The sequence below is a fragment of the Pseudoalteromonas sp. 2CM28B genome, from assembly GCF_023161935.1.
Window position 1 is genome coordinate 1 of record NZ_JALNTH010000047.1, and the last position, 47,006, is coordinate 47,006.

The following is a 47,006-nucleotide window of genomic DNA, read 5'->3' on the forward strand; positions in this document are numbered from 1 at the left end:
AAGGAAAATAATAAGCGCCTAATGCCGACTCTATACATTTGCTATGTGGCTCTCTACCGCTGTGGGCACCACGACATTACCAGGCTCCAAATAAGAGAAACCCGTTACAGTAATGTAGCGGGTTTTTTTACGTCTGCAGGAAAGTAAAAATGCAGGTGCAAGATAAAAGGTAACAGGTTAAAGGAAGAGAATTGATCAGGGTCTAGTGCCTACTCCATGCATCGGTTATACATTCTCTATCGTTGTCGGCACCATGATATTCTACTGCCTTATCACTACGAAGTAGCGCAGCGACTCTTAATACAAGAAAGTTCGACTTAACCAGCAGCTTTAGTGACTGTAAAAATATAATTTTGCTTTGTTAGTGGCTTTGATTTAGGATCAAAACAGTTTAAAACCAAGAATGATTTGCCTGTGTATAGATTATTAATTAGCGCCTTATCCATTTTCTTTTGTGTTTCTGTATCTGCAGTTGAAGTAACTGATCTATATCAAGATATTTTGGTCGTAGAAGATAAATCTCGTGATGCGCGTTTAGACGCTAGTCGCAAAGCGCTTCTTAACGTACTAGTAAAAGTGAGTGGTGATAAAAGTGCAGATGAAAATCAGATAGCACAGCAACGCACCAAAGATATATCTGATTATATGCTGAAATTTGAATACGATGAGCGTATTCCCGGAACGCTTAAGTTACTAGTTAAATTTGAAGCGCGAAAGATCAATGCACTAATAAAAGATCTTAATTTGCCGTTGTGGGGAGCTCAACGTCCACTGGTTGCTATCTGGTTAGGCATTGAAGATAACAGGCAGCGAGAGCTGGTTACTCAAGAGAGTTATCCGCAATTAGAGCAACTGATTTACGACAAAGCAAGTCGCCGCGGTTTGCCGGTTGTTGTGCCTCTACTCGATTTACAAGACAGACGGCTTGTTGGTGTCCCTGAAGTTTGGGGAAATTTTTCTGGGCCTGTAGAAGAGGCATCTAAACGCTACAGTGCTGAGCGAAGTATTACTGCTAGAATGTATCAAGCGTTTAACTCTGATAATTGGGTACTAGATTGGCGCTTTACCAATGATGAAATGTTTGAATCTAACCGTATCACAGGCTATAGACAGCAAATAGTTGCGCAAATGATTGATGATTTAGCACAAGGTTTAGCTGGTGAATATGCGATTGATCCTAATGCTTATTATGAGCAGCGTACTGCCAATTTAACTTTAAAAGGGACTGAGAGCTTTGTTGATATTGAGTTGGCTAAGCGCCGCTTAATGAATCTAAGCGTAGTAACTCAAGCTGTTATTTTACGCAAAACACCCGATTCGGTTGAGTTTGAGCTTCATCATACGGGGACTGTGAGTGACCTTAAAAAAGCCCTTGGCCTGGATAACGCCTTTAAAGACTATGTTGATCCTCGTGCTTTTTATCACATAGTTGATGAGCAAAGCCTAGAGTATCAATGGGTTGTAGATTAATGCTAACTCAAGAGCCAATACAAATGGCATTGCCGGTTACTTTACCGGACGATGAAACATTTGCATCCTACTTTGGCGGTGAGGACTCACTCGAGGTAAATCATCTCAAAGATAGCTTTTCTAAGCTTGTTCACTCTTTTCAGTATACCTATTTGTGTGGCTTAGGAGATTCTGGTAAATCTCACTTACTATATGCCACTTGTATTCAGGCACAAGAGCGTGGCTTATCTAATATGCTGCTTTCCATGCGCGAGGTCATTCATTTTGGACCAATGGTTTTAGATGGGCTTGAAGCATTGGATGTATTGTGTATTGATGATGTGCACTTGGTAGCAGGCAATGATGCATGGGAAAAAGCGTTATTTAACTTTTTTAATCGCTTTAATGAGCCCAATAAAATGCTGGTAGTGACTGCCGATTTACTGCCAAACATGCTTAATATTAGCTTGCCCGACTTAGAATCACGTTTAAAGTGGGGCACTACGTTTCAAATTCGTTCTATGAGTGACGATGATAAAGCACAAGCGCTGGTTAAGCGGGCAAATATGCGTGGGCTTGAATTGAGCGATGAATGTGCGCGATTTTTATTAACCCGTTTGAGTCGTGATATGCGTGCTTTATTGGATGTATTAGACAAATTAGATCACGCATCCATGGCTGCACAACGAAAATTGACTATTCCTTTTATAAAATCAACGCTAAAGCTGTAGTAGGTCTAGAATCTAGACCCTGCTTTCAGTTATCATTAGCTAACTAAATTGTAATCACCTTCTGTGAAAGATCAGGTATCGAATGAACTTAGAAAACATATTAGCGCAAGCACTTGAGGCGGTAGCCAGTGCCAGTGAAATCGCGCAGCTAGAAGAGATCAGGGTTAACTATCTTGGTAAAAAAGGCGAAATTACCAGCTTACTTAAAACGTTAGGTAAAATTGCCCCTGAAGAACGTAAAGAAGCAGGCCAAGTAATTAACCAAGCTAAGCAAGACGTGCAAGTTGCGATTAATGACAAGCGTGAATTGTTAGCAAGTAAAGCATTAGAAGAAAAACTAGCAGCAGAAACAATCGATGTAACTTTACCAGGGCGTGTTATGCCATCGGGTGGTTTGCACCCAGTGACTCGCACCATTGAGCGTATTGAAAGCTTCTTTGGTGAACTTGGGTTTGCTGTTAAATCAGGCCCTGAAGTTGAAGATGATTTTCATAACTTTGATGCGTTAAATATACCAGAGCATCACCCTGCTCGCGCCGATCACGATACCTTTTACTTTAATCCTAAGTTGGTTTTACGTACTCAAACCAGTGGTGTACAAATTCGTACTATGGAAACTGAGCAACCGCCACTGCGTATTATTTCGCCAGGGCGTGTATACCGTAACGATTACGACCAAACACACACGCCTATGTTCCATCAGGTGGAAGGGTTGATGGTTGATACTGATGTAAGCTTCACTGAGCTTAAAGGTATTTTACATGACTTTTTACGTAACTTTTTTGAAGAAGACATGGAAATTCGTTTTCGTCCTTCATTCTTCCCGTTTACAGAGCCTTCAGCAGAAGTGGACGTGATGGGTAAAGACGGTAAATGGTTAGAAGTATTAGGCTGCGGCATGGTTCATCCTAACGTACTTAAGTCTGTAGGCATCGATCCTGAAAAATACACAGGTTTCGCTTTTGGTATGGGTGTTGAGCGCTTAACCATGTTGCGTTACGGCGTAAACGATTTACGTGCGTTTTTCGAAAATGACTTAAAATTCCTAAACCAGTTCCGTTAAGAGTGAAGAGATAAAATGAAATTTAGTGAAAAGTGGTTAAGAGAGTGGGTAAATCCTGCAATTGATACGCAAGCTCTTTCGGAACAGCTTTCAATGGCTGGTTTAGAAGTAGATGGCGTTGAGCCGGCAGCAGCCAAATTTAATGGCGTTGTGGTAGGTGAAGTGGTTGAGTGTGGCCAGCACCCAGATGCAGATAAACTACGTGTAACAAAAATTAATGTTGGTGGTGATGAGCTACTGGATATCGTATGTGGTGCACCAAATTGCCGCCAAGGTATTAAAGTTGCAGTTGCCACTGTTGGCGCAGTGTTACCAGGCGATTTCAAAATTAAAAAAGCCAAACTTCGTGGTCAGCCTTCACACGGCATGTTATGTGCGTTTGATGAGCTAGGTATTAGTGAAGAAGGCGATGGCATTTTGGAATTGCCACTTGATGCGCCTATTGGTGCCGATTTACGCGAATATTTAGCGCTTGATGACAACATTATTGATGTAGATTTAACACCTAACCGTGGCGACTGTTTAGGTATCAAAGGGCTTGCCCGCGAAGTCGGCGTACTTAACAGTATTGATGTAAATACATTAAGCATTCCAGCGGTAACCCCGACAATAGAAGACAAAGTATCTATTGAGTTGGTTAACGATGATGCCTGTCCTCGCTATTTAGGGCGTGTTATCAAAGGCATTAACCTAGACGCTGAGACGCCATTATGGATGGTTGAAAAGCTACGTCGTAGTGGTGTACGTTCAATCGATCCGGTTGTTGATGTGACTAACTTTGTATTATTAGAGCTTGGCCACCCAATGCATGCATTTGATTTAAATGCAATTGAAGGTGGAATTAAAGTACGTAGTGCATCTCCAGGTGAAGAGCTGGTTTTATTAGACGGTAATACGGCTAAATTAAATGAATCGACATTAGTGATTGCCGATCATCATAAAGCGCTAGCCATTGCTGGTATTTTTGGCGGTGAGCAATCGGGTGTTACTGAAAAAACAGCGGATATTTTACTAGAAAGCGCATTCTTCAACCCAGTGGCTATTGCAGGACAAGCACGCAGCTATGGTTTGCACACTGATGCATCTCATCGCTATGAGCGTGGGGTCGACTTTGCACTACAACACGATGCCATGGAGCGCGCTACAGCGTTACTTCTGGAGATTGTAGGTGGTAACGCAGGTCCAATCGTTGAAGCGGTTGCTGCTGATAAGTTACCAAAAGTAACTGAAGTGCGTTTACGTCGTTCACGTTTAGACCGTGTTATTGGTCATCACATTGACGATGCTAAAGTAACCGATATTCTTACGCGTTTAGGTCTTGATGTTAAATTTGATTATGATAGCTGGAGCGCTGATGTACCAAGCTACCGTTTTGATATTCGTATTGAAGAAGATTTAATTGAAGAAGTAGCACGTGTTTACGGTTATAACAGTATTCCTAATGTGGCACCAACTGCAAAACTTAAAATGACCACGCATGATGAGTCAACTGTTGCCCTGAGCCGTTTTCGTAATGCGCTAGTAACTCGTGGCTATCAAGAAGCCATTACTTACAGTTTTGTTGATCCTAAAGCGCAAGCTATTTTACATCCAGAGTGTAACGCATTGGTATTGCCGCACCCAATTTCAATTGAAATGTCAGCGATGCGTGTAAGTTTAATGCCTGGCTTATTAGCTTCTGTTGCCTATAACCAAAACCGCCAGCAACCACGTATTCGCTTATTTGAACACGGCCTTAAGTTTATCAGCGATGAAAGCGCAGAAAATGGCGTTTACCAAGTGCCGGTTATTGGTGGTGTTATTACCGGGCTTGTGCATGGCGAACATTGGGTTGAAGAAAAACGTAACGTTGATTTTTACGACCTAAAAGGGGATGTTGAAGCATTACTTGCAATTACCAACGATGTTAGCCGCTTTGAAATTAAAGCCGAGCAATCAGATGGCCTTCATCCTGGTCAATCAGCCGTTATTTATGTTGATGGTAAAAAAGTAGGTTTCTTTGGTGCATTACACCCTCAGGCGCAAAAATCGTTAGATATCAATAACGCTACTTTTGTGTTTGAAATTGAAATGTCAGCGTTAGAAAAAAGAAATTTACCGCAGGCTGTAGGGGTGTCTAAATTCCCATCAAATCGCCGCGACATCGCGATTTTAGTACAAGACAGCGTTAAAATAGGTGATATTTTAAACGTCATCGGAAAAGTTGGCGGAAATCAATTGGTTGACCTAAACTTATTCGATGTGTATAAGGGCAAAGGTATTGAGCCAAATTATAAGAGTTTGGCGATTGCTCTAACACTGCAAGCGGTTGATAGAACACTCGAAGAGAAAGATATCAATCAGGTAGTTGATAACGTGGTGGCCGCACTGGCCGAACAGTTTAATGCATCGTTGAGGGACTAGATATGGCGCTTACTAAAGCCGACATAGCTGAACACCTATTTGAAAAGCTCGGGATCAATAAAAAAGATGCCAAAGATTTAGTTGAAGCGTTTTTTGAAGAAATCCGCTCAGCGCTTGAAAAAGGCGAGCAGATTAAGCTCTCTGGATTTGGTAACTTTGATCTTCGAGATAAGAAAGAAAGGCCGGGACGTAACCCGAAAACGGGAGAAGATATCCCAATTTCAGCACGTCGCGTGGTTACCTTTAGACCGGGGCAAAAGTTAAAAACCCGTGTCGAAGTAGGCACAAGCAAAAAATAAAACAAAAAGGCAGCGTAAGCTGCCTTTTTTGTATCTGTTTTATTATTTCCGGGGGGAAATAAACGTTCCTTGATCTATTTGTTGCAAAGTCTGCTCGGCTAACCTATCTAAACTCTCTAAATTCTTTCCTTGTGCTATTAACTGCTGCTCATTTAACAGTATATCAATATGTTCAATACCAGAGAGCTGAGCTATTTTGGCAAAAATATAAGCATGTTTATATTATTGGTGTTTATAAAATAGGCTGATCAAAGACATATATATTTCAGGATTCGGTTCATGCTTGGCTTTATTCCGCGCTAGCGTGTTGTATAAAAAATTAATCGCTTTTTCTTCATCAACCTTAATGTAATAAGACGCTAAGTAAAATTGCATCTCATCACTTTGTTCAACTTCTGCAGTATGTTCTAAAGCGAGCAAACGTGTTAATGCACTTTCGTCATTGTTTCTTGACCAATGATAATAAAGCAAGCCCGGATGGCTGGTGTGTTTTGTCTGTTGATAAATCCGCGCCATTTCCCTCATACTCGTTAAGTGGGCACGTTGGCGAGCCGTGGTTTTGCTTTTTAATTTAATGTGCTGAATGTTGCCTACATGGATGTAGGTAAGGGGCGTGAGCAGAACGCGGAAGCTTTGCTCGGTTTTTACTTATTCTTACATGGATGTAAGCCAGAAGAATAAAGCAGGAGCAGTTATCGAGCCCACTAGGTTACAAACCTCGCGCCGCGATTAAATTGTCCCTAGTTTGAACAAATTTTAATCCGCAAAGGTCAACAGACCCTCATATAGTATTATTCTAGCCTAAACTTTAGTCTCTAACAGTAGAGAATAAAATGAGATTAAATTAGAATAGGCCTGCCCGAAGGAATGTGTTGCTCTCAAAATTCGATGCATTCTTAGGCTATCCGTTCAAAATTGTTTAATTAGGTAAAAAAAATGACCTCATCTCACGAGTTAGAATACACAAGTAGCTGGCAAGAACGTCAAGATTACGCAGAAAGCATGCAGCCTATTATTGGTAAATTGTACCGTAATCGTGGTATTGAAATCGCTGTTTACGGCCGTCCATTAGTAAATTCAAGCACTATTGATATTATCAAGTCTCACAAATCAGTAGCTCAATTTGAAGGGACTAAACTGCGCCTACGTGAAAGCTTCCCATTCTTAGAAGCTATCAGCAAAATGGAATTAAATTCTGCCCGTATCGATATTGGTAAATTAGCATACAGCTATTTATACACAGATGCAGCGAATGGTCGTTCGGTAGAAGAGTTTGTTAAAGATGAACTTGCTGAAATTGTTGACTCTAAACCAAAAGCACCACGTGACGTTGTACTTTACGGTTTTGGTCGTATCGGTCGCTTATTAGCGCGTTTATTAATTGAAAAATCAGGCCCGTATGCCGATTTAAACCTTCGCGCTATTGTTGTGCGTGGCGGTAAAGATGGCGATTTAGAAAAGCGTGCAAGCTTATTACGTCGTGACTCTATCCATGGTCCATTTAATGGTTCTATCACCATCGATAAAGAGCGTAATGCAATTAAAGCAAACGGTAGCTACATTCAAGTTATCTACGCTAACTCGCCAAGTGAAGTTGATTACAGCGCCTACGGTATCGAAAACGCATTAGTCGTTGATAACACAGGTATCTGGAAAGATGAAGCCGGCCTTGGTCAGCATTTAGAATCTAAAGGGGCTGTAAAAGTATTATTAACAGCGCCTGCTAAAGGTAATATTAAAAATATTGTTTACGGTGTAAACAACCAAGATATTTTACCGGAAGACAAAATTGTCTGTGCAGCAAGTTGTACAACCAATGCAATTACGCCAACACTTAAAGCATTAAACGATCAGTTTGGTATTAAGAATGGTCACGTTGAAACGGTTCACTCGTACACTAATGACCAAAACTTAATTGATAATTACCACAAAGCAGAACGTCGTGGTCGTGCTGCGGCACTAAACATGGTTATCACTGAAACAGGTGCAGCGAAAGCGGTTTCTAAAGCATTACCAGAGCTTGAAGGTAAACTAACAGGTAACGCAATCCGTGTACCTACACCAAACGTATCGTTAGCTATCTTAAACTTGAACCTTGAAAAGAGTACAACGGTTGAAGAGCTTAATGCGTTTTTACGTGAAACAGCACTTCACTCAGACCTACGTGATCAAATTGATTACACAGCATCAACTGAAATCGTCTCTACCGATTTAGTGGGTAGCCGTTACGCAGGTGTTGTTGATTCTCAAGCAACGATTGTTGATGATAACCGCGTAGTGCTTTACGTATGGTACGACAATGAGTTTGGTTATAGCTGCCAAGTAGTTCGCTGTATGCGCGACATGGCAGAAGTCTCATTCCCAAGTTTACCTCGATAAACACATGAGCAATTAAGAAAAGCCAGCACTTGCTGGCTTTTTTAGGTCTGAAGATTTTTAAAGTGAAGCGGTTATGGTACGCTTTATTAAATTGGGTACGCGTTTATACACTTATAAAGTGCAGTAACACGTATTTACCTCTTGGCTAAATGCCTTAGTCTAAGACACACAGTTAACTAATAGGTTTGTTGTAATGAAAATCAGTAGCAATTTCGACAGTGGTAATATTAAAGTTATTGAAGCCACCGATCCGTTAAATATTCAGCTAGAAATTAATAAAGATCATCAGTCTGAGTTTTATCAGTGGTTTCACTTTCGTCTTGAGACAACGCCTTATCAACTTCATCAGTTAAATATTAATAATCTTGATAAGTCTGCATACCCTGATGGTTGGGTAGACTACCAAGCTGTTGCCTCATACGACCGTCAAACATGGTTCCGTGTACCGTCTTCGTATGAAAATGGCACATTAACATTTGAGCTTGAGCCTGAGTGCAGCAGCGTTTACTTCGCCTACTTTGCACCTTACAGCTACGATCGTCATTTAGACTTATTAGCATGGGCGCAAAGTCAAGAAATTTGCCAACTAGAAACACTAGGTCAAACGCTTGATGGGCGTGACATGAGCGTGCTTAAAATTGGTCAGCCAAGCGCCGATAAAAAAGTAATTTGGATCACTGCTCGTCAACACCCAGGTGAAACAATGGCAGAGTGGTTTGTAGAAGGCTTAGTACACAAGCTACTTGATGATGAAGACCCTCATGCAGCAGCGTTACTATCAAAAGCGGTATTTTATATCGTGCCAAACATGAATCCAGATGGCAGTGCACGTGGTCACTTACGTACTAATGCTAAAGGGGTTAATTTAAACCGTGAATGGCAAACACCCAGCATGGAAAACAGCCCAGAAGTTTACTTAGTGCTTAATAAAATGCGCGAAGCCGGCTTAGATATGCACCTAGACATTCATGGTGATGAAGCCATTCCATATAATTTTGTTGCCGGTAGCGAAGGCATACCAAGCTATGATGCACGCCTAAAAGGCCTTGAGGATAGCTTTAAAGCCGCGCTTTTAACTATTACTCCAGAGTTTCAAGATACGCATGGCTACGATAAAGACGAACCAGGTCAAGCTAATTTAACAGTAGGTTCATCAGCCACAGCAGAAGAATTTAAAGCACTAACTTACACAGTTGAAATGCCATTTAAAGATAATAATGACTTACCCGATCCAGATTATGGTTGGTCAGATCGTCGTTCTTATCAATTTGGTCAAGATACCTTAGCAGCCATTGTTAATGTTGTAGACGACTTAAGATAAAACGTTTGCTTTAAGGGTATCAATAAATATTGATACCCTTTTTATTTTAGGCTAAACCAACTGTATCAAAAAATAAAAAATCATTTCCCACCACAACACTAAAACGTTTCAATATACCTTCTCGACAGATTTAATACCATATAGTCTAAATCAATTCCCACTCAGTTAAACCTTGTCTTAGCAGGCTCAATATAAATCAACAATGAGTTGTTTTGAAAATTAACTGTTAACAACATGGGGTACTTAAGTTAATATCGATTGAGCAATAAGAAAAACGGAAAAGATTAACCCCTTATTTCGTAAAGCTTATGACAGGTATTCTGAGTGGCAGAGTATGGTAATTAATAATAATAAATATAACTGTGAGGATGTTCATGGAAGCTTTTGTAAGCGCCGTTAATGATGTTGTTTGGAGTGATGCACTCATCTATTTATGCCTAGGCGCAGGCTTATTTTACTCCGTACTAACTCGATTTGCTCAAGTTAGACATTTTAAAGAAATGTGTAAGCTATTATTTAGCCCTAACACCTCAGAAAAAGGCATCTCATCTTTTCAAGCTCTTGCTGTTTCATTATCTGGCCGAGTAGGGGTTGGTAATATTGCCGGTGTGGCAGCCGCAATTGGTTTTGGTGGCCCTGGCGCTATTTTTTGGATGTGGGTTGTTGCTTTTTTAGGTGCAAGTACTGCATACGCGGAGTCAACATTAGGTCAAATTTATAAATTAGAAGAAGACGGCCAATACCGCGGTGGCCCAGCGTATTATTTTGACCGTTGTTTAGGGCAAAAGTGGCTAGCTGTATTATTTGCTGTGTCGGCAATTATAGCGTGTGGGGTTTTCCTGCCGGGCGTGCAAGCAAATGCTGTGGGCAATGCATTTACTCAAGTATTTGGCGATGGCACTTTGGTGTCTACAAGTTTTGGTGATGTAGGCAGTTTTAAACTGGTTGCGTTGGCCATTATTCTTATTGTTTTAGCCTTTATTATCTTCGGTGGTATAAAGCGCATTGCTAATTTTACGCAAATTGTAGTGCCATTTATGGCGCTTGGTTACATCGTACTGGCCTTAATTATCGTATTTTTAAATATAGACAAAGTACCAGGCATTTTCTCGCTCATTATTGGTGATGCATTTACAGCTCAAGCAGGCTTTGGCGCTGCAATTGGTTGGGGTGTTAAGCGTGGTATCTATTCTAATGAAGCCGGTCAAGGTACAGGTCCTCATGCGGCGGCTGCGGCAGAAGTTGATCACCCTGCACAGCAAGGGTTAGTGCAAGCTTTTTCTGTTTATGTTGATACACTTTTTGTATGTACAGCAACGGCATTAATGATCTTAATGACGCAGCAATACAATGTAGTCGGCACTTTGCCAGAAGGGCAATTCATTATACAAAATGTGGATGCGGCAACTGAAGTGGGATCAGCAGCATTCACCCAAATGGCGTTGTTTAGTGTATTTGGAAGCTTTGGAGAAGCGTTTGTAGGTATCGCTTTATTCTTCTTTGCTTTTACCACCATACTGGCCTATTACTTCATTGCTGAGACGAATATCGCGTACTTAAATCGCTACTTTAAAGGAAGTATTCCGCTTGTAGTGGTAAAACTTATGATTATGTTTATGGTAGCCTACGGCATGGTTAACAGTTCCGGTTATATATGGACTATTGGCGACATAGGCGTTGGCTTAATGGCGTGGATCAACATATTGGGTATATTAGCCATTTTCTTTGTCGCTAAACCGGCCTTAACATGTTTGAGTGATTATGAAGACCAGAAGAAAAAAGGTGGCAAAATCACATTTGACCCAGTTAAGTTAGGGATTAAAAATGCTACCTTCTGGGAAAAGCGCCTTGAAAAGCAATCAAAAGACGCTGAATAAACAGTTCCCAATAACCTAATATCATCTATTGGGTTAAATTCAAAAAAGACAAAGAGCAATAAAACAAGTACAATGAAAAGCGCCGAAAGGCGCTTTTTTTATGCGTAGTATGGAGAGAGATGTATGGCGATTATTCGTTGCCCCAAATGTGCAAAATCAATTTCAGATAAACATTCGCAGTGTCCACATTGCCAAAGTAACGTTGCTGAATTAAATGCCGAGCAAGTTCAACAACTTCAACGTGAGCAGCGAATTAAAAAGCAGCAAATGTTTATGAACCACTCCTTTTTAGCGCTGATCTTATTTTTAGGTGGCTTCTTTTGTTTGTACTTCCTACAACCTCAAGAAAAAACACTTCAGTGGTATGCGTATACCTCGGCCATTGGCATTGGCTGTATTTGGTACCTTATTAACCGTATTATTTTAGTGACTCTGAAAAAGAAAAAATGACATGAATATTGACAACCTAGTACAGAATATTACTCCAGAATTATTTGAGCGCTTACAGTATGGCGCGGCAACGGGAAAGTGGCCAGATGGCACGCCTTTATCAGATGAGCAAAAGCAACAAACAGTGCAACTAGTGATGTTGTACCAAGCAAAAGTAGCACAATCAAACGAGCAGTTTACCATTGGTGCAAATGGAGAAATGATCCAAAAAACCAAAGCGCAACTACAAAAAGAATTCAAATCAGATAACGAAATAGCTAGGTTCAGTGAAAATGATCTTTAAACACCTTTTTACACCAAAATGGAAGCACCCGAAGCAACAAGTTCGTTTAGATGCGATTGAAAAACTTGATGTGGTACGTGACGTAACAATTTTAAGCACCTTAGCCCTTGAAGACTCATCGGCTGAAATCCGTCGTAAAGCACTGCAAAAAGTAAACGACTTACCACTGTGGTGGAAAGCTTACAAACAAGATCAGGCATTGAAAGATGTTGCTGAACAACAAATCTCATCGGCTGTATTAAACAGTGAAAGTAGCTTATCGGCGCAGATTAAAAATGAGTATATTGAACGCTTTGCACCGGTTAAAACCCTTGAAAAACTAGCATTTGCTGAAAAAGAACTGCAAGTGAGAGTTAAGCTATTAAAACGCCTAGCTAACCCAAAGCTGATTGAAAAAGCCTTTAAAGAAGCAAACGAAGAGCTGCAAAAACAGTTAGTTGATTTAGTCATTACTCAGCAGCTAACTAAAGCACTGTTAAAGCATGCTCAAGGTGAAGCCAAAGTTGTGCTAGAAAGTCATCTTGAAAACGAGCGTTTAGCGCTTGAAATGCCATCGCAAGTTGAAAACGCAACCCGTGTAATTTTAGCAAAGCTTAATGCATTGCGTGATAAAAATGACTACGCCATTGTTAACTCACAGGCTGCAGAACTCATAGCGCAGTGGCAAGCTCTTGAATTAAAATGGCTAAGTGAAGAACATGTAAAAACCCTTGATGCCAAATATATATCAATTACCGATAAGCTTGATGCTCACATTGCAACTTTAAAAGCGCAACACGAAATAGAGCAGCAGCGTTTAGCGCAGCAACAACGTCAAGTGTTAGCATTAGCAACGTTAGAAGCGCTGAGTGAAGAAATTGAAAATGCATTGCAACTTGGATTAGAAACCCCAGAGCAAATTCAGCAAGATTGGCTTAATGCAAAAGTAGCACAAGCAAAAGACACATTAGATAAAACGCAACTAATGGCTGATCAGCAATCAAAACAAGTGATTAATAAGCTTGAGCAACTATTTTTACAAGTTGCCAAGTTACCTGAGCTAACCGCGGCGATTAAAGAATATAAAATTGCTTACAATGCGCTATGCGAAATAAAACCCGCCGAGCAGCTCAGTGATTACGATCAACAACTTAGTGCTTTTAATCATACATTTAAAGAGGCACGCGGCCATTTAGCTGTACTTAGCAATGATTTACAAGCGTCGTTTAAAACCCAACTTAATGCCCATAAAAAGCAATTTTTAGCTGCAATGAGCGAACTCACTAAGCCGCTTGAAAAAACGCAAAGCCAAGCTAAACGTAAGGCACGTGATGTTAAACGTTTAATTGAAGAAGGGCGCTTTAATGTTGCATTTGGTGTGTTTAAAGGCTTTGAAGAGTTATTTAACGAATTGACCGAGAAATATCAACAACCGCTGGTTAATTTAAAAGCAGACCTAGAAGCGCAATTAGCCGATGCTAAAGATTGGCAAAAATATGCGGCCGCACCAAAACGTGCAGCACTTTTAGAAGAAGTAACAGCGTTAGTTGATGAGCCGTGTAACGATCCGCAACAGCGCGCTGATCACGTTAAAGTACTTCGCAAGCGTTGGAACGAACTTGGACGCCTTGATACAGAGCAAGAGAAACAACAGGGCAACGAGTTCGATGAAAAAATTGAGCTTTTATTTGCTCCTTGTCGCAGCTACTTCGCTGAGCAAGAAGTGCAACGTGAGGCAGCAAAAGCAGAGCGCGAGCAATTGATTGCTGATATGCATGCATTGCATTTACAAGCGACAGGGGATGCTGATTTAGATTGGAAACAACTAGAAAGCAACTATAATCGTTTGCAAAAGGCATGGCGAAGTGTGGGTAAAGTTGACCCGAAAACATACCGCGTGTTGAACGAGCGTTATAAGGCAGAGCAGCAACAGGTTGTAGCGTCACTTAACGCGTTTCATAAAGGCAATGCCGCACTTAAAAATGAGCTCGTTGAACAAGCACAGCAATTATCACAAAGCGATAATTTAGCAGACGCTTGCCAACAGCTAAAACAGTTACAGCAACAGTGGCAAACCATAGGATTTGCAGGTTTAAAAGCTGAAAACGCATTGTGGCAAAAATTCCGTGAGTTTAATGATGCAACATTCACTAAACGAAGCGAAGAGTTTGAACAGCAAAAGCGCGAACAAAGTGAGTCAGATAAGTTGGCAACAACGGAACTGAATGAGCTTGAAGCAGCATTAAATAGTGTAGAGGGTAAAGCCCAATTACTTGACTTGCAAACTAAAGTTAAAGGGTATACACAGTTTAAATCGTTAACCCCTAAAGTGTCTGCTTTGTTATCAGCCATAGATGAAAAGCTGACAGGCTTAGCGGCTAAAAATGAGCAAGCTAATTTAGATGCTTTATTTGTTGCACTTGAGAACAACGAGCCACTCCCGATCCAATTTAATGATACAGTTAAAACAGCATTGAGCTGTGAGCAGCTGCTAACGCGTATGGAAATACTTGCGAGCGTAAGTTCGCACAACTCAGCGCAAAGAATGGTAGAGCAAGTAGCCATGCTTGATGATAAGCACCGTGGCGAACACGCTGATTTAAATTATTATTTAAAGCAGTTATTAGCACTCAGCGAGGGTTCAGTTACAGCTGACACACTAGCAAGATTAAAAGTTATTTTTGCTGTAAAGTAAGCGCAATCACTTTTATCAACTAAAATAAAAAAAACCGCTATTCAAGCGGTTTTTTATTATGGCTACTTACTGCCAAGACGATTAATGAATAGGGTTTTGCATGAAAATTTTTGTTTTTATTTCACTATTATTTTTAACTGCCTGTAACAGTACGCAGGGTATTTCGGTTTATTCATTTACAAATTCAGAGGTTGAGTCGTTACTAAATAAAGAGTTACCTAAATTAAGTGAAAAAGTTAGCCTGATGGGCTTACCTGTGCAGTTTGATGTGAATGATTTAAGCGTTAATATTGGCCCAGATAATAGTGATTATGTTTTATTAGGTGCTGATTCTAGCGCCGAAATTAATGCTTTTGCGTTAAAGTACCCAGTGCGCTTAAAGCTGCAAATACAGGGCACCCCTTTTTATGACAGCGAGAAAAAAGCGGTATTTTTACGTAATGTTAAGTTACTCGACTCAAGCATTGATGCGGGTGGCTTTAAAGGTAATTTAGAAGTGCTGGATAACGAGGCCATGGATGTAATGAATGCCTTTTTAGCCGTTAACCCCGTTTATAAGTTAAATATGAACGATCCTAAAATGGCATTATTAAGTAATTTACCTTTAGATTTAAAAGTAGTAGAAGGCGCTATTAAGCTAGTCCCTCGGTTATAATTTAGATCCAATAGGCGTAATAAAACGTATTAATTGACCTTATTATTAATAGATTAGGTTAATTATGGCTAATGAGCGATCCGTTCCCACATCTCGACTTTCACGTTTTGCAAAGTTAGGCTCATTAGCCACTGGTGTCGCCACGAATATGTTAGTGGGCGGTGCTAAAAGTGCGCTTACTGGTAAAGGCTGGGATAATAAAAGCTTATTGCTACAGCCTAAAAATATTGAAAACCTAGCCACTCAACTCTCACACCTGCGCGGTGCGGCCATGAAGCTTGGGCAGCTGCTTTCAATGGATGCTGGCGACTTACTAACCCCCGAGCTTGCTCAATTGCTGTCTTTACTGCGCTCAGATGCCAACCCGATGCCACACAAACAACTGGTCAGTGTACTAAAAGAGCAGTGGGGAGAGGATTGGTTATCGCGTTTTTCTTATATTGAGCTTAGGCCGTTTGCGGCGGCGTCCATTGGCCAAGTTCATTTAGCTTATAAAGAAAATGGCGCGCAGCTGGCAGTTAAAATTCAATATCCTGGAATTGCAAAAAGTGTGGTGAGTGACGTAGATAACGTGATCACTTTACTTACCCTATCGCGGTTATTACCTAAAGAGCTGAATATTAAACCCTTAGTGGCAGAAGCTAAGGCACAGCTATTAGCAGAGGCCGACTACACTCGAGAAGCTGAGTATTTAGCACGATACAAAAACCTGTTAGCAGATAACCCGCATTTCAAAGTCCCTAGCGTGTATCCTCAGCACAGTACTGCGCAAGTGCTAACCATGGAATATGTAGATGCCAAGCCTATAGAGGGCATTACATATTTACCACAATCAGAGCGAAGCCGAGTTGCTGAACAACTAATTGATTTATTTTTTAAAGAAATGTTTGTCTTTAATTTAATCCAAACCGACCCTAACTTTGCAAATTTTCATTACCAACCTGAATCACAAAAAATAGTATTATTTGACTTTGGTGCCACACGCGAAATTACCCCAGCACTAAGTAATGCCTATCTAGCTTTATTTAAAGCTGGTAGTAATAATGATCGTGAAGGGGTGCTCAATGCTGCCACCGATATTGGCTATTTTAAAGATTCGCTCAAAGACAATTACAAAGAAAAAGTGATTGATTTGTTTTTAATGGCCTGCGAGCCACTGCGTTATCACGGTGAGTTTGATTTTAAAAACAGCGAGCTTGCTAGCAATATTAAAGATGCTGGCTTGCAGTTAAGCGTACAGTCACAGCAATGGCATACGCCTCCTGTTGATGCGTTGTTTATTCACCGTAAGCTAGCGGGCTTGTATTTAATTGCAGCACGGCTAGAAGCAAAAATAGATATTAAGGCATTATTTAGCCATTACTAGGTGCTAAAGCAGGAGAGAATTGGCATAATACTCGCGATATTTCGCGAGGTCTGCAATGATAAAAAACTTTTTAAACGATCCTACTTTATTACTTAATGCGGTAGGTGAGGGCATATACGGATTTGATTTATCTGGTAATGCGGTATTTGTAAACCCAGCCGCAGAGCGAATGACGGGTTGGACGGCCGAAGAATTGCTGAGTAAAAAAATACATCAATATCATCATCATAGCCATGCCGATGGCACGCCTTATCCTGCCGATGAATGCCAAATTTACTGCACCATGTTTGATGGCAAACGCCGCGAGGTTAAAAACGAAGTATTTTGGCGTAAAGATGGCAGCGCCTTTGCTGTTGAATATACCTCCACGCCTGTTTATAAAAATAGCCAGCTTATTGGTGCCGTGGCCGTTTTTCGCGATATATCAGCGCAGCAGCGAACCCAAACCGCGCTCCAAGATGCTTTAGCGCAAGTAAAGCATTTAAGCGAGCAGCTCAAAGATGAAAACGACTACCTTACTGCCGAGCTAAATCAGGATTGGCAAGACTCAGGGCTAGTAGGGCGCAGTGATGTATTTCAACGTATGTTGCAGCAAATACAGTTAGTGAGCGAAACCGACAGTACGGTGTTGATACTTGGCGAAAACGGTACTGGTAAAGAGCTGGTGGCGCGTAACTTACATAGATTAAGCAAGCGCAATGAGCAGGCGTTTATAAAAGTTAATTGTGCGGCGTTTACCCCTAGCTTATTAGAATCGGAGTTGTTTGGACACGAACGAGGCTCGTTTACCGGCGCAAATGAGCGACGTAAAGGGCGTTTTGAACTTGCTGATAAGGGCACTTTATTTTTAGATGAAGTGGCAGAGCTGCCGTTAGAGTCACAAAGTAAATTATTACGAGTATTACAAGAGCGCGAATTTGAGCGAGTAGGGGGCAGCCAAACCCTAAAAGTCGATATTCGTATCATTGCTGCAACCAATCGTAACTTGTGGGAAATGGTACAAGCAGGGCAGTTTAGAATGGACTTATATTATCGTTTAAACGTGTTTCCCATCAAAGTGCCAGCACTAAAAGAGCGAAAAGAAGATATACCTTTTTTATGTCAAAACTTAATTGTGCAAATAAACAAGCGGCTAGGTAAACAATTACAAGGGTTAAGTAACAAAGCTATTAGGCAACTACAAGCCTATGACTGGCCCGGTAATATCAGAGAGCTGCAAAATGTGTTGGAGCGAGAAGCTATTTTATCTACACAGCCCACGCTGCAGTTAAGTCAGCCGCTAAAAGCTGGTGATGCGAGTGCTGTTAACCCAACGCTTACACTAGATGAGGCGCAAAGGCAGCATATTATCTCCGTACTGATGTTATGTAACTGGAAAATTGCAGGCGAACAAGGCGCGGCAAATAAGCTGGGCCTACCTGAGAGTACGCTTCGCTCAAAAATGCGAAAATTGGCAGTGCAACGCACACCTTAACTCGCGATATATCGTGTTTGTCGTTAAATATCGCGAATTTTTGCTTGGGTAATCTGTGTAAAATCAATAAATATCAATAAGTTAAATTAGCTTTCACTGTGGTCTGAAAGTTGCAAAAGCATACTTAATACCCGTCACTATTAAGTAAGTAGCATGAAGTTTGATATTAAAGAAGAAGACATGATCATTAAGCCCTACAAAGAAGAAGGGCCGATTTATATACGCGAGCAAAAAGGGTTTTTTCAGCGTATACGCCGTAATTTAGGCTGGCTGCTAATGCTCAGCTTTATCGCCATTCCTTGGATTCAATATAATGGTCAGCAAGCGGTTTTGTTGGATGTGGCCACCCAAAAATTTACTATTTTTGGCCTAACCTTATTACCTCAAGACTTTATGATTCTCGCCATGCTATTTATGGTGGGGGCGTTTGCGTTATTTTTTGTGACCAATTGGCTTGGCCGTGTGTGGTGCGGCTATACTTGCCCGCAAACAATTTGGATGTTGATGTTCTCTTGGGTGGAACAACGTATTGAGGGGACGCGTAACCAACGTATTAAGCTTGATAAAAGCCCATGGGATATTACCAAGTGGCGTAAAAAAATTACTAAGCACAGTGCATGGCTGGTTATTTCACTCTTAACTGCCACTTCTTTTTTAGCGTATTTTATTCCAGCTAAAACCTTATACCTAGAAATGGTTAATTTTGAATGGTCTGGGATCACTAGTTTTTGGGTGTTTTTATTTGCATTTTGTACCTATGGCAACGCAGGTTTTTTACGAGAAAAAATGTGTACAGTGGCGTGTCCGTATTCGCGCTTTCAATCTGTGATGTTTGATAAAGACACGCTGGTGGTAACCTATGATAGCGAACGAGGTGAAAGCCGCGGTCCACGTAAACGTAAAGCCGATCCTAAAGCGCTTAATTTAGGTGACTGTGTAGACTGTAACTTATGTGTTGAAGTGTGCCCTGCTGGGATTGATATTCGCAATGGACTGCAATATGAATGTATTAACTGTGGCTTATGTATTGATGCCTGTGACGATACCATGGATAAGTTTGGCTACGAAAAAGGCTTAATTAAATACGCCAGTGAAAAGCAAATGGCGGGGCAAAAAACTAATCCATTTAGGCTCAAGTTAGTGGGCTATGGCGCTTTAACTGCGCTGTTAATTATTTCTATGTTTGCTTGGATGCTACAACGTACGCCTATCGAAGCCTCTGTCCTTAGAGACAGAAACGCACTGTATCGGGTAAATTATGAAGGGTTAGTCGAAAACCCTTATACACTCACCATCATTAACAAAACGCAGCAACCTTTGCATTATTCTATTTCAATTAGTGGGTTAGAAGGTGCGAGCTTGCAAAGTCCTAACGCCGTGTTGGTAGAGCCAGGGTTGATGAAAAGTGTTCCTGTAACGGTTACTGCCGATGGATATGATATACCCACGAAGGTGAGTAAGCTGCAGTTTAAAATAACCGCACAAGAGGACAATAGCATTTCCATTACTAAAGAGAGTCAGTTTTATAAAAACTAGCCCATTTGGTTTTTCGTTGACTATACCTCGGTCGTGTCATTGATTTACTCGGCTGAGGTAAGCTGACTTTTTATAAACGCTTTAGCGCTTGGCAAGTCATCAAATAAGCAATCTTGTAAATGAGCGTCACGACCTGAGCTGTGCATAATACGTTGTAGTTGCCTTATGGCTATGGGAGAGGTGAGTATAAAGGCACTCATTATGCAATTATTTATCCCCATTGTTTGGCTAACATCGATCATATTTTTTTCAGCGTCAGGGGTGGCGGCCACAACGTCGGGCGAGTGGCTAATATAGCCCCAAGGTTGATGTTTAAACGTTGCAATGGTGTCTAACAGAGCGGCTTTAAAGTGATTTAATAACTCAGGGTTTAAGTTGCCTTTAAATTGCGCAATAACAATATTACCCTCAACATAAAAACTGTAACTGCCGTAATTATTTTTAAATTTCAATAGCCGCTCCTTTGTCTACACCTTATTATGTGCTGATGGATACCATAACTATTACTTATTAATAATGTAGTCCAACGCACCCGAAATTGCCGCAACTTGCGCTAATATGCATTCTTCAGGGGTGGCCGTTGCACTATCTGGGTAAACTTCCGTGGTTGTAACGTAGGTCGCATCAGATAACCCCATGCATAAACCTAACTCTTTTGCTGCATAGTTTATTACCCCAAATTGTTCTTGAGGTACACCAATTAATTGTTTATTTTCATCGCTTGGAGCGATGTGTGTGACCTTTTCAACACATTCAATAATAGCTTTTTGAAAAGCAGGCTCTGGTTTGTTGCTGTCAGCGACTAAATAAAAACCGTCTGGAATATTCCAATTAGTATTTACTTTACCTTCGCGCGCTGCAAGTGCAGGGCGAAATTCACTGTTATCTGAATCAGTGGTTTCATGTAAATCGATATGCGCGATTAAATCAGTATTTAAAGATTGCACATAATTCATTACCAATGCAGATTCTTGCGCTGGGCTGCCTTCATAAAAAGAACGGTTTGGATCAATTGCTTCTGGGTTCCAGCGGTTTATTGTTTCATAACCCCATGGGCTAATGCAGGGAGTAATCACCAGATTAAATTTCTCTGCGTATTGAGTTGCCAATGTTTTTGCAAACCTTAACGCACCGTGTACTCCGCTGGTTTCGTAACCATGTACGCCGCCAGTGATTAGCACTGTGTGTTTATTTTTATCAAAGTTTTGGGTTTTTAATGCAAACAAAGGGTAACTGTTTTGAGCATAATTAAGTTCACCATATTGCTCTACAATAAGCGTATCTTTTAGCTCATTAATTAGCGTTAATACTTCATCGTTATAGCTGCGTTTAATTTTCTGGGCTTCAAGCCATTGGAGTTTATGATTGTTATTCCACTTTTCACCAGGGTTGCCAATAGGGTAGGTACTGTTATTCATATTAAACCTTTACGTTGGATTATCTCTGCGGGCTATAGAGCACATAGACCATAATGACGAAAATAAAGCGTTAGCTTAACGCTGACTAAAATAGCGCGCAAGTATATGCGATAGTCACTGCATTAGTTAATGGCTGAGCTTGAATGCGGATAGTGCCTTTGTTGCATAAAGTCTTCTAAAAACCATGCGGCAAACTCATGTCTGCCCTCTACATCGGCTTTACTATAGATGTCTGATGCTTGTTGGCGTACTGTTTTTTCTTTAGTGTTTCTTAGTGCGCTTATTTCTTTAAAGCTTAAGCCTTTAAGTAATAACATCGCGACTTCTTGCTCACTGCGAGTCAATGTCCATTGTGAAAATTGGGTTTGAATAACACCACTGTATTCATGACGCGCGTCTTTCATTTCCTGCGATATGTTGTTTAACTGAGTCACAGAACTGTGTAATTCGCGCTTAAGGTTAATAATTTTTTTAGTTCGCGTGTTAATATCTTTAATTAAATACAGAGCACCCAAGGCAGAAATAATCACAATTAAGCTCTCAGTAAAAATATGCCACTGCGGCACCCCTAATTTTAAATCCATGATCACGTCAAAAAAATTTAACACCATGATCACCAATAGCGTTGCTGCGATTATTTTATCTCTCATTAAGTTCTCTAATATCAGTAGGTTAAATTTGCAATGGACATATGTACTGTACTGCCAAAATCAGGGTTTATAAGCATATTAAGGCGTTTGCCTGATGATTTAACAGTCTAAAAAAGTCATGGTTGATTCTATAAAATTAATCAAATGTGAACAAACTAAATGCTGTTAAATTTTACAAAAAAAATGCGTCATTTTTTGCGTATTCAATATACGTTATTTTTCTTCTTTACGGTGACTTTATTAACATTTAATCCTGTGTTTGCTTCGCAAAATTTAGCACCTGTAGGGCTTTCTTCACTCAGTGGTTTTGATGTTGAATTTGCGCCGATTCAAAAAACAGAGTTTATTAACAGGCAAAGTTTAATTGGTGAAGTTAATTTCAAACCTGGGGTCAATTATACGGTGCTGTTTGCGTTTGATGTACAGCAGGTTCGTTACTTATACCCTAACGGCAGCATGGTTGAAAAGGGCGCCACTATTGCAAGCGTTGAGGGCAGTGATGTACACCATTTTTTAGATGCCTATCAATCAGCAAAAGACATGCTCGCTATTGCTAAAAGCCATTACGACATAAACCAACAACACTTAAAAAACAAAATAATAAGAAGTTCTGAATGGGTTGAAATCACAAAAAGCTATTTTGAAGCCAAGCTAAATTTTGAACATATGCAACATCAAATGGCATTTTTAAACATTGATGATAATGAAAACGTGACCTTAGTGAGTCCAAAAACGGGCATTTTAAAACTCACTAATGAGTCGGGAAACCGTGTGATGGGTGACACCGCGTTTGATATTATCGATGCAAGTAGTATTCGCGTTAAGATTAAAGTCCCTCTTAGTTTTTCCAACACGTTAGCGCATTTCAAGCTGTCAGAAAGTTGCAGCTTAAATATTGAGAGCTATGACAGTATTGCAGATAAATACCATCAAATAGTGTGGGCGTCGCCAAGCTCAAATGAGTGCCAGCTTAGACTGGGGCAAACTATCAAAGTCACACCGGTAAATAAATTAACGGGCTTTAAAATAGCAAAGTCAGCGGTGTTTGAATTTGAAGATGTTAATTACATTGCTTTAAAGTCTGGCGATAAGCTTGAGTTACTGCCGATTGAGCTCAAGGGTACACAAGGCAAAGACTATGTATTTACTGCTAACAAAAACCTAGATGATCAGCAGGTACTAATAAGCTCGGTAAGTGCGCTACAGGGTATGTTGCTTCACTTAGGGAGAGAGTAAATGTTAAACCAGCTTATTAAGTTTTCACTTACTCAGCGTTTGTTTGTTAGTATTTTTGTTATTGTTGCTATGGCCATTGGTGCTAAATCTTGGTTAAGTATTCCGGTGGATGCTTTTCCAGAAATATCGCCCACCCAAGTTAAAATAGTTTACAAATTACCCGGCATGAACGCCCTTGAAATAGAATCGCAAGTAACACGGGTGATTGAAACCGAATTACTGGGTATTCCGTCACAGCAAATGCTGCGCTCTACCACTAAGTATTCTATTACCGATATTACCATTGACTTTGAAGAGGGCACCGACATTTATTGGGCGCGTCAGCAAGTGAATGAGCGTTTATTAAATATTTTGCCCAACTTGCCCAGTAATATTAGTGGCGGCATGGCGCCAATGAGCACGCCTTTGAGCGAGGTGTTCATGTTTACTATAGAAAGTACTCACTTATCGCTGATTGAAAAAAGAGAGCTTTTAGATTGGCAAATTCGTCCATTACTGCGCACTGTAACCGGTGTTGCAGATGTAAATAGCCTTGGCGGCTTTTCAAAAACCTATGAAATACTTCCCAATACTTTATTGATGCAACAGCATCAAGTCAGCTTTGATGAAATGAAGTTAGCAATCACGCAAACGAATCAAAACGGTGGCATAGGGCGCTTAGAAAAAGGCAACGACACCTTAATTTTGCGCACTGAGGGCAAATACACCGATATAACCTCTATTGAAAATACCGTGATTAAGTCCACTCAAAATAAGGTTATTCGGTTAAGTGATATTGCCACGGTACATGTTGGCAGTTTAACCCGTTATGGCGCAGTCACTAAAAACAGTGAGGAGGCGGTACAAGGGCTTATAATTGCGCTTAAAAATAGTAATACAGCGCAAGTTGTTGCAGATGTAAAAGATAAACTTCGCACCATTGAAGCGTCATTACCGCAAGGCACAAAAATTAATGTGTTTTACGACCGCTCTAACTTAATAAATACCGCAATTAGCACCATTACCAGCGCATTAGGTCAAGCGATTATTTTAGTGATAGTGCTACTTGCCTTGTTTTTAGGTGATATTCGCTCTTCATTGGTGGTGTCTTTGTCTTTACCTATGTCGGCATTGCTGACATTTATAATGATGAAACAGTTTGATTTATCGGCTAATTTAATGAGTTTAGGTGGCTTAGTGATTGCCATTGGTATGCTGGTGGACTCATCGGTAGTTATTGTTGAAAACATAGTGAATCGGCTGGCTAACAATCAGCACCTCCCTCGGCTGCATGTTATTTATCGCGCCTGTAAAGAAGTCGCGGCGCCAGTGTTCTCAGGCACAATTATTATTATTATCGTGTTTTCACCGCTATTAATGTTAACAGGGTTAGAAGGCAAGTTATTTACCCCAGTGGCGCTCACTATCGTGTTTGCCATGCTAAGTGCGCTGTTGTTGTCGTTAACGGTTATTCCAATTTTAGCCTCATTGTTATTAAAAAATGAACCTGTAACCCAGCCTAAAATGGTCACGCTACTACAAGGTTTTTATACTAAAACACTTGCCCAAGCAATTAAAAAGCCGGTGGCAATAAGTGTTATATCGGTTGCTGTTTTAGTGCTCAGTGGGGTGTTATTTCAGGGGCTTGGTAAAAGTTTTATGCCCGTTTTAGATGAAGGCGACATTATTGTACAACTGGAAAAATCGCCGAGTATTTCCTTGCAAGCCTCGCTGGATATCGATAAACAAATTGAAGATACACTGTTAAAAAACACCCCAGAAATCGTACAAATTGTTGCCCGTACCGGCTCCGATGAACTCGGGCTTGATCCTATGGGGTTAAACGAAACCGATGTATTTATGGAATTAGCGCCAAAAGATAAGTGGCGTTTTGACTCCAAAGTGCTGCTAATCGAGGATATTCGACAAACACTTGCGCAATTTCCAGGAGTAAATATTGGCTTTACTCAGCCAATACAAATGCGGGTATCAGAAATGCTCACCGGTGGCACCGGTGATATTTCGATTAAAGTATTCGGTAATGACATTGCGACACTTGCCTCATTAGCTGAAAAAATCACTGCACTTGCCACTAATATTGACGGCGCAAGTGATGTGCAAATGGCGCTTATTGAAGGGGGGAAATATGTAAATATTAAACTTATTCCTGAGGTTGCTAGTCAGTTTGGTTTAACCACCGAAGGATTAAGCGATTATTTAAAGTCGCAATTAGAAGGCCTACAGGTATCGGCACTGCAAGAAGGAAACCGCGTGATCCCTATTGTGTTTAATGCACAAAAAGACGAAAGAGCAACACACTTTGAGTTATCGTCAATGAGCGCATTAAAGCAAAAGCTAATTTTAATGCCCGATAACAGCCTACTACCACTTGAAGAGGTGGCTAATATTAGCTTTAAAACGGGGCCATTATTAATAGAGCGAGAAAAAGCAAAGCGCTTTGCTTCTGTAAACGTTAATGTGGATAACCGCGATGTGGTTAGTTATGTAAATGAACTGGAAGCTAAAATTAATAGCAGCATAAAGTTACCCAGTGGTTTTACCTTGTCGTTTGGTGGCGAATTTGAAAGCCAGCAACGTGCAACACAAAACTTGCTGGTGCTTATTCCGGTGGCATTAATACTGATTTTCATTATTTTATTTACCACGTTTAAATCCTTATCTAAATCAACGCTGATAATTGCTAATATTCCGTTTGCGTTAATGGGGGGAGTGATTGCCCTATTTATTAGTAATGAATATCTGTCGGTGCCTGCATCGGTTGGTTTTGTTGCTTTACTTGGCGTAGCGGTACTCAATGGTATTGTGATGATCAGCTACTTTGAGCAAATAAAAATGTTTTCTGCCAATGTAACGCAGCGCATTTTAGATGGGGCAAGCAGACGCCTTCGCCCAGTGTTAATGACAGCCACAACCGCAATGTTTGGTTTACTGCCACTGGTATTTGCCACCGGCCCCGGCGCTGAGATTCAAAAGCCATTGGCAATTGTGGTTATTGGCGGGTTAATTACCTCAACAATTACAACACTTTATTTATTACCTATCTTTTATGGTTGGTTGGAGAAAAAACATGGCTGAACAGTTACTTTTTACCCTAAATGTACCCACAAACATAAAAGATGAAGTGGTTGATATATTAATTGGCATAGAGTGCATTACCGGCTTTAACTTAAAAAACATTGAAGGCTACAGCAAAGAGCACAGTGAATTTGATATTGCCGAGCAAGTAGAAGGGCATCGCAGCTTTTATCAGTTTGAGGTGCATATATTATTACCTGAACTTGCCATAGTAAAAACGGCGTTAAGCCCTGTTTGTAAGTACACGCCGTTAAAATATTGGGTTACGCCTATAGTTGAAAGCGGGCATATTGTTTAGCTTTTTGTATCAGGTTTATTTTATAAGCTACTTCAATTGGATTGATATTTGAGCTTATTTAATTGATCTTAACAACTTATCAATGTTTAATGAGGCGATATGTCTTAACTGATTTTTATTATGCACTTTCTCAATAAGTACTTCTTACTTAACGATCATCATACTGCCCATGATGAAGTCGCACACTGGCGGGTGAGTGCACTGCGGATAATTTTAACTCTCGTTACTTTGCTCTGTTTTTTGGTCGTTTGTTATACATACACCCGCGCAATTGAATTTAACCTAATTTACATTGCAGTTATTACTATTAGTTTTTTCACCATTGCTTTTAGTCTTTTATTAGCAAGTAAGCGATTTTACACATTTAGTGCAAATGCACTTCTATTAACTATCGTTGCCGGTAGTTTATCAATGAATTTATTTTTAACTGACTTAGAGCTTGTCAAGGTGGGTTCTATGTTTATGTATTCATGTCCCATCATTGCTCTTATGCTACTCGGTTACAGAACGGCTTTGGCCTAAGGTATTTTAAACATCATACCTTTTTACATGATTATTAATAATGTTGATTTATCTGGCTATTCAGGAATAGCAAGCCAATTACCAGAAGCTGACTTATATATTACAGGCCTGATATTTTTATTTTTTAATATTTGTATCCCACTTGCCACTGCGCGAACAATTGTTGCTGCCAAACGTTTAAACAAAACCATGTTAAATGCTAATAGCTTCCTTAAAGATAAAAACGAGCTTTATCGCACCTTATTTACTGAATCTAATAAAGCTAAAATTATTGTCGACGAAAATTTAGTAATTAACCTGAGCTTCGGATAAGAAATTACTAATTTAAAGGAACTAAATGCTCGTTCCATGATCCGATCATTCGACCAAGAGTGATTAGAACAAAAAGGAACGAGCATGAACAAGTTAGTTGAAACGTACTGTGATGTCGAGGATTTTTCAACGTTATTTTTCCCAAGCTGGCAGCGTATATTGCTCGAAAATGGTGAAATTAAACGTCGAAGAGTATGCCGCTTATCTCCGTCAGAGGTGATGACTATTATCATCCATTTTCACCAGTCACATTACAGAGATTTCAAAAACTACTATCTTCACTATGTTTGCCGTCAACTTAAAGCCTATTTTCCAGAGTTGCTGAGTTACACAAGGTTTCTCGCGCTTATGCCTAGTGTGGTGGTTCCGATGTGCAGTTACCTCACATCAAAACTTGGCAAGCCCACAGGTATACAATTTGTTGACTCCACTAAAATAGAAGTGTGTCACATCATCAGAGCTAAAAGAAATAAAGTGTTTGAAGGCGTTGCTCATCATGGAAAAGGCACTATGGGTTGGTCATATGGATTCAAACTACATTTAATAATTAATCATTTAGGTGAGATTGTGGCGCTAAAGCTCACAACGGGCAATGTGGATGATCGAGAGCCTGTTTCTGATATGGCGGACTCTATCTTCGGAAAACTCTATGGCGACAAAGGTTATATCAGCAAAGCGCTCTCTGGTGAGTTACTAGAAAAAGGTGTCGAGTTAATCACGACGGTTCGAAAGAATATGAAGAAAAAATTTATTTCATTGTGGGACAGGGCTTTATTGAAAAAACGATTTATAATCGAAACGGTGAATGATCAATTGAAAAACATTTCTTACATTGAACACTCTAGACACCGCAGTATGCATGGCTTTATGCTAAATTTACTTGGTGGATTAATTGCCTATTGCCTAAAAGAGGAAAAGCCGTCATTAGATTTAACATCGCAAGAACTTGAAATTTTAGAGAGTAATAATCTAATGTTGGCTTAACCAGATCTCAGGTTAAGTAATAAAGTGTACAAAATTAAAGCGCTCTGCAACATTTTTATACCAACTATGCGTAAATGAGACTTAGGTCTAGCTTACGAAGCATAAGGAAATACTTAAAATAGCGCCCAAATAATAATGGGGTTTAAGGGGTTCCAAATGCAATTAGAACGAATTCGTCATAGTGATTTACACAACAAAGTGATGTCTGCACAACAGGCCAGTTTATTTATTAAAGACGGCATGACCGTAGGGATGAGTGGTTTTACTCGTGCCGGTGAAGCGAAAGCTGTACCACGTGCGCTTGCCGAGCGAGTACGTGAAAACCCAATGAAAATTAACCTAATGACGGGCGCGTCATTAGGTAACGACTTAGATAAGCTACTTACTGAATCAGGTGCGTTAGCGCGTCGTATGCCATTTCAGGTAGACAGCACATTACGTAAAGCAATTAACAACGGTGAGGTCATGTTTATTGACCAGCATTTATCTGAAACTGTTGAACAGTTACGTAATCATCAGTTAACTATGCCTGATGTAGCGGTGATTGAAGCCGTTGCTATTACAGAAGAAGGCCACATAGTACCAACAACGTCAGTAGGTAACTCAGCAAGTTTTGCTATTTTTGCTAAACAGGTAATTGTAGAAATTAACATGTTACATCAGCCAGAGCTTGAAGGGCTGCATGATATTTACATCCCTTCGTATCGTCCTACGCGTACTCCAGTGCCGCTCGTGAAAGTAGATGACCGTATCGGTAGTACTGCTATTCCAATCGATCCGGCTAAAATTGTGGGTATTGTATTTACCAATCAAAGTGACTCATTTTCAACAGTAACCGACCCAGATGCAGATACCGCCTCTATTGCACGCCATTTAGTTAACTTTTTTAAAGAAGAAGTAGCGCAACAGCGCATGCCTGCAAATTTAGGCCCATTACAAGCGGGTATTGGTAACATAGCCAATGCAGTCATGATGGGTTTATTAGACTCAGATTTTAAAGACCTCACTATGTACTCAGAGGTATTACAAGATTCTACCTTTGACTTAATTGATGCGGGTAAACTTAATTTTGCCTCTGGGTGTTCAATTATTTTATCAGAGCGTTGTAACGCACAAGTATTTAATAACCTTGAAAAGTACCGCGATAAGCTAGTACTTCGCCCACAAGAAATGTCGAATCACCCTGAAATTGTGCGTCGTTTAGGTATTATTGCAATTAACACGGCACTTGAGTTTGATATATATGGCAACGTTAACTCAACTCATGTGTGTGGTACTAAAATGATGAACGGCATTGGTGGCTCAGGCGACTTTGCACGTAATGCGCATGTATCGGTGTTTGTAACTAAATCAATTGCTAAAGGCGGCGCTATTTCAAGCGTGGTACCTATGGTAAGCCACGTCGATCATACCGAGCACGATGTTGATATTTTAGTAACCGAGCAAGGCCTAGCTGATTTACGTGGTTTAGCGCCACGCGAACGTGCTGTTGAAGTAATTAAACACTGTGTACACCCAGATTATCGCAACGCTATGCTTGATTACTACGAGCGTGCTTGTGTACGTGGCGGCCATACGCCTCATATTTTAGAAGAAGCATTCAGCTGGCATACCCGCCTTGATCAACAAGGCACAATGAAGCAAAGCTAATACATAAACCCCGCATTTGCGGGGTTTTTAATTTATGATGCCGATGCTTTATAGCGCGTTGTTATTGTTTTGCCATAAGGTGGTTTAAGTTTTTACTGTGTGCTGTAAAATAACTGCATATTTTTTACAGACTCGCCGTGGCGAGCAACATACAGAGTAACCATAATGGAAAATAAACTAACCGCAATCGACACTCTCGCGGAACTTGAAAGCTTTTTACTGCAAGTGGAAAAAGGCGGTTTAGGTTTAACTGGCGTAGCAGGCGTCGGCATGGCAACTAATAATGCCGACGGCAGCCGTTTTGTCGCGGTGTTTGATGATAAGCAACAGCTTTTATTAGCCCGTGAAATTACCGAAGAGATTTTTCAAAGCGGCCAAGATATGGTGCGCAACGGCGTAGGGCGTAAGCACTAATACCTTACTACTAATTTAAAAAGCGCCAAATGGCGCTTTTTTTGTGGTTTATTTTAAACAGGTGTTAAATATAAAATAAATGGTAACTATTCACCAAGACAAACTATTTTCTAAGGATCTTTTTTAGCTATTGGCTGATCCTGCCAGTATGCCAAGCTAGAGCGATTACCCTATCGCTCTAGCTTTAATGAATTTAAACAGCATAAATATCACTGAAATAGTTGAACAAACTAAAATTCAGTTACAAGAAGATAAAACACTCTCGCCAGCGTTGAAGATGTCTATTGAACTCATTCTTGTTGTCGTTGTTATGCTAACTAACCTGAGCTGCACATAAGAAATGGAACTAAATGCCCTTGCGGTGATCAGATCTTTCGACCAAGAAACATAAGATAACCGAGGCAAGGGCATGAATAACTTAAATGCAATTTACGTAGATGTCGATGATTTTTGTTTATTATTAGATATGGTCGATAATGTTACAGGTAGTTTATACGCAGATAAAGGTTATGTATCTGCAAACCTAAAAGCGGAACTTGCTGAGCAAGGGATTGATTTTATTACAGGTCAACGACGTAATATGAAACGTCAGCCAATATCATCTTGGGATAGAGCGATGTTATCAACGCGTTTCATCATTGAAACAGTTTTCGACCAGCTGAAAAATATGGCTCAAATAGACCACACAAGGCACCGCAGCTGCATCTCATTTATGGTTAATTTAATGCCTTGGATTAATAGCCTATACTTTTCAGACTAAAAAGCCGAGTATAAAATTGACTCGGCTTTAATTCTTATGCAGATCTGAGATTAACTAGTTTTAATATCTGCTTTACTATGTTTAAACTGTTATCGTCTTATACGAATTAATAACTATGGATTGGTAGGAGTATATGGCCTCAAAAGTAATTTATAAAATAACTTATCCGAATGGCAAAATTTACATCGGGAAAGACCTTACTAACACATTTACCTATTTTGGAAGCGTAAATGCAGATTTAGTAGCCGCAGATTTTTCACTAGAGCAACGAAAAAGTATAACTATAACGAAGGACATAATTTTTGAATCTGACGATACAAAAGAGATAAATAAACGAGAGGTAGAGCTAATTAAAGAATATCAGTCCAACAATCCAGAAGTTGGATATAACAGGTGGCCTAAATTTTCCTCATAGATACAGCGGATGATAAGGTGTATGCTTTATTTTTGATAAGAATTTAAATAAGGGATTAATATGCTTTATCAATATCTAGCGTTTATGTGTTTGTGCGGGTTGATAACAGGGATCATTGGAAGTAATAAAGGAAGAAGTGGGTTTCTATGGTTTGTAATTGGTTTTCTGCTAGCGCCTCTAGGCATTGTATTGGCGCTTGTTATTAAAAAAGACAATCAAACTCTTGAAAGCAAAGCACTTGCTTTAGGTACACAAAAAAAGTGCCCATATTGCGCTGAACTAATAAAGAGTGAGGCTATTATTTGTAAGCACTGTAATAGAGAGCAAGCAGGGAATAATACCTCAATGCAAATAGAAAACAGCCAAAAAGCGTTACTTAATGCTATCGCTGATAATGATGTTGAAGTCGTTAAAAATATTATGAATACAGCTCAAGGTCTATCTTATGAGGATTTCTCTACTCCACCATTAGAGTACGCAGAGTTACACGGCAACGAAGAAATTATAAATTCTATCAAAAAAACATTTAATAAATAATGATAAGCCCAAAATATTTTGAGCTGTAATTTTAAAAGGTTGAAAATATACACTAGCTTGTATAAGTTAATAACTCATATAAAAAAGGAACAACTATGAAATATGGATTTTTAATATTATGTGTTTTATTTCTTACGGCATGCGCGACAGCCAATTACACCACAGGTAGTGACTTTAAAACGGATAAAGTTGATCAAATAGAAAAAGGAGTTACAACTAAAGAGCAAGTTGCAGATTGGTTTGGTGAACCGTACTCAAAAACGGTTATTAATGGTAATCAAGTGAAGTGGCTTTATTTTTATTCTCAGGGAACATCTAAAGCTCAATCTTATGTGTTTACCATGAAAGTTCAAACCGAAGGCACTCAAAAAACGTTAGATATATTGTTTGATGACGGCATTGTTTCAAATTACACGTATACTAATGGCGCAGCACCGCAAATGAATATTAACTGATATAAATGATAAGGGCGGCGTTTAATTACTTATAACGCCGCTCTTTAATATTGAAAGTACCTAAATAGGTTTACTTCTCAACAATAACAGCAGTACCAGAAGCAACAATAAATAGCATGCCCAGTTTACCACCGCCCGATATTTCACTGTAATCTAGGTCTATTCCTACCACAGCATTAGCACCTAATGAAAAAGCTTCTTTCCTTAATTCGGCTAAAGCTGTTTTTCGCGCGTCTCTCAAAGTATCTTGTATGCTGTTATTTCTACCGCCGAAAGTGTCACTAAGGCTGGCAAATATATCCTTAAATATATTCATTCCATATGCACATTCTGCAGTAATAACATCTAGTCGTTTTATCACTTTTAAATTAGGCGTAGATTCGGTTGTGAGCAGTATTTCATTTTGATTTAAGTTTGCCTGTTTTATGGTCTCAATCTTTTCTTGTTGTAGTTTAGAGTAATGTTCGCGCAATGAACTATTAGGTAAACCATACTTTCTGTGTAAATAAATGTTTTTTGCTTTTTCTATATAATTAGCGTGTGTTTCATCTATTGTCGTTATTAATTTGCCATAGCTGTATATTTCATACCCATTACTTGCTTTTAGAGTTCGCAGGCCGCTTGTTGCATAATTTTTTGATTTATAATTTAAAGATGCTACAGACAGAGTGAGGGGGGAAGAGTTTATATCTTCAAATTCAATATTAGGTAAGTCCTCTATAAAATCATCACATTCACGGACATAAAAGTTATCAAAAGGATTTCTTTTATCACTTTCAATCAATAGATTTGTAACGAATTTACCCTCATACCAAACTGTAATATGAGTATTATTTTCAGAGTCTTTTTTCTCAGCCTTGGCTAATTTTGCTGTTTCATAAAATATATTATTGATGTTATCTGTTAAGCCCTTTTCACTAATGTTCCATTGCGGAGCTTCTTTTTTAATCTCAGAGTCGTTCTTTTTGTTGAAAAACATAACCGTCCTTAGTAATTGTAGTTAATACAGAGTTACAAATTAACAAGGCAAATTCAAGCTATTTAGACTTAGCAATTCAAAGCGATGTTCAGTGTGGCTTTTAGCGGGGGGGCTTGCACGATTACCTAGCAAAAAAGGGTATAATTGAAACTCATAGCAGGGAAATTTATGAAACGAATAGATAGGCTTAACAACGATAGGCAAATTTTTAAAGCGTTAACGGTAGCGCTTAATGAGTCACATAGATACAGTAACCCAAGTTATAAGAGCTTGGTTAATTACTTAAATGGCAAAGACTTAAAAACTAGCTGGGGAAATTCTTGGACTTCTAAGAGCCTGTTTAGGTATTTATAAAGACATGGCTTTTCGGGCGTGTGGGGATTAAACAACAGCCTAAAACAATATAACAAACTAGCTAGATTTATTTAGGGTATTTTCAGACACCGTAAAAGAGGCAATTTCGCAACCAGTACGTTATAAAGCACTACGCTTACATATGTGTAACGGCATTCACTTTGATCATTCGATCGAGTTGTTGTATAGCATTGTGACGCGTTTTAAAATTGAACCTACAATACTGCAAGCTACCCAAGATATCAGTACAGCGATAATTCCAGCTGGGTTAATCATGAACTCCCAAGATGTTGATGTTGTCGTAAAATAAGTGCCCATCGTCTTGGTTTGTTGATGAAGGTTGACTCCAAAAAGCGCCAAAAAGTGAATGATGTGAAGTAATACCATGCGTGAGCTTGACTCACTCAATTTGACCGTTTCACTCTTTGTGTGTGTATGCTTAGGAGTATTGTCTTTATTCTTTTGACTGGCGGGTTTTGTTGTTAGGTGTTTATTCAAAGCTTCCTGCGAATTATCGGCCTCATATGTTCCATAAACAATCCTATTACCTGCCTTACTCGATTCAATAGCTATTGTTTCGCCAACATTGTTTTGAACTATTACGAATTTCATTAAAAATCATCCCTAATTACTGTATATGTATTTAGTTTCAGCCTAGAAGATAACATAACTACTTTATGTTGGTACTGCAAATTAATAGATACTTGCTATTTTTGATGTATATAAGGGTAAGTCTTTAGTGGCTACAGATTGGCTACACGGTGTACTTTAGTAGAAAATAACTTATTACGATTTGGGGTAAGTTATTGAAATAATGGTCGGTATGGAGAGATTCGAACTCTCGACCCCTGCCACCCCATGACAGTGCGCTACCAAGCTGCGCCACATACCGACTTCGATTGCAATAGTACGTGTATTTATAAAAAAATCAATAAGCTTTTGTTTGTTTGGATATTTATTGCGCAAGCGTTTAATATTAAGCGCTTGCGCCAGAAGTTTTACACGGCTTTACTCTTTATTTAACCACTGGTTGATCGTGTTATACATTTCATCTCGTAGTATTGGTTGGGCAGTTTTGTTAGGGTGTAAGTTGTCGTTTTGCATCAGCTCGCTTTTGCCTGCTACTTTAAGCACAAAAAACGGCATTAAATGCGAGCCCGTGGCTTTGCTAACACTGGCAAAGCTATCGGTGAACATTTTACTGTAACGTGGGCCATAGTTAGGTGGAATATAAATTTCCATAAGTGCGGTTTGTGCATTTGCAGCTTGGCTTTTTTCAATTAAAGCCGTTAAGTTAGTTTGCATTTTTGTGATTGGAAAACCGCGCAGGCCATCATTAGCACCAAGCTCAATGAGTACGTGAGTTGGCTGGTATTGCTCAAGTAGCGCGTCTAATCGGCGCAATGCACCGCCGGTGGTTTCGCCGCTAATACTGGCATTTACTAAGTTGATAGGGCGTTGCTCGTTATCGTATTTATCTTGTAACAATTGCACCCAGCCTTGTTCTTGTTTTAAGCCATAGGCTGCGCTTAAACTATCACCAAGTATTAAAATCGTGTTGTTAGCTACCGCGTGTAGTGGGTTAATAACTAAAAATAAAATGAATACACAACGTAGGATTGAATGGGTCATATGTCAGCGCTTTCTCAATTAAATATAATTCAAGTAAATGGTTTATCTAAAGTGGTTTCCACCTTTGAAGGTGAATTGTTCATCCTCAGCGACATCAGCTTTAATGTCAAGCATGGCGAGTCTGTTGCCGTAGTGGGCACGTCGGGCTCTGGTAAATCTACATTATTGAGCTTGCTAGCAGGGCTTGATACCGCCAGCAGTGGCGAGGTGATGTTAGATGGCGAGCCGCTGCACGAATTAGATGAAGAAGCACGTGCAGCACTGAGAGCTGCTAAAGTCGGATTTGTATTCCAGTCTTTTATGTTGGTACAAAGTTTAACTGCGCTTGAGAACGTGATGTTACCCGCTGAGCTTGCTGGCGAACGTGATGCTAAAGAGCAAGCGCTCGCATTACTTGAAAAAGTCGGCTTGAGTCACCGTGTTGATCATTACCCGTCGCAGTTATCTGGTGGTGAGCAACAACGTGTTGCCATTGCTCGCGCATTCGTGGGTTCGCCTAAAATACTGTTTGCCGACGAGCCATCAGCTAACCTAGATAGCAAAAACGGCCACATGATAGAAGCGTTATTATTTGATTTAAATAAACAAAATGGCACTACGCTTATTTTAGTTACCCACGATGAAGCACTGGCGCAAAAGTGTGAACGCATTATTCAGATTGAAGCCGGTGAGCTGGTACACAATTCAACAGAGGAAATGGCAAATGTGGGCTAAATTAGCGCTTAAACTATTTTCTCGTGAGTTTCGCCGTGGTGAACTAACCGTAATAAGCGCAGCCATTGCACTGGCAGTATTAACCGTGCTTACTTTATCTATGGTAACTGAGCGAATTGCACAAAGTATTGCCCAAAAAAGCAGTGCATTTATAGCAGCAGATCGTGTTCTTGCCAGCAATCACGCCATAGATACCGCCTTTATAACCAAAGCAGAACAACAAAACTTACAAACTGCACAAATGGTGTACTTTGACACTATGCTGTTTGCAAACGATGAAATGCAATTTAGCTCGGTAAAGGCTGCATCAAACAGTTACCCGCTTAAAGGCCAATTGAAAGTTAAGTCGGGTTTGAATGCTCAAACTGAGGTTGCACCCGGTGCGCCAAGCCCTGGTAACGTATGGTTAAGTGAATCGGTTTTTTACAGTTTAAACATAAACGTAGGCGACCAAGTTGAATTAGGTGCCGCGTTATTCAATGTGGAAAAAGTGATTGTAGAAGAACCCGATGCGCCATTTAATGTGTTCTCTAGCAGTCGCAGAGTACTTATTAATATTGATGATGTACCAAAAACTGAAGTAATACAGCCCGGTAGCCGTGTATTTTACCGCCAGTTGTATGCAGGTGATGAAAGCGACATCAATAGTTTTTACGATTGGTTAAAACCGCAACTTAAAGAAAACCAAAACTGGTATGGTGTAAAAGACCGCCAGTCTCCTATTTCAAATAGCTTAAACAGAGCCGAAAGCTTTTTGTTATTAGCAGGTTTGCTGGGCATTATATTAGCCGCGGTTGCTATTGCGGTATCGGCTAAGCGCTATTGTGAGCGCCAATACGACCCCGTCGCGATGATGAAAACCTTAGGTGGCTGCCGCGATATGATCCGCAAAATTTACCTTATGCACTTATTAATGGTGTGTACCATGGCGGTAGTCGTTGGCCTTGCTATTGGTTACGGCTTACAAGAAGTTGCAACTGGTTACCTTGCAAAAAGCATGGGAACCGAACTGCCCATGGCAGGGTTTAAACCGTGGTTAGTCGCCATTAGCACCGGGGTTATTTGTGCGGTTATGTTCTCTATTAAGCCATTGTTAGATTTATTTGATATTCCACCACTTAGAGTGCTTCGCCGTAATTTAGGCGACCGCCTTGCGGTAAGTAAAATCCATTTAGGGCTTAGCGCCTTAACGGTATTTTTATTAATGTGGTTATTTAGTAACAATATTAAAATTACCCTTATTTTATTTGCCTCAACGCTTGCGCTTATTTTAGTGTTGTTTTTAATTTCTAAATTAATATTTGGCGGGGGCCGAAAGCTTGGCTTAAAGCCAGGTAACAGCTGGTCGTTGGCTATTGCGTCTATTCAAAAGCGCGCCAACGTTAATGCGGTGCAGCTAATTAGTTTTTCGCTAGCGATTAAATTACTGTTGTTTTTAATTGTGCTAAAAAACGACATTATTTCGGATTGGCAGTCTCAGTTACCAAGTGATGCACCTAATGCCTTTTTGGTTAATATTACGCAAAATGAGCTGGATCCGGTAAATGAATACTTAGCGCAAAAAGGCATTCAAGTGTCGGAGTTTTACCCAACGATTCGTGGCCGCGTGAATGCAGTAAATGGCGAAGCAGTAGCACGTGAAGTGTCATTGCAAGACAACGAGAAAAAAGACGAAGAAGCCCGCTCAGGTATTGGCCGCGAGCTTAACTTAACTTGGCTTAACGAAGTCCCCTCACAAAATGACATTATCGATGGCCAGTGGTTTGGCGATGACGCAGTAGCTGAGGCCTCACTTGAAGAGTCGATGATGAAGCGCCTTGATGTGAAAATGGGCGATACCCTCACGTTTTTAATTGGTGCGCAGTCGTTCGACGCTAAAATTACCAGTGTACGTAAAGTTAATTGGGCCACGCTTAAACCTAACTTTTTCATTATTTTAAGCCCTGATGTGTTGAGCAGCTTTCCGGCCACGTATATTTCATCAGTACGTATTGAGCCTGAGCAAAAGCGCGACTTTAGCCAGTTATTACGTACATATCCTACGATTACAGCAATTGATGTAGACAACTTTGTTAAACAAATTCAATCGACTATTGAGCAAGTGTCGTTAGCTATTGGCTTTGTACTGGCTATTGTGGTGTTGTGTGGCGCGTTGGTACTTATATCGCAGGTGCAAGCAAGCTTAGGTGAGCGGATGCAAGAAATTGTGATACTGCGTACTTTGGGCGCTAAAAGCCGATTAATCAAAAATGCCACCTTGTATGAGTTTTTATTACTGGGCGGTTTAGCCGGACTGGTGGCTGCATTTTTCAGCGATATTGCGTTATTGATTGTTCAGCAGCAAATGTTTGATTTAGCGGGTAAGCTGCATCCTAATATTTGGATTATTGGCCCCGTTGCTGGTGGCGTGTTTGTAGCAGGGTTAGGCTATTTTATGATTGCCCGTACGCTTAAACAAAATACCCAAGGCTTAGTACGCGCATTGGCGTAAACTTTTCAGCCAAATAGCGTTTAAATGCCTACTTTTTATGTAGGCATTTTTGTTTTTGCTTGGTACTGGTAATTTATACAGTGCTCTGGCATTATTAGCACTATTAATAAATAACAATAATGAGAGTGCTGTTTGGCCATAATTTTAGGGATCGATCCGGGCTCGCGTTTAACGGGTTACGGTGTGGTTGCGCACCAAGGGGCTAAGTTTACTTACTTAGGCAGTGGCTGTATTAAATTAGCCGATCATGACTTTCCCACCCGACTTAAAATGATTTACCAAGGCATTACACAGCTTATAGAGCAATTTTCGCCTGAAACATTTGCTATAGAAAAAGTATTTATGGCGCATAACCCTGATTCTGCTTTAAAGCTAGGCCAAGCTCGTGGCGCTGCGATTGTTGGTGCCTCTATGGCCGACTTACCGGTTTTTGAATACTCAGCACGGCAAATAAAGCAAGCCGTTGTGGGTAACGGTGGGGCAGATAAATCGCAAGTTCAACATATGGTTAAAAACATACTTAAACTGCCAGGTACGCCGCAAGCCGATGCGGCGGATGCGCTTGCAATTGCAATTTGCCATGCCCACTCTGAACAAAATTTAATAAAACTAGCGGGTAGCGCAAGCAAAACCGTTAGAGGACGTCTAAGGAAATAACAATGATAGGTCGCTTAAACGGCGTGTTAGTTGAAAAACAGCCCCCAGAAATACTATTAGAAGTGAGCGGCGTTGGCTACGAAGTACAAATGCCAATGACCTGTTTTTACGATTTGCCTAAAGTAGGCGACAACGCCATTGTGTACACTCATTTTGTAGTACGCGAAGACGCACAGTTATTGTTTGGCTTTAATAATAAAACCGAGCGTGCGTTATTTAGAGAGCTGTTAAAAGCTAATGGCGTAGGGCCTAAATTAGGCTTAGCTATTTTGTCGGGCATGTCGGCGCAGCAGTTTGTAAGTTGTGTAAATAATGAAGATGCTACCGCTTTGGTTAAACTGCCAGGGGTGGGCAAAAAGACCGCAGAGCGCTTAGTGCTCGAAATGAAAGACAGATTAAAAAATTGGGGTAATGACTTATTTACCCCGTTTAGCGATAGCGCCGTAATAGAGCCTGCGAGCGATGCAACTATAGCCAATAATGCGGCCGATGATGCGGTTTCGGCGTTAGTGGCGCTCGGTTATAAATTGCCACAAGCGCAAAAAGCAGTAAAATCAATAAGCAAACCCGATATGTCGACTGAGGTTCTAATTAAAGAATCTTTGAAATCAATGCTGTGAGTAAATTATGATCGAAGCTGATCGCTTAATAGATGCTGCTGAAAAAACCAACGAAGACACCATAGACCGTGCTATCAGGCCTAAGTTACTGGCCGACTATCGTGGTCAGCCGCATGTTAAGCAACAAATGGAAATATTTATTGAAGCCGCGCGTAGCCGCAGCGAAGCGTTGGATCATTTATTAATATTCGGTCCGCCAGGCTTAGGTAAAACCACGCTTGCCAATATTGTAGCCAACGAATTAAATGTAAATATTAAAACCACCTCGGGCCCTGTGCTTGAAAAAGCGGGCGATTTAGCCGCATTGCTTACTAACCTTGAAGAGGGTGATGTACTGTTTATTGATGAAATTCACCGTTTGAGCCCGCAAGTTGAAGAAATACTCTACCCGGCAATGGAAGATTACCAGCTCGATATTATGATAGGTGAAGGCCCTGCTGCACGCTCTATTAAGCTTGATTTACCCGCGTTTACACTCATTGGTGCAACTACTCGTGCGGGGTCATTAACTTCTCCACTGCGTGACCGCTTTGGTATTGTTCAACGCTTAGAGTTTTACTCTGTGGAAGACTTATCGCACATTGTGGGGCGCTCAGCGCATTATCTTAGTTTAGAAATGTGTGACGATGGCGCCGCCGAAATAGCCAAACGTTCGCGCGGTACGCCACGTATTGCAAATCGATTATTGCGTCGAGTGCGCGATTACACCCAAGTAAAGTCAGACGGTACGGTTAATGCTGAGGTAGCTCAACAAGCCCTCGACATGATTGACGTTGATAAAAGCGGTTTTGATTACATGGATCGTAAATATTTACTCGCCATCATCGAAAAGTTTATGGGTGGCCCTGTTGGCCTTGACAACTTAGCCGCGGCAATAGGCGAAGAGAAAGAAACCATAGAAGATGTGATCGAACCGTTTTTAATTCAACAAGGATTTATTCAGCGCACGCCGCGAGGGCGAATTGTCTCTGATAATGCGTATCACCATTTTGGCTTGTTACCTAAAAAAGATTAAATAACCAGAATAACGAGACTCTTTCTAAAGCCACTGTCATTTTAACGACAGTGGCTTTTTAGTATAAGCAAAGGCTAAATTTAGACGTATTTTACTTTGCCAATAATTCACTGAGCGTTAAGACACATCAGGCTATTGTGCGGCTGCAGTAATGGTATTGAGCCCGAGTGTAACTAATTTTACAAATTGCGGGCAAAAAAAAGCCCGCAAATAATGCGGGCAAACAACAAGTTTAAGGAAGTAATCTAGGGAACTACGTTTTACTTGTTGAGGTCATACCCCAAGAAGTAAAAAAGTAATACGAAATAAATCATATTACGAAGAACTGGATTCAATGAAATAGCTTTCATTTAATGCGCTAGCTCGGTATAGGAGAATAATACCGAAGCGGCAGAATTTGTTCAAACTAGAAAATTTATATTTTCAGATTAAAAAAACTAATAGCAGGGGTTTTCTGTTTTTACTTAATGTTGCATGTTAATTAACCATTAATTCTATAAGTTAATGAAATGCTTTGTTTATGTGTATTAACATATAAACGTTCGGTATTAGTTTTACTATTACGTTAAGGTAAGCGTGTAGTGTTTATGAGTGCTTATGCATTAATTTTGAATAAACAGCGTATTTTTGTGACTCTTTAGTGAAATTAAGCGGGCTTATAGATAGTCTTGTTGTTATTTATTTATACAGTAAAACAAGAGTTAAGTAGTAAAATTATTTTTTTAACGTTTTTTGTTGGCTATTCACAGCAATATCGTTGTCAGCAGGAAATACACTAGATACACTAGCTGAACTTTAATGGTGGCTAATGTGTTACAAAGTTACCTTACTCAAATAAATCAATTTGATGTTTTTAATTATTTAGGAGTTTAACGTGGGATCAGGGCTTAATTTTTTAGATCTAATTCTAGAAGCCAGTTTGCTTGTGCAATTAGTAATGCTAGCGTTGGTTGCTATGTCGGTTATGTCGTGGGCTATTATTTTTCAACGTAAAAAAGCCATCTCTGACGCTTTAGCAAATGCCAAAAAATTTGAGCATCGTTTTTGGTCTGGTGTTGACCTAAGTAAGCTATATAACGAAATTTCATCACGCGGTGGTCAATCAACGGGTATTGAAGCGTTATTCACCTCAGGTTTCAAAGAGTTTGCACGCCACAAAAAAAATACCTTCCAAAGTGCAGGCATTGTTATGGAAGGCACACATCGTTCAATGCGGGTTGCGCTTTCTCGTGAAATAGAAAAACTAGAATCAAGCTTATCGTTTTTAGCAACCGTTGGGTCAATTAGCCCCTACATAGGTTTGTTTGGTACAGTATGGGGTATTATGAATGCCTTTATTGCCTTAGGTGAAGTAAAACAAGCAACCTTACAAATGGTTGCACCAGGTATAGCAGAAGCTTTGATTGCAACAGCAATGGGTTTATTTGCGGCTATTCCTGCCGTTATTGCCTATAACCGATTTGCTAATAAAGTTGAAAAGTTAGAATCTCATTACATTAACTTTATGGAAGAATTTGCCAATATTTTACACCGTCAAGCAGCTACCCAAATAGAGGCTCAAGCGAATGTACCAGCGTAAAAAGCGTCGCCCAGTCGCAGAAATTAATGTAGTACCATACATTGATGTAATGTTGGTGTTGCTTATTATATTTATGGCCACTGCGCCATTAATAACCCATGGCGTAAAAGTAGACCTACCAAAAATGGAAGAGTCAGACTTAGTTGATACCAAAGATACGCCGCCCATTATTGCCTCTATTGATTCGCAAGGTAAGTATTATGTAAGCATAGGTACTGATCCGGAAGAGCCAATGGAAGCATTAGATGTAGCCGCTGTAATTAAACTACAACTAATGAAAAACCCTGATACCCCAGTAATGATTAAAGGCTCAGGTAAAGTGTCGTATCAAGAAGTGTTACTGCTCATGGATTTTTTGAAGAATGCAGGTGTACCATCGGTAGGCTTAATGACCGAATCCTTTGAGGGGACCAAGTAGTCATATGAATACGTCGTTAATCAAATCAGTAATACTGCATTTAGCATTAGGGGGATTTTTGTATGCATCAGCAAACATTCATCCACCTAAACCTAAAGTAATGGAAGTGACGCTTAATGCCGCCATTCCTGAGCCAGAAAATGCGGTGTCTGCTGTGACCGTGGATCAACAGCAGGTTGAGCAAAAAATTGCTGAGTTACGCAAAAAAGAAGAAGATAAAAAGCGCGCTGAAGATAAACGCATTCGTGATTTAGAGCGCCGAGCAGCAGAAGCACGTAAGCAAAGAGAATCTGAAGCAAGACGCATTAAAAAGCTAGAGCAGCAGCGCAAAGCTAAAGAGAAAGAAAGAGCTGAAGCCGAAGCTCAAGCTAAAAAAGCCCGCGAAATAGAACAACGTGAGCGAGCAAAAGCCAAACAAGCGCAAAAGCAAAAGCAAGAGGCTGAAGATGCTGCTAAAGCGGCTGCCGACAAACGCAAAGCCGAAGAAGCCGCGCTTAAAAAAGCCGAAGAAGAGCGTAAAAAACGTGCTGAAGAAGCTGAGCGTAAACGTCAGCAAGCATTGCAAGAACAAATACTGCAAGAGCAACTTGCCAAAGAGCAGGCTGCACGCAATAAAATACGTCAACAGCAAGTAGTGAGTGAAGTTGATAAATACCGTGCATTAATTATGGCGCGTATTCAGCAAAACTTATTAATTGATGAAAAAATGAAAAACCAGCAATGCCGCATTAATCTCCGTCTTGGGTTTAATGGCTTGGTTACGCAGGTTAAGTCGTTAGGCGGTGATAAGTTAGTGTGTGAAGCTGCTTTAAGAGCGGTTCGCATGGCCGACACATTACCGGTATCGAAAGATAAAGACGTATTCGAACAATTAAAGAATATTAATATAACCATCGCGCCAGAGTTTTAAGGGATGACATGTTTAACAAAATTAAAATAGCCTGTTTAGTTTTAATATTAGGGTTTCAGGGTGTTGCACACGCGGCACTTGAAATTGTTATTACTGAAGGTATAGACGGTGCAAGACCGATTGCGATTGTGCCTTTTAAATACCAAGGTAATGGCCCTATTCCAGAGCAGCTTAGCGATGTTATTGCTGCTGATTTAATGCGCAGTGGTAAATTTAAGCCAGTTAGCGCTTCACAAATGCCTCAACAACCACATAAAGACGGCGATATTGATTATGGCGCTTGGGTTAATAAAGGCGTTGAAGCGGTTTTAGTGGGTGAAGTCGAACAGCAAACCAACGGACGTTACTTAGTACGTTATGAGCTTGTTGATGTTATTCGCGGCCAAATTACTGGCGGTGAAACACAAATGATGAGCAACGGTAAGCTTGTTCAAAGCCAAGACCATATTTTAGAAGCACGTCAAAGCGTAATTGGTGAAACTGGATTTCGTCGATACTCGCACCGCATTAGTGATGTTATTTATGAAAAGCTAACTGGCGAAAAAGGCGCATTTTTAACAAAAATAGCCTATGTTATTGTACGTGATACCGAAGAAAAGCCTTATCAGTTAGTCGTTGCTGATTACGATGGTTTTAATGAACAAGTATTATTGCGTTCAAAAGAGCCATTAATGTCGCCGGTTTGGTCACCTGACGGTACTAAGTTAGCATATGTAACCTTTGAAAATCGCCAGAGCCAAATTTACATTCAAGACATTTATACGGGTAAACGCGAATTGATCACCAGCTACAAGGGAATTAACGGCGCGCCGCAATTCTCGCCAGATGGTAAAAAGTTACTGCTAGTGCTGTCAAAAGATAAAACTGGTGCAACTGAGGTTTACTTATTAGACTTACTAACACGTAAAGAGACGCGATTAACACGCCATCGTAGTATAGATACCGAACCTTCGTGGTACCCAAATGGTGAAGATATAGTATTTACGTCGGAAAGGGGTGGTAATGCTCAGATTTATAAGTTAAATTTAAAAACTGGCAGAACGCAAAGATTAACCTTTGACGGTGACATGAACCTAGCGGGTTCTATTTCGCCAGACGGAAAAGAATTAGTGATGGTAAACCGTACTAACGGACAGTATCATCTTGCTAAGAAAGAGTTGGCTACAGGTGCGTTTCAAGTTTTAACACGAACTCGCCTTGACGAATCACCGAGCATAGCGCCAAATGGCTCGATGATTATATACAGCACGCTCCACAATAATAAACAGGTACTTGCGCTAGTATCGATGGACGGTCGTTTTAAAGCACGTTTACCTGTGCTTGATGGACAAGTAAAGGCACCTGCTTGGTCGCCATATTTACAGTAATAATTGCTGGTTTACTCAAAATAGGAATCTACTCAATGCAACTTAACAAAATACTTAAAGGCCTGCTAATTGCTGTGCCAGTAATGACACTAGCAGCTTGTAGCTCATCTTCAGATATCGACGAAAATGCAGCTAACCAGTCAAACCAAGCAACTGTTGAGCAAACAACAACGGATACAGTTGAAGTAGCCACAATGACGCCAGAGCAACAAGCAGAAGAGCAACTTCGTCAAAAGTACGAAGCGCTTCGTCAAGAGCAAATTATCTACTTTGACTTTGATAAAGCGACAGTTGAAAGCAAATATGCAGACTTACTTCGTGCACACGCTGAGTTTTTAGTTAAAAATCCTTCTGTTAAAGTATTAATTGAAGGCCACGCAGATGAGCGCGGTACGCCAGAGTACAACATTGCACTTGGTGAGCACCGTGGACAAGCAGTTGAAAAATACCTACAAAGCTTAGGTGTTTCTGCAAGCCAAATGTCAGTAGTTAGCTACGGCGAAGAAAAGCCAATGGTTAAATCTCGCACTGAGTCTGCTTTCGCTAAAAACCGCCGTGCGGTACTAGTTTACTAAGATAAGAGATATTATGAAGCCGAAAATTATTTTGGCAGCCATGATATTGAGCGGGAGCACCCAAGTTTTGGCTGCTCCCGCTCCTGTTTCAGAAGCTGCAAGTTCACAGTCAAGCATTGAAAAGCGTTTAGCAACACTTGAAAGTATGATGCAACAGCGTAATTTTTTACAAGTAGAGTTACAGCAACAGCTCAATTTACTGCAAGATGAAGTTAGTCAAATACGCGGAGTAACTGAAGAGCAAAGCTATAAGCTTGAAAAAGTACTCCAGCGTCAACGCGAGCTTTATCAAGAAATTGAGAACCGTGTTAGCCAAGCGTATGCAAAGCCGACCGCTCCAGCGCCTACAACAGACTACACACAGCCTAGTAACGAGCAGAGCTACAGCAGCGACTTATCTGAAAACGAAGCGTACGAACGTGCTGTTGCGCTTATAATGAAAGATAAACGCTACGACCAAGCTATTCCAGAATTTCAAGCGTTCTTAACAACGTATCCAAATTCAGTGTACACCTCAAACGCACATTACTGGCTGGGACAACTATTAACGATTAAAAATGACGGTGTAAAAGCAGCCGAGCACTTTAAAGTAGTTGTTAACGAATTTCCAAATTCAAATAAACGCCCAGATGCGATGTTAAAGCTTGGTACACTTTTACAAGAGCAAGGTTTGAAGGCAGAAGCACAAAAAATACTGAATGAGCTTATTAATCAGTACCCAAGTACAACTGCTGCTAAATTAGCCACAGATCGCTTATCAAAATAAATGTTGATGCTTGATTAGACTGCTTTTTGTCATAAGCGGTCTAAAATTGCTCAACTAGACATAAAAACTTAAAAAAAGAGACAATTTCGGTTGCACTCATTTTATAAATAAGTATTATAAGCGCCCGCAGCAAACGAATGGTAACCCCACTCGAAATGCGACAAAAAGAGCGGGTCATTAGCTCAGTTGGTAGAGCAGTGGACTTTTAATCCATTGGTCGATGGTTCAAGTCCATCATGACCC

The 47,006-nt window shown here is 40.2% G+C and carries 44 protein-coding genes, 2 tRNA genes and 1 pseudogene; 39 read left to right on the forward strand and 8 right to left on the reverse strand.

Annotated features, from left to right (window positions below):
• The first annotated feature begins 414 nt into the window (after window positions 1-414).
• From MTN96_RS32360 to ihfA, 5 genes are all read left to right on the forward strand, one after another.
• Window positions 415-1,470: a DUF2066 domain-containing protein gene (locus MTN96_RS32360; protein WP_036983088.1), complete on the forward strand. Its 1,056-nt coding sequence runs from the start codon at window positions 415-417 to the stop codon at window positions 1,468-1,470.
• Window positions 1,470-2,180, forward strand: coding sequence for a DnaA regulatory inactivator Hda (gene hda / locus MTN96_RS32365; RefSeq protein ID WP_171034748.1), 711 nt, complete (start codon window positions 1,470-1,472; stop codon window positions 2,178-2,180). Before MTN96_RS32360 ends, hda begins: the two co-directional genes overlap by 1 nt.
• Window positions 2,181-2,262: 82 nt before the next feature.
• Window positions 2,263-3,243 carry a phenylalanine--tRNA ligase subunit alpha gene (pheS, locus tag MTN96_RS32370; RefSeq protein WP_013464600.1) on the forward strand — a complete coding sequence of 327 codons (981 nt, stop codon included), beginning with the start codon at window positions 2,263-2,265 and terminating at the stop codon, window positions 3,241-3,243.
• Between the two features lie 15 nt (window positions 3,244-3,258).
• Window positions 3,259-5,646, forward strand: a complete 2,388-nt coding sequence (gene pheT / locus MTN96_RS32375) for a phenylalanine--tRNA ligase subunit beta (RefSeq protein ID WP_248534173.1) — start codon at window positions 3,259-3,261, stop codon at window positions 5,644-5,646.
• Window positions 5,647-5,648: 2 nt separating this feature from the next.
• Window positions 5,649-5,945 (forward strand): integration host factor subunit alpha, encoded by a 297-nt coding sequence (ihfA, locus tag MTN96_RS32380; RefSeq protein WP_008114070.1) that lies wholly within the window; start codon window positions 5,649-5,651, stop codon window positions 5,943-5,945.
• Between the two features lie 42 nt (window positions 5,946-5,987).
• Here ihfA and MTN96_RS32385 read toward each other — a convergent pair.
• A pseudogene (locus MTN96_RS32385) lies at window positions 5,988-6,533 on the reverse strand (DUF2989 domain-containing protein); the annotation flags it as partial.
• 348 nt (window positions 6,534-6,881) lie between these two features.
• On the opposite strand from MTN96_RS32385, the gene MTN96_RS32390 reads away from it, so the two are divergent.
• From MTN96_RS32390 to ccoG, 10 genes are all read left to right on the forward strand, one after another.
• A complete protein-coding gene (locus MTN96_RS32390) occupies window positions 6,882-8,324 on the forward strand; it encodes a glyceraldehyde-3-phosphate dehydrogenase (protein WP_036983084.1) in 1,443 nt (480 codons plus the stop codon).
• A 193-nt stretch (window positions 8,325-8,517) separates the two neighbouring features.
• Window positions 8,518-9,645: a M14-type cytosolic carboxypeptidase gene (locus MTN96_RS32395; RefSeq protein ID WP_248534175.1), complete on the forward strand. Its 1,128-nt coding sequence runs from the start codon at window positions 8,518-8,520 to the stop codon at window positions 9,643-9,645.
• A 374-nt stretch (window positions 9,646-10,019) separates the two neighbouring features.
• Window positions 10,020-11,522 (forward strand): sodium:alanine symporter family protein, encoded by a 1,503-nt coding sequence (locus tag MTN96_RS32400; RefSeq protein ID WP_248534177.1) that lies wholly within the window; start codon window positions 10,020-10,022, stop codon window positions 11,520-11,522.
• A gap of 123 nt (window positions 11,523-11,645) precedes the next feature.
• On the forward strand, window positions 11,646-11,972 hold the full coding sequence (locus tag MTN96_RS32405) for a hypothetical protein (protein WP_013464606.1): 327 nt from the start codon (window positions 11,646-11,648) through the stop codon (window positions 11,970-11,972).
• Between the two features lies 1 nt (window position 11,973).
• Window positions 11,974-12,255, forward strand: a complete 282-nt coding sequence (locus tag MTN96_RS32410; protein WP_013464607.1) for a YeaC family protein — start codon at window positions 11,974-11,976, stop codon at window positions 12,253-12,255.
• A complete protein-coding gene (locus tag MTN96_RS32415; RefSeq protein WP_248534179.1) occupies window positions 12,245-14,929 on the forward strand; it encodes a DUF349 domain-containing protein in 2,685 nt (894 codons plus the stop codon). The genes MTN96_RS32410 and MTN96_RS32415 overlap by 11 nt, the downstream gene beginning before the upstream one ends.
• A 100-nt stretch (window positions 14,930-15,029) precedes the next feature.
• Complete coding sequence (locus MTN96_RS32420; RefSeq protein WP_024601178.1) at window positions 15,030-15,584, forward strand: DUF1439 domain-containing protein; 555 nt, start codon at window positions 15,030-15,032, stop codon at window positions 15,582-15,584.
• A gap of 64 nt (window positions 15,585-15,648) precedes the next feature.
• Entirely contained in the window at window positions 15,649-16,950 is a 1,302-nt protein-coding gene (locus MTN96_RS32425) for an AarF/ABC1/UbiB kinase family protein (RefSeq protein WP_248534181.1), read from the forward strand.
• A 55-nt stretch (window positions 16,951-17,005) separates the two neighbouring features.
• Window positions 17,006-18,424, forward strand: coding sequence for a sigma-54-dependent Fis family transcriptional regulator (locus tag MTN96_RS32430; RefSeq protein ID WP_248534183.1), 1,419 nt, complete (start codon window positions 17,006-17,008; stop codon window positions 18,422-18,424).
• Window positions 18,425-18,577: 153 nt separating this feature from the next.
• Window positions 18,578-19,960, forward strand: a complete 1,383-nt coding sequence (gene ccoG / locus MTN96_RS32435; protein WP_248534185.1) for a cytochrome c oxidase accessory protein CcoG — start codon at window positions 18,578-18,580, stop codon at window positions 19,958-19,960.
• 44 nt (window positions 19,961-20,004) lie between these two features.
• Here ccoG and MTN96_RS32440 read toward each other — a convergent pair whose 3' ends face one another.
• The 3 genes from MTN96_RS32440 to MTN96_RS32450 form a co-directional block, all read right to left on the reverse strand.
• Entirely contained in the window at window positions 20,005-20,412 is a 408-nt protein-coding gene (locus MTN96_RS32440) for a hypothetical protein (RefSeq protein WP_248534187.1), read from the reverse strand.
• 51 nt (window positions 20,413-20,463) lie between these two features.
• Window positions 20,464-21,378 (reverse strand): M14 family metallocarboxypeptidase, encoded by a 915-nt coding sequence (locus tag MTN96_RS32445; protein ID WP_036983072.1) that lies wholly within the window; start codon window positions 21,376-21,378, stop codon window positions 20,464-20,466.
• 122 nt (window positions 21,379-21,500) lie between these two features.
• Window positions 21,501-22,028, reverse strand: coding sequence for a helix-turn-helix transcriptional regulator (locus MTN96_RS32450; protein WP_036983070.1), 528 nt, complete (start codon window positions 22,026-22,028; stop codon window positions 21,501-21,503).
• A gap of 183 nt (window positions 22,029-22,211) precedes the next feature.
• On the opposite strand from MTN96_RS32450, the gene MTN96_RS32455 reads away from it, so the two are divergent.
• The 11 genes from MTN96_RS32455 (at window position 22,212) to bamE (ending at window position 32,686) form a co-directional block, all read left to right on the forward strand.
• A complete protein-coding gene (locus MTN96_RS32455; RefSeq protein ID WP_248534189.1) occupies window positions 22,212-23,264 on the forward strand; it encodes a hypothetical protein in 1,053 nt (350 codons plus the stop codon).
• Window positions 23,265-26,339, forward strand: a complete 3,075-nt coding sequence (locus MTN96_RS32460) for an efflux RND transporter permease subunit (RefSeq protein WP_248534191.1) — start codon at window positions 23,265-23,267, stop codon at window positions 26,337-26,339.
• Window positions 26,332-26,637, forward strand: coding sequence for a DUF3240 family protein (locus tag MTN96_RS32465; RefSeq protein ID WP_069439895.1), 306 nt, complete (start codon window positions 26,332-26,334; stop codon window positions 26,635-26,637). Before MTN96_RS32460 ends, MTN96_RS32465 begins: the two co-directional genes overlap by 8 nt.
• A 549-nt stretch (window positions 26,638-27,186) precedes the next feature.
• Entirely contained in the window at window positions 27,187-27,471 is a 285-nt protein-coding gene (locus MTN96_RS37215) for a hypothetical protein (protein ID WP_308200747.1), read from the forward strand.
• An 84-nt stretch (window positions 27,472-27,555) separates the two neighbouring features.
• Window positions 27,556-28,455 (forward strand): IS982 family transposase, encoded by a 900-nt coding sequence (locus MTN96_RS32475; RefSeq protein WP_214553251.1) that lies wholly within the window; start codon window positions 27,556-27,558, stop codon window positions 28,453-28,455.
• A 156-nt stretch (window positions 28,456-28,611) separates the two neighbouring features.
• The gene (locus MTN96_RS32480) at window positions 28,612-30,105 is read left to right on the forward strand and encodes an acetyl-CoA hydrolase/transferase family protein (protein WP_248534193.1); all 1,494 of its coding nucleotides are present in this window, start codon (window positions 28,612-28,614) and stop codon (window positions 30,103-30,105) included.
• 165 nt (window positions 30,106-30,270) lie between these two features.
• Entirely contained in the window at window positions 30,271-30,519 is a 249-nt protein-coding gene (locus MTN96_RS32485; protein ID WP_248534195.1) for a hypothetical protein, read from the forward strand.
• 409 nt (window positions 30,520-30,928) lie between these two features.
• Complete coding sequence (locus MTN96_RS32490; protein ID WP_248534197.1) at window positions 30,929-31,279, forward strand: transposase; 351 nt, start codon at window positions 30,929-30,931, stop codon at window positions 31,277-31,279.
• Window positions 31,280-31,412: 133 nt separating this feature from the next.
• Entirely contained in the window at window positions 31,413-31,694 is a 282-nt protein-coding gene (locus MTN96_RS32495) for a GIY-YIG nuclease family protein (RefSeq protein WP_248534199.1), read from the forward strand.
• Between the two features lie 60 nt (window positions 31,695-31,754).
• Window positions 31,755-32,231 (forward strand): hypothetical protein, encoded by a 477-nt coding sequence (locus MTN96_RS32500; protein WP_248534201.1) that lies wholly within the window; start codon window positions 31,755-31,757, stop codon window positions 32,229-32,231.
• Window positions 32,232-32,326: 95 nt separating this feature from the next.
• The gene (bamE, locus tag MTN96_RS32505; RefSeq protein ID WP_248534203.1) at window positions 32,327-32,686 is read left to right on the forward strand and encodes an outer membrane protein assembly factor BamE; all 360 of its coding nucleotides are present in this window, start codon (window positions 32,327-32,329) and stop codon (window positions 32,684-32,686) included.
• 70 nt (window positions 32,687-32,756) lie between these two features.
• Here bamE and MTN96_RS32510 read toward each other — a convergent pair whose 3' ends face one another.
• Window positions 32,757-33,665: a YbjQ family protein gene (locus MTN96_RS32510; protein WP_248534204.1), complete on the reverse strand. Its 909-nt coding sequence runs from the start codon at window positions 33,663-33,665 to the stop codon at window positions 32,757-32,759.
• A gap of 168 nt (window positions 33,666-33,833) precedes the next feature.
• Here MTN96_RS32510 and MTN96_RS32515 point away from each other — a divergent pair, with 168 nt between their 5' ends.
• Entirely contained in the window at window positions 33,834-34,019 is a 186-nt protein-coding gene (locus tag MTN96_RS32515) for a hypothetical protein (protein ID WP_248534206.1), read from the forward strand.
• Window positions 34,020-34,184: 165 nt separating this feature from the next.
• On the opposite strand, the gene MTN96_RS32520 is transcribed toward MTN96_RS32515, so the two are convergent.
• The 3 genes from MTN96_RS32520 to MTN96_RS32530 all read right to left on the reverse strand — a co-directional run bounded on the left by MTN96_RS32520 (window position 34,185) and on the right by MTN96_RS32530 (window position 35,651).
• Entirely contained in the window at window positions 34,185-34,631 is a 447-nt protein-coding gene (locus tag MTN96_RS32520; protein ID WP_248534208.1) for a hypothetical protein, read from the reverse strand.
• A 203-nt stretch (window positions 34,632-34,834) separates the two neighbouring features.
• Window positions 34,835-34,911 (reverse strand) — tRNA-Pro (locus tag MTN96_RS32525).
• Between the two features lie 116 nt (window positions 34,912-35,027).
• Window positions 35,028-35,651, reverse strand: a complete 624-nt coding sequence (locus tag MTN96_RS32530) for an arylesterase (protein WP_248534209.1) — start codon at window positions 35,649-35,651, stop codon at window positions 35,028-35,030.
• Between MTN96_RS32530 and MTN96_RS32535 the strand changes: the two genes are divergently transcribed.
• The 12 genes from MTN96_RS32535 (at window position 35,652) to MTN96_RS32590 (ending at window position 47,006) form a co-directional block, all read left to right on the forward strand.
• Window positions 35,652-36,365, forward strand: coding sequence for an ABC transporter ATP-binding protein (locus MTN96_RS32535; protein WP_248534215.1), 714 nt, complete (start codon window positions 35,652-35,654; stop codon window positions 36,363-36,365).
• Entirely contained in the window at window positions 36,355-38,856 is a 2,502-nt protein-coding gene (locus MTN96_RS32540; protein ID WP_248534211.1) for an ABC transporter permease, read from the forward strand. The genes MTN96_RS32535 and MTN96_RS32540 overlap by 11 nt, the downstream gene beginning before the upstream one ends.
• Before the next feature lie 132 nt (window positions 38,857-38,988).
• The gene (gene ruvC, locus MTN96_RS32545; RefSeq protein WP_008114131.1) at window positions 38,989-39,513 is read left to right on the forward strand and encodes a crossover junction endodeoxyribonuclease RuvC; all 525 of its coding nucleotides are present in this window, start codon (window positions 38,989-38,991) and stop codon (window positions 39,511-39,513) included.
• A 2-nt stretch (window positions 39,514-39,515) separates the two neighbouring features.
• Window positions 39,516-40,133, forward strand: coding sequence for a Holliday junction branch migration protein RuvA (gene ruvA, locus MTN96_RS32550; protein ID WP_036983054.1), 618 nt, complete (start codon window positions 39,516-39,518; stop codon window positions 40,131-40,133).
• A 7-nt stretch (window positions 40,134-40,140) separates the two neighbouring features.
• The gene (gene ruvB / locus MTN96_RS32555) at window positions 40,141-41,148 is read left to right on the forward strand and encodes a Holliday junction branch migration DNA helicase RuvB (RefSeq protein WP_013464636.1); all 1,008 of its coding nucleotides are present in this window, start codon (window positions 40,141-40,143) and stop codon (window positions 41,146-41,148) included.
• 874 nt (window positions 41,149-42,022) lie between these two features.
• Window positions 42,023-42,727, forward strand: coding sequence for a protein TolQ (gene tolQ / locus MTN96_RS32560; protein ID WP_036983052.1), 705 nt, complete (start codon window positions 42,023-42,025; stop codon window positions 42,725-42,727).
• A complete protein-coding gene (gene tolR / locus MTN96_RS32565; protein ID WP_016899822.1) occupies window positions 42,714-43,145 on the forward strand; it encodes a protein TolR in 432 nt (143 codons plus the stop codon). Before tolQ ends, tolR begins: the two co-directional genes overlap by 14 nt.
• A gap of 4 nt (window positions 43,146-43,149) precedes the next feature.
• The gene (gene tolA, locus MTN96_RS32570; protein WP_076920777.1) at window positions 43,150-44,055 is read left to right on the forward strand and encodes a cell envelope integrity protein TolA; all 906 of its coding nucleotides are present in this window, start codon (window positions 43,150-43,152) and stop codon (window positions 44,053-44,055) included.
• 8 nt (window positions 44,056-44,063) lie between these two features.
• A complete protein-coding gene (tolB, locus tag MTN96_RS32575; protein WP_248534213.1) occupies window positions 44,064-45,422 on the forward strand; it encodes a Tol-Pal system beta propeller repeat protein TolB in 1,359 nt (452 codons plus the stop codon).
• 35 nt (window positions 45,423-45,457) lie between these two features.
• Window positions 45,458-45,997: a peptidoglycan-associated lipoprotein Pal gene (gene pal / locus MTN96_RS32580; protein ID WP_036983049.1), complete on the forward strand. Its 540-nt coding sequence runs from the start codon at window positions 45,458-45,460 to the stop codon at window positions 45,995-45,997.
• Between the two features lie 13 nt (window positions 45,998-46,010).
• Window positions 46,011-46,763: a tol-pal system protein YbgF gene (ybgF, locus tag MTN96_RS32585; RefSeq protein WP_248474989.1), complete on the forward strand. Its 753-nt coding sequence runs from the start codon at window positions 46,011-46,013 to the stop codon at window positions 46,761-46,763.
• A gap of 171 nt (window positions 46,764-46,934) precedes the next feature.
• Window positions 46,935-47,006 (forward strand) — tRNA-Lys (locus tag MTN96_RS32590).

Bases quoted from the DNA above. Each gene is read 5' to 3' on its own strand.
- MTN96_RS32510 (WP_248534204.1), bottom strand. From the start codon at position 33,665: ATGTTTTTCAACAAAAAGAACGACTCTGAGATTAAAAAAGAAGCTCCG.
- MTN96_RS32405 (WP_013464606.1), top strand. From the start codon at position 11,646: ATGGCGATTATTCGTTGCCCCAAATGTGCAAAATCAATTTCAGATAAA.
- MTN96_RS32465 (WP_069439895.1), top strand. From the start codon at position 26,332: ATGGCTGAACAGTTACTTTTTACCCTAAATGTACCCACAAACATAAAA.
- tolA (WP_076920777.1), top strand. From the start codon at position 43,150: ATGAATACGTCGTTAATCAAATCAGTAATACTGCATTTAGCATTAGGG.
- MTN96_RS32425 (WP_248534181.1), top strand. From the start codon at position 15,649: ATGGCTAATGAGCGATCCGTTCCCACATCTCGACTTTCACGTTTTGCA.
- pheS (WP_013464600.1), top strand. From the start codon at position 2,263: ATGAACTTAGAAAACATATTAGCGCAAGCACTTGAGGCGGTAGCCAGT.
- MTN96_RS32455 (WP_248534189.1), top strand. From the start codon at position 22,212: ATGCGTCATTTTTTGCGTATTCAATATACGTTATTTTTCTTCTTTACG.
- MTN96_RS32535 (WP_248534215.1), top strand. From the start codon at position 35,652: ATGTCAGCGCTTTCTCAATTAAATATAATTCAAGTAAATGGTTTATCT.
- MTN96_RS32495 (WP_248534199.1), top strand. From the start codon at position 31,413: ATGGCCTCAAAAGTAATTTATAAAATAACTTATCCGAATGGCAAAATT.
- tolB (WP_248534213.1), top strand. From the start codon at position 44,064: ATGTTTAACAAAATTAAAATAGCCTGTTTAGTTTTAATATTAGGGTTT.
- MTN96_RS32520 (WP_248534208.1), bottom strand. From the start codon at position 34,631: ATGAAATTCGTAATAGTTCAAAACAATGTTGGCGAAACAATAGCTATT.
- pheT (WP_248534173.1), top strand. From the start codon at position 3,259: ATGAAATTTAGTGAAAAGTGGTTAAGAGAGTGGGTAAATCCTGCAATT.
- hda (WP_171034748.1), top strand. From the start codon at position 1,470: ATGCTAACTCAAGAGCCAATACAAATGGCATTGCCGGTTACTTTACCG.
- MTN96_RS32390 (WP_036983084.1), top strand. From the start codon at position 6,882: ATGACCTCATCTCACGAGTTAGAATACACAAGTAGCTGGCAAGAACGT.
- MTN96_RS32400 (WP_248534177.1), top strand. From the start codon at position 10,020: ATGGAAGCTTTTGTAAGCGCCGTTAATGATGTTGTTTGGAGTGATGCA.
- MTN96_RS37215 (WP_308200747.1), top strand. From the start codon at position 27,187: ATGATTATTAATAATGTTGATTTATCTGGCTATTCAGGAATAGCAAGC.
- MTN96_RS32430 (WP_248534183.1), top strand. From the start codon at position 17,006: ATGATAAAAAACTTTTTAAACGATCCTACTTTATTACTTAATGCGGTA.
- MTN96_RS32450 (WP_036983070.1), bottom strand. From the start codon at position 22,028: ATGAGAGATAAAATAATCGCAGCAACGCTATTGGTGATCATGGTGTTA.
- MTN96_RS32485 (WP_248534195.1), top strand. From the start codon at position 30,271: ATGGAAAATAAACTAACCGCAATCGACACTCTCGCGGAACTTGAAAGC.
- MTN96_RS32515 (WP_248534206.1), top strand. From the start codon at position 33,834: ATGAAACGAATAGATAGGCTTAACAACGATAGGCAAATTTTTAAAGCG.
- ybgF (WP_248474989.1), top strand. From the start codon at position 46,011: ATGAAGCCGAAAATTATTTTGGCAGCCATGATATTGAGCGGGAGCACC.
- MTN96_RS32460 (WP_248534191.1), top strand. From the start codon at position 23,265: ATGTTAAACCAGCTTATTAAGTTTTCACTTACTCAGCGTTTGTTTGTT.
- bamE (WP_248534203.1), top strand. From the start codon at position 32,327: ATGAAATATGGATTTTTAATATTATGTGTTTTATTTCTTACGGCATGC.
- MTN96_RS32500 (WP_248534201.1), top strand. From the start codon at position 31,755: ATGCTTTATCAATATCTAGCGTTTATGTGTTTGTGCGGGTTGATAACA.
- pal (WP_036983049.1), top strand. From the start codon at position 45,458: ATGCAACTTAACAAAATACTTAAAGGCCTGCTAATTGCTGTGCCAGTA.
- MTN96_RS32420 (WP_024601178.1), top strand. From the start codon at position 15,030: ATGAAAATTTTTGTTTTTATTTCACTATTATTTTTAACTGCCTGTAAC.
- MTN96_RS32410 (WP_013464607.1), top strand. From the start codon at position 11,974: ATGAATATTGACAACCTAGTACAGAATATTACTCCAGAATTATTTGAG.
- ccoG (WP_248534185.1), top strand. From the start codon at position 18,578: ATGAAGTTTGATATTAAAGAAGAAGACATGATCATTAAGCCCTACAAA.
- MTN96_RS32530 (WP_248534209.1), bottom strand. From the start codon at position 35,651: ATGACCCATTCAATCCTACGTTGTGTATTCATTTTATTTTTAGTTATT.
- MTN96_RS32475 (WP_214553251.1), top strand. From the start codon at position 27,556: ATGAACAAGTTAGTTGAAACGTACTGTGATGTCGAGGATTTTTCAACG.
- MTN96_RS32480 (WP_248534193.1), top strand. From the start codon at position 28,612: ATGCAATTAGAACGAATTCGTCATAGTGATTTACACAACAAAGTGATG.
- MTN96_RS32445 (WP_036983072.1), bottom strand. From the start codon at position 21,378: ATGAATAACAGTACCTACCCTATTGGCAACCCTGGTGAAAAGTGGAAT.
- MTN96_RS32395 (WP_248534175.1), top strand. From the start codon at position 8,518: ATGAAAATCAGTAGCAATTTCGACAGTGGTAATATTAAAGTTATTGAA.
- ruvB (WP_013464636.1), top strand. From the start codon at position 40,141: ATGATCGAAGCTGATCGCTTAATAGATGCTGCTGAAAAAACCAACGAA.
- tolR (WP_016899822.1), top strand. From the start codon at position 42,714: ATGTACCAGCGTAAAAAGCGTCGCCCAGTCGCAGAAATTAATGTAGTA.
- MTN96_RS32415 (WP_248534179.1), top strand. From the start codon at position 12,245: ATGATCTTTAAACACCTTTTTACACCAAAATGGAAGCACCCGAAGCAA.
- ihfA (WP_008114070.1), top strand. From the start codon at position 5,649: ATGGCGCTTACTAAAGCCGACATAGCTGAACACCTATTTGAAAAGCTC.
- ruvA (WP_036983054.1), top strand. From the start codon at position 39,516: ATGATAGGTCGCTTAAACGGCGTGTTAGTTGAAAAACAGCCCCCAGAA.
- MTN96_RS32540 (WP_248534211.1), top strand. From the start codon at position 36,355: ATGTGGGCTAAATTAGCGCTTAAACTATTTTCTCGTGAGTTTCGCCGT.
- MTN96_RS32490 (WP_248534197.1), top strand. From the start codon at position 30,929: ATGAATAACTTAAATGCAATTTACGTAGATGTCGATGATTTTTGTTTA.